At 44.4% G+C, this 57,671-nt stretch carries 52 protein-coding genes (2 of these 52 cut by a window edge); 35 read left to right on the top strand and 17 right to left on the bottom strand.

The window, feature by feature from the left end; genetic code table 11:
- Window positions 1-68, bottom strand: partial view of an HIT family protein gene (locus tag H7968_RS09025; RefSeq protein ID WP_227395815.1) — the 5' end (the start) only. 355 nt of this gene lie to the left of the window's left edge; the window shows 68 of its 423 coding nt (coding positions 1-68); its start codon is at window positions 66-68; its stop codon lies beyond the left edge, outside the window.
- A gap of 120 nt (window positions 69-188) precedes the next feature.
- Here H7968_RS09025 and H7968_RS09020 point away from each other — a divergent pair, with 120 nt between their 5' ends.
- Window positions 189-938, top strand: a complete 750-nt coding sequence (locus H7968_RS09020) for an ABC transporter ATP-binding protein (RefSeq protein WP_227395814.1) — start codon at window positions 189-191, stop codon at window positions 936-938.
- On the top strand, window positions 922-2,145 hold the full coding sequence (locus H7968_RS09015) for an ABC transporter permease (RefSeq protein ID WP_227395813.1): 1,224 nt from the start codon (window positions 922-924) through the stop codon (window positions 2,143-2,145). Before H7968_RS09020 ends, H7968_RS09015 begins: the two co-directional genes overlap by 17 nt.
- Window positions 2,146-2,388: 243 nt before the next feature.
- Here the strand turns inward: H7968_RS09015 and H7968_RS09010 are convergent, their stop codons facing one another.
- Window positions 2,389-3,516 (bottom strand): M20 family metallopeptidase, encoded by a 1,128-nt coding sequence (locus tag H7968_RS09010; RefSeq protein WP_264476690.1) that lies wholly within the window; start codon window positions 3,514-3,516, stop codon window positions 2,389-2,391.
- Between the two features lie 183 nt (window positions 3,517-3,699).
- On the opposite strand from H7968_RS09010, the gene H7968_RS18105 reads away from it, so the two are divergent.
- Complete coding sequence (locus H7968_RS18105; protein ID WP_227395812.1) at window positions 3,700-4,314, top strand: phosphatase PAP2 family protein; 615 nt, start codon at window positions 3,700-3,702, stop codon at window positions 4,312-4,314.
- Between the two features lie 48 nt (window positions 4,315-4,362).
- On the opposite strand, the gene H7968_RS09000 is transcribed toward H7968_RS18105, so the two are convergent.
- Window positions 4,363-4,872 carry an antibiotic biosynthesis monooxygenase family protein gene (locus tag H7968_RS09000; protein WP_227395811.1) on the bottom strand — a complete coding sequence of 170 codons (510 nt, stop codon included), beginning with the start codon at window positions 4,870-4,872 and terminating at the stop codon, window positions 4,363-4,365.
- Window positions 4,873-5,129: 257 nt separating this feature from the next.
- Between H7968_RS09000 and hemE the strand changes: the two genes are divergently transcribed.
- From hemE to hemY, 3 genes are all read left to right on the top strand, one after another.
- Window positions 5,130-6,161 (top strand): uroporphyrinogen decarboxylase, encoded by a 1,032-nt coding sequence (gene hemE / locus H7968_RS08995; RefSeq protein WP_264476663.1) that lies wholly within the window; start codon window positions 5,130-5,132, stop codon window positions 6,159-6,161.
- Between the two features lie 90 nt (window positions 6,162-6,251).
- A complete protein-coding gene (gene hemH / locus H7968_RS08990; RefSeq protein ID WP_227395810.1) occupies window positions 6,252-7,193 on the top strand; it encodes a ferrochelatase in 942 nt (313 codons plus the stop codon).
- 22 nt (window positions 7,194-7,215) lie between these two features.
- On the top strand, window positions 7,216-8,652 hold the full coding sequence (gene hemY, locus H7968_RS08985) for a protoporphyrinogen oxidase (RefSeq protein ID WP_227395809.1): 1,437 nt from the start codon (window positions 7,216-7,218) through the stop codon (window positions 8,650-8,652).
- A gap of 313 nt (window positions 8,653-8,965) precedes the next feature.
- On the opposite strand, the gene yhfH is transcribed toward hemY, so the two are convergent.
- Window positions 8,966-9,094, bottom strand: coding sequence for a protein YhfH (gene yhfH, locus H7968_RS08980; protein WP_134375316.1), 129 nt, complete (start codon window positions 9,092-9,094; stop codon window positions 8,966-8,968).
- Between the two features lie 190 nt (window positions 9,095-9,284).
- On the opposite strand from yhfH, the gene H7968_RS08975 reads away from it, so the two are divergent.
- The 3 genes from H7968_RS08975 to H7968_RS08965 all read left to right on the top strand — a co-directional run bounded on the left by H7968_RS08975 (window position 9,285) and on the right by H7968_RS08965 (window position 12,982).
- Window positions 9,285-10,052: an MBL fold metallo-hydrolase gene (locus H7968_RS08975; protein WP_227395808.1), complete on the top strand. Its 768-nt coding sequence runs from the start codon at window positions 9,285-9,287 to the stop codon at window positions 10,050-10,052.
- Entirely contained in the window at window positions 10,036-11,025 is a 990-nt protein-coding gene (locus tag H7968_RS08970; protein ID WP_227395807.1) for a lipoate--protein ligase, read from the top strand. Before H7968_RS08975 ends, H7968_RS08970 begins: the two co-directional genes overlap by 17 nt.
- A gap of 403 nt (window positions 11,026-11,428) precedes the next feature.
- A complete protein-coding gene (locus tag H7968_RS08965; protein ID WP_227395806.1) occupies window positions 11,429-12,982 on the top strand; it encodes a fatty acid--CoA ligase family protein in 1,554 nt (517 codons plus the stop codon).
- Window positions 12,983-13,289: 307 nt separating this feature from the next.
- Here H7968_RS08965 and H7968_RS08960 read toward each other — a convergent pair whose 3' ends face one another.
- Together H7968_RS08960 and H7968_RS08955 are read right to left on the bottom strand one after the other, a co-directional pair.
- Window positions 13,290-13,544 carry a hypothetical protein gene (locus H7968_RS08960; RefSeq protein WP_227395805.1) on the bottom strand — a complete coding sequence of 85 codons (255 nt, stop codon included), beginning with the start codon at window positions 13,542-13,544 and terminating at the stop codon, window positions 13,290-13,292.
- Window positions 13,541-15,193 carry an ABC1 kinase family protein gene (locus H7968_RS08955; protein ID WP_227395804.1) on the bottom strand — a complete coding sequence of 551 codons (1,653 nt, stop codon included), beginning with the start codon at window positions 15,191-15,193 and terminating at the stop codon, window positions 13,541-13,543. The genes H7968_RS08960 and H7968_RS08955 overlap by 4 nt, the downstream gene beginning before the upstream one ends.
- Window positions 15,194-15,336: 143 nt before the next feature.
- Here H7968_RS08955 and H7968_RS08950 point away from each other — a divergent pair, with 143 nt between their 5' ends.
- The 5 genes from H7968_RS08950 (at window position 15,337) to H7968_RS08930 (ending at window position 18,597) form a co-directional block, all read left to right on the top strand.
- Window positions 15,337-16,113, top strand: a complete 777-nt coding sequence (locus H7968_RS08950; protein ID WP_227395803.1) for an enoyl-CoA hydratase-related protein — start codon at window positions 15,337-15,339, stop codon at window positions 16,111-16,113.
- 190 nt (window positions 16,114-16,303) lie between these two features.
- Complete coding sequence (locus tag H7968_RS08945; RefSeq protein WP_227395913.1) at window positions 16,304-17,023, top strand: AzlC family ABC transporter permease; 720 nt, start codon at window positions 16,304-16,306, stop codon at window positions 17,021-17,023.
- Entirely contained in the window at window positions 17,020-17,322 is a 303-nt protein-coding gene (locus tag H7968_RS08940; protein WP_227395802.1) for an AzlD domain-containing protein, read from the top strand. Before H7968_RS08945 ends, H7968_RS08940 begins: the two co-directional genes overlap by 4 nt.
- A gap of 71 nt (window positions 17,323-17,393) precedes the next feature.
- Complete coding sequence (locus H7968_RS08935; RefSeq protein WP_227395801.1) at window positions 17,394-18,212, top strand: YihY/virulence factor BrkB family protein; 819 nt, start codon at window positions 17,394-17,396, stop codon at window positions 18,210-18,212.
- Window positions 18,205-18,597, top strand: a complete 393-nt coding sequence (locus H7968_RS08930; protein ID WP_134375298.1) for a thiol-disulfide oxidoreductase DCC family protein — start codon at window positions 18,205-18,207, stop codon at window positions 18,595-18,597. Before H7968_RS08935 ends, H7968_RS08930 begins: the two co-directional genes overlap by 8 nt.
- A gap of 34 nt (window positions 18,598-18,631) precedes the next feature.
- On the opposite strand, the gene H7968_RS08925 is transcribed toward H7968_RS08930, so the two are convergent.
- Together H7968_RS08925 and H7968_RS08920 are read right to left on the bottom strand one after the other, a co-directional pair.
- Window positions 18,632-18,997, bottom strand: a complete 366-nt coding sequence (locus tag H7968_RS08925; RefSeq protein WP_227395800.1) for a hypothetical protein — start codon at window positions 18,995-18,997, stop codon at window positions 18,632-18,634.
- Between the two features lie 147 nt (window positions 18,998-19,144).
- A complete protein-coding gene (locus H7968_RS08920) occupies window positions 19,145-19,384 on the bottom strand; it encodes an IDEAL domain-containing protein (RefSeq protein ID WP_166805838.1) in 240 nt (79 codons plus the stop codon).
- A gap of 210 nt (window positions 19,385-19,594) precedes the next feature.
- Here H7968_RS08920 and H7968_RS08915 point away from each other — a divergent pair, with 210 nt between their 5' ends.
- Window positions 19,595-20,263, top strand: coding sequence for a competence protein ComK (locus tag H7968_RS08915; protein WP_227395799.1), 669 nt, complete (start codon window positions 19,595-19,597; stop codon window positions 20,261-20,263).
- Here the strand turns inward: H7968_RS08915 and H7968_RS08910 are convergent.
- Window positions 20,188-20,598, bottom strand: a complete 411-nt coding sequence (locus H7968_RS08910; RefSeq protein WP_227395798.1) for a hypothetical protein — start codon at window positions 20,596-20,598, stop codon at window positions 20,188-20,190. The genes H7968_RS08915 and H7968_RS08910 overlap by 76 nt on opposite strands.
- A 273-nt stretch (window positions 20,599-20,871) precedes the next feature.
- Between H7968_RS08910 and H7968_RS08905 the strand changes: the two genes are divergently transcribed.
- The 12 genes from H7968_RS08905 to H7968_RS08850 all read left to right on the top strand — a co-directional run bounded on the left by H7968_RS08905 (window position 20,872) and on the right by H7968_RS08850 (window position 39,256).
- Window positions 20,872-22,854, top strand: a complete 1,983-nt coding sequence (locus H7968_RS08905; RefSeq protein WP_227395797.1) for a S9 family peptidase — start codon at window positions 20,872-20,874, stop codon at window positions 22,852-22,854.
- 243 nt (window positions 22,855-23,097) lie between these two features.
- Window positions 23,098-23,805 carry a TVP38/TMEM64 family protein gene (locus H7968_RS08900; RefSeq protein ID WP_319799488.1) on the top strand — a complete coding sequence of 236 codons (708 nt, stop codon included), beginning with the start codon at window positions 23,098-23,100 and terminating at the stop codon, window positions 23,803-23,805.
- A complete protein-coding gene (gene lepB, locus H7968_RS08895; RefSeq protein ID WP_227395796.1) occupies window positions 23,760-24,317 on the top strand; it encodes a signal peptidase I in 558 nt (185 codons plus the stop codon). Before H7968_RS08900 ends, lepB begins: the two co-directional genes overlap by 46 nt.
- A 77-nt stretch (window positions 24,318-24,394) precedes the next feature.
- Window positions 24,395-24,934: a GNAT family N-acetyltransferase gene (locus tag H7968_RS08890; protein WP_227395795.1), complete on the top strand. Its 540-nt coding sequence runs from the start codon at window positions 24,395-24,397 to the stop codon at window positions 24,932-24,934.
- Window positions 24,935-24,959: 25 nt separating this feature from the next.
- The gene (addB, locus tag H7968_RS08885) at window positions 24,960-28,433 is read left to right on the top strand and encodes a helicase-exonuclease AddAB subunit AddB (protein WP_227395794.1); all 3,474 of its coding nucleotides are present in this window, start codon (window positions 24,960-24,962) and stop codon (window positions 28,431-28,433) included.
- Window positions 28,411-32,085, top strand: a complete 3,675-nt coding sequence (addA, locus tag H7968_RS08880) for a helicase-exonuclease AddAB subunit AddA (protein ID WP_227395793.1) — start codon at window positions 28,411-28,413, stop codon at window positions 32,083-32,085. The genes addB and addA overlap by 23 nt, the downstream gene beginning before the upstream one ends.
- A gap of 90 nt (window positions 32,086-32,175) precedes the next feature.
- Window positions 32,176-33,351 (top strand): DUF418 domain-containing protein, encoded by a 1,176-nt coding sequence (locus H7968_RS08875; protein WP_406566393.1) that lies wholly within the window; start codon window positions 32,176-32,178, stop codon window positions 33,349-33,351.
- Window positions 33,352-33,419: 68 nt separating this feature from the next.
- Window positions 33,420-34,328, top strand: coding sequence for a fumarylacetoacetate hydrolase family protein (locus H7968_RS08870; protein WP_227395791.1), 909 nt, complete (start codon window positions 33,420-33,422; stop codon window positions 34,326-34,328).
- 593 nt (window positions 34,329-34,921) lie between these two features.
- Window positions 34,922-35,293, top strand: coding sequence for a YisL family protein (locus H7968_RS08865; RefSeq protein WP_134375272.1), 372 nt, complete (start codon window positions 34,922-34,924; stop codon window positions 35,291-35,293).
- Between the two features lie 168 nt (window positions 35,294-35,461).
- Complete coding sequence (locus tag H7968_RS08860; RefSeq protein WP_227395790.1) at window positions 35,462-36,973, top strand: phytoene desaturase family protein; 1,512 nt, start codon at window positions 35,462-35,464, stop codon at window positions 36,971-36,973.
- Window positions 36,970-38,451 carry a phytoene desaturase family protein gene (locus H7968_RS08855; RefSeq protein WP_227395789.1) on the top strand — a complete coding sequence of 494 codons (1,482 nt, stop codon included), beginning with the start codon at window positions 36,970-36,972 and terminating at the stop codon, window positions 38,449-38,451. Before H7968_RS08860 ends, H7968_RS08855 begins: the two co-directional genes overlap by 4 nt.
- Complete coding sequence (locus H7968_RS08850; protein ID WP_227395788.1) at window positions 38,429-39,256, top strand: phytoene/squalene synthase family protein; 828 nt, start codon at window positions 38,429-38,431, stop codon at window positions 39,254-39,256. Before H7968_RS08855 ends, H7968_RS08850 begins: the two co-directional genes overlap by 23 nt.
- A 178-nt stretch (window positions 39,257-39,434) precedes the next feature.
- Here H7968_RS08850 and H7968_RS08845 read toward each other — a convergent pair whose 3' ends face one another.
- The 4 genes from H7968_RS08845 to H7968_RS08830 all read right to left on the bottom strand — a co-directional run bounded on the left by H7968_RS08845 (window position 39,435) and on the right by H7968_RS08830 (window position 44,605).
- Complete coding sequence (locus H7968_RS08845) at window positions 39,435-40,814, bottom strand: ammonium transporter (protein WP_227395787.1); 1,380 nt, start codon at window positions 40,812-40,814, stop codon at window positions 39,435-39,437.
- A gap of 27 nt (window positions 40,815-40,841) precedes the next feature.
- Window positions 40,842-41,183 carry a P-II family nitrogen regulator gene (locus tag H7968_RS08840; RefSeq protein ID WP_227395786.1) on the bottom strand — a complete coding sequence of 114 codons (342 nt, stop codon included), beginning with the start codon at window positions 41,181-41,183 and terminating at the stop codon, window positions 40,842-40,844.
- A gap of 196 nt (window positions 41,184-41,379) precedes the next feature.
- The gene (locus tag H7968_RS08835; RefSeq protein WP_227395785.1) at window positions 41,380-42,723 is read right to left on the bottom strand and encodes an MATE family efflux transporter; all 1,344 of its coding nucleotides are present in this window, start codon (window positions 42,721-42,723) and stop codon (window positions 41,380-41,382) included.
- 124 nt (window positions 42,724-42,847) lie between these two features.
- Window positions 42,848-44,605 (bottom strand): glycoside hydrolase family 13 protein, encoded by a 1,758-nt coding sequence (locus H7968_RS08830; RefSeq protein ID WP_227395784.1) that lies wholly within the window; start codon window positions 44,603-44,605, stop codon window positions 42,848-42,850.
- 334 nt (window positions 44,606-44,939) lie between these two features.
- Between H7968_RS08830 and H7968_RS08825 the strand changes: the two genes are divergently transcribed.
- From H7968_RS08825 to H7968_RS08805, 5 genes are all read left to right on the top strand, one after another.
- Complete coding sequence (locus tag H7968_RS08825) at window positions 44,940-46,223, top strand: sugar ABC transporter substrate-binding protein (RefSeq protein ID WP_227395783.1); 1,284 nt, start codon at window positions 44,940-44,942, stop codon at window positions 46,221-46,223.
- A 100-nt stretch (window positions 46,224-46,323) separates the two neighbouring features.
- Window positions 46,324-47,634 carry a carbohydrate ABC transporter permease gene (locus H7968_RS08820; protein WP_227395782.1) on the top strand — a complete coding sequence of 437 codons (1,311 nt, stop codon included), beginning with the start codon at window positions 46,324-46,326 and terminating at the stop codon, window positions 47,632-47,634.
- Window positions 47,634-48,476, top strand: a complete 843-nt coding sequence (locus H7968_RS08815) for a sugar ABC transporter permease (protein ID WP_227395781.1) — start codon at window positions 47,634-47,636, stop codon at window positions 48,474-48,476. The genes H7968_RS08820 and H7968_RS08815 overlap by 1 nt, the downstream gene beginning before the upstream one ends.
- 91 nt (window positions 48,477-48,567) lie before the next feature.
- Window positions 48,568-50,121, top strand: a complete 1,554-nt coding sequence (locus H7968_RS08810; protein ID WP_227395780.1) for an alpha-amylase family glycosyl hydrolase — start codon at window positions 48,568-48,570, stop codon at window positions 50,119-50,121.
- Between the two features lie 90 nt (window positions 50,122-50,211).
- On the top strand, window positions 50,212-51,240 hold the full coding sequence (locus H7968_RS08805) for a LacI family DNA-binding transcriptional regulator (RefSeq protein WP_227395779.1): 1,029 nt from the start codon (window positions 50,212-50,214) through the stop codon (window positions 51,238-51,240).
- 245 nt (window positions 51,241-51,485) lie between these two features.
- Here H7968_RS08805 and H7968_RS08800 read toward each other — a convergent pair whose 3' ends face one another.
- Together H7968_RS08800 and H7968_RS08795 are read right to left on the bottom strand one after the other, a co-directional pair.
- A complete protein-coding gene (locus H7968_RS08800) occupies window positions 51,486-52,850 on the bottom strand; it encodes a CoA-disulfide reductase (protein WP_227395778.1) in 1,365 nt (454 codons plus the stop codon).
- Between the two features lie 24 nt (window positions 52,851-52,874).
- Window positions 52,875-53,741 carry a DegV family protein gene (locus tag H7968_RS08795; protein WP_227395777.1) on the bottom strand — a complete coding sequence of 289 codons (867 nt, stop codon included), beginning with the start codon at window positions 53,739-53,741 and terminating at the stop codon, window positions 52,875-52,877.
- A 154-nt stretch (window positions 53,742-53,895) separates the two neighbouring features.
- Here H7968_RS08795 and H7968_RS08790 point away from each other — a divergent pair, with 154 nt between their 5' ends.
- Complete coding sequence (locus H7968_RS08790; protein WP_227395776.1) at window positions 53,896-54,786, top strand: YitT family protein; 891 nt, start codon at window positions 53,896-53,898, stop codon at window positions 54,784-54,786.
- 576 nt (window positions 54,787-55,362) lie between these two features.
- Here H7968_RS08790 and H7968_RS08785 read toward each other — a convergent pair.
- Window positions 55,363-56,172, bottom strand: a complete 810-nt coding sequence (locus tag H7968_RS08785) for a Cof-type HAD-IIB family hydrolase (protein WP_227395775.1) — start codon at window positions 56,170-56,172, stop codon at window positions 55,363-55,365.
- A gap of 160 nt (window positions 56,173-56,332) precedes the next feature.
- Here H7968_RS08785 and H7968_RS08780 point away from each other — a divergent pair, with 160 nt between their 5' ends.
- Entirely contained in the window at window positions 56,333-57,100 is a 768-nt protein-coding gene (locus tag H7968_RS08780) for an alpha/beta fold hydrolase (RefSeq protein WP_227395774.1), read from the top strand.
- 63 nt (window positions 57,101-57,163) lie between these two features.
- Window positions 57,164-57,472: a metal-sulfur cluster assembly factor gene (locus H7968_RS08775; RefSeq protein ID WP_134375240.1), complete on the top strand. Its 309-nt coding sequence runs from the start codon at window positions 57,164-57,166 to the stop codon at window positions 57,470-57,472.
- A 75-nt stretch (window positions 57,473-57,547) separates the two neighbouring features.
- Here the strand turns inward: H7968_RS08775 and H7968_RS08770 are convergent, their stop codons facing one another.
- Window positions 57,548-57,671, bottom strand: the final stretch of a protein-coding gene (locus tag H7968_RS08770; protein ID WP_227395773.1) for an undecaprenyl-diphosphate phosphatase. It continues 707 nt past the right edge of the window; the window shows 124 of its 831 coding nt (coding positions 708-831); its start codon lies beyond the right edge, outside the window; the stop codon is at window positions 57,548-57,550.

Genomic DNA, 57,671 nt, shown 5'->3' with positions numbered 1-57,671 from the left:
TCATCCTCATACACCTTGGAAGAAGGAATCTCACCATTTATAATTTTGCAGAAAATACAATCACTCATATAGAACATCCTTTCACTGTAAGTTTTTCTTATTTTATCACAGCGACTGTTCTCCGACAGCATTCGCAGCTGGAATATGCTACAATTCTTTCAAGAAAGTCAGAGGAGAGGAAAATAAATATGTCACTTCTTGAGATCAATAAACTGACGGGCGGATATACGAGAAAACCCGTTTTAAATGAAATAGACTTTTCAATGAACAAGGGTCAGATTGTCGGCCTGATCGGGCTGAATGGTGCAGGTAAAAGTACGACCATCAAACACATTATCGGACTGATGGAGCCTCATTCAGGAACAGTATCCATTAATGGAATGGAGCTGAAACATGATCCTGACCAATACCGGAAACAGTTTTCCTACATACCTGAAGCACCCATTCTTTATGATGAACTGACGCTTGAGGAGCATTTAAAGCTGACAGCGATGGCGTATGGCCTGAATGAAGCAGAAGTGGAAGAAAGGGTCCCGGATCTGCTGAAGAAATTCAGGATGGAAGGCAAGCTTAAGTGGTTCCCTGCGCATTTTTCCAAGGGAATGAAGCAAAAAGTGATGATTATGTGTGCCTTTTTAATCAATCCAAGCCTGTATATTATTGATGAACCGTTTGTAGGGCTCGATCCGCTTGCGATCCAGTCCCTTCTCAATCTGATGGAAGAGATGAAGGAGGGAGGAGCGGGCATTCTGATGTCTACTCACATCCTTGCAACAGCCGAGCGGTACTGTGATTCATTTATCATTCTGCATGAGGGGAAAGTCCGGGCGCAGGGTACTCTTGAAAAACTGAGAAAAGAGTTTTCGATGCCCGATGCGATGCTCGATGACATTTATATTCAGCTGACAAAGGAAGAGTCATATGAAAAACGTTCATGATATCTGGAAGGACAGGCTGCAGGACTATAATAAAGAATTGCAAAAGTATTTGCGCTACATCTTTAACGGGCATTTGATGTTCGTCATTATTTTTGCTGTCGGTGGCGGAGGATTTGCCTACAGCAATTGGATCCAAACGCTTGATTCAAGCTTCCCGTCAGCGATTGTCATTGCTGCCGTTCTTGCAGTTGCAGCGACGATGAGCCCGGTTTACACTTATTTAAAAGAGGCGGATAAAGTCTACCTGACGCCACTTGAGGGGCAGATGAAACAGTATTTTGTGAATGCGCTTGTGACGAGTTTTATGTTTCAGGCATACATTGTGGTTGTATTACTTGCCGTTGCGATGCCACTCTATGTTCAGACGGCCGGGGCCACTTTCGGAGATTTCTTTTTACTGTTGATCGCAGTGCTGGCATTAAAAATCTGGAATCTTGTCATGAGGTGGACGATTCTGCGTTATCAGGAATCGTTTTATCATTACATTGATACAGGCTTCCGGTTTGTATTAAACCTTGCTTTTTTATGGGCTCTTTTTGCACAGGTCCCGACTTGGGTAGTTGTGGCAATTGCAGCTATTCTGGCAGGTTATCTAATCGCCTTTAGAATCATAACTGTGGAAAAAACGCTGAAGTGGGAGCTGCTGATTGATCTTGAAACGCTCCGCCTTCACCGTTTTTACCGCTTTGCCAATCTGTTTACAGATGTCCCTCATTTAAAAGGGCAGGCAAAAAGGAGGAAGTGGCTGGATCCGATTCTGGACCGCTCTAAATACGGACAGAGCATGTCCTACTATTACTTATACGTCCGCACATTTTTGCGCTCAGACGAGTATTTTGGATTATGGGTTCGCCTGACCATTATTGCGTCTGTGATTATCATCGGCTCTGGTGTGATCTGGATTAAGATCGGAACTGCTTTATTGTTCCTGTATTTGACCGGATTCCAGCTCATTCCGATGATGAAAAAGCACGAGCTGAAAATCTGGCCGGATCTTTATCCGCTTTCGTCATCCATGAAGGCTGACGCATTTAGAAAAGTACTGGTGAATACGCTGGCAGCACAGGCGGCGGTTTTCAGTGTGGTGAGTATTTGGGGCGGTGCATGGCTGGACGGGCTGTTGACGGCAGGTGCTGCGGTACTGTTCGTTGTGGCTTTTGTGTCTGTTTATTTGCCTGCACAGGTTAAGAAGATGCAGGTTTTGTGATGTGTAAAAAAACGGTCTGGGCATACCTAGATTTTTCAAACAAGTGCTCTCCGCTTTAACAGACGGTTGTTAAATAACCGTGGAGAGTTGTCTAATAAGCGAAGAGAGTTGTTAAATACTCATTAAGAGTTGCTAAATAAACTAAAAAAGTTGTTTAATAATGACAACAAGTTTTCAAATACCCCGAATGGTTTGTACACGTAACATAAAAAGGCCCTGCACATTTTGTGCAGGGCCTTTGTTTTAGTTGTGATAATTCAATGCTGATGCACCCAGTGTTTTGGCTGCAATGAGCATGGCTTTTTCGTCGAAATCGAATTTTGGATGGTGGTGAGGGTATGGTTTTTCGACGTGTGGTGCTTTGGCGCCGGTGAAGAAGAAGGTGCCCGGCTTATGCTCGAGGTAGTAGGCAAAGTCTTCGCCGCCCATTTGTGCTTCGGCTTCCTCGATTTCTTTGACGTCACTGATATGGCGTGCCTGTTCAACGAGATAGTCTGTTTCAGCTGCGTGATTCACAACGGCAGGGTAGCCGCGGAAATAGGTGTAGTCGAATGTACAGTCAGCTGCAAGACAGATTCCCTGTGTGATCCGGCCGATTTCTTTTTCAACGAGGTCGCGGACTTCAGGATTAAATGTACGTGCGGTTCCGATCAGCTTAGCTGAGTCTGCAATGACATTAAAGGCATTGTCCGCTACAAACGATCCGACGGTCACGACAGCTGAGTCAATTGGATTTACTTTTCGCGATACGACCTGCTGAAGGGCCGTGACGAGCTGGGCACCAGTTACGAGTGCATCTTTTGTTTTATGCGGTTGTGCGCCGTGACCGCCTGCTCCTTGAATTTTGATTTCGAAGCGGTCTGCCGCAGCCATAATCGGTCCCGTACGATATTGAATTTTTCCGGTAGGCTCTGTGGCCCAGAGGTGAGTGCCAAATACAGCGTCAACGCCTTCGAGACATCCGTCTTCAATCATTGGCTTGGCGCCGCCTGGAGCGTATTCCTCTGCGTGCTGATGGATCATGACATATTCACCTGGCAGGTCTTCACGGATGGCATGCAGTGCCTTTGCTAAATGAAGCAGGGTAGAGGTGTGCCCATCATGTCCGCATGCATGCATTTTATTTGGAACGGTTGATTTATAAGGAACATCCTTTTCATCCTGAATAGGAAGTGCATCGAAATCTGCGCGAAGAGCGATTCTTTTGCCCGGGTTGCCGCCTTTAATGAGTGCAGTAACACCGTTGCCGCCAACGCCTGTTTTGACTTCCACTCCAAGCTCTCTGTAAAAAGCAGCAATCATGGCTGGCGTTTCTTTTTCTTCAAATGATAATTCAGGATGCTGGTGAAGATATCTTCTTACAGATACCATGTCTTTGTAATATGAATCGAGTAGTGAAAAAAGCTTTTCGGTGCTCACAATGATCTCCTCCTGAAAATATGTTTCGATTATGCGGGAAAGTATACCATGACGAATGAATTTTTTCACTCTTTTGACAACGAAAGGGTTACTATATAATGAAAGTAATAAAGATATATAGGGGGTGGATCGCGCGTGAAAAAGCTTTTTTATCCGCTCGGTGCGGTGACTTTGACAGCTGTTTTGTTATTGATCGTTAATCTGCAGTCTGGAGCAACAGAGGATCTCGACCGCTATGGACAAGACGTTTTTGGACGTATGGACTTTTTATTATTTTTCGGTTTTTTTGGCGGCGAGATTTTTCTGGCTACAGTCAGCATCGCGGCGATTCTTTTTTTATGGTTCAGGAGAAATAATTATGTAGGCATGATGGTCATCCTGCTGGCTGTTGCAGGAGGAAATGTGCTGAATAAACTGATTAAAACAGCGACTGAACGTCCGAGACCGGGAGACCCGCTGGCAGAAGCCGGCTACAGTTTTCCAAGTGGCCATGCGATGGTCAGCATCATTGCTGCGGTTGTAATCATTTATTTGCTCACTGAGAAATCCGGACAGACGGCTGTGCAGATTATGCTGTTTTCCGGCGCACTGATCCTGTCCGCTCTTGCCGGATTAAGCAGGATGCCGGATCAGGCACATTATTTTTCTGATGTCGTTGGAGGCTGGCTGCTCGGGTATACGTACGCCGTCATCTGTCTCCTGATCTATGAAGTAATCATGAGAAGGCGGAGAGTGGAGAGAAACACGTAAATGAATAAGGGCTGGACACCGCTTATCGGTTGTCCAGCCCTCTTCATTTTACTGTTCAGTCTGACCTACATACTTAGTGACAAAAGACTGTCTCGGGAAAATGCTTTTCTGATGATCAATCCCTTCAGACGTCCCCCGTTTAGCGTGAGCTTTATTGTAGGATTGTGAGGTTTGCCAGTTCTTGAATGATTCTTCATCCTCCCATTGTGTCAGGACGACATACGTATCTGAATCGAGCGGACGCAAAATACGGATTGCCACAAAACCAGGCTCTTCTTCAATCAATCCTGCACGGTTTTTAAAGCGGTGTTCAAAAACTGGACGTCCTTCTTCGGAAACAGGAATGTTATTGAATACAAAGAAACCGTTATTTGTCAGTGTACCTGTCTGATCAAAGATTTCATATTTACGGGGCTGGCTGAATACCGTACTTCCTTCTGTTTCATGAAGAAGAAGGGTGGTGTCATCCCCCTGCAGCTGAATCATTGTCTCGTTTGGATGTTCTTCAGTAAATTTATGAAGAAATTCCGGTGTTCCAAATGTCATATACATATTCATTGGCGATTCCTCCTTCAGTATGTAATGAATACCCTTTCTTTAAATATGATAATCCATTCAAATAGAAAATCAAAAGAAAGAGCATTCGTGAAAATAGACGATTTTATGACATTTAAACCCGTCTGGTATACACTAATAGGGAAAAGGTCTATAGTTAAAACGGTTATAAAAATTATGATACGATTGAATGAGCTTAGCCTGTGGAGGGCTGGCTTTATATGCATGCTTAAAAAGCTGAAAGGTGGCTTCATTTTATTATGTCCTCATTTAACGATACATTCTTACGTGCAGCAAAAGGAGAGAGCGTCACACATACACCGGCCTGGTATATGCGTCAGGCAGGACGTTCACAGCCTGAATACCGAAAGATTAAAGAGAAATATTCACTGTTTGAAATTACGCTTCAGCCGGAGCTTTGTGCGTATGTAACCCGACTGCCGGTAGAAAACTACAATGTGGATGCAGCGGTTCTTTACAAGGATATTATGACACCGCTTCCTGCAATTGGCGTAGATGTGGAAATCAAATCCGGTATTGGTCCAGTGATCGATAATCCAATCCGCTCTGTCAAAGATATTGAAAAGCTTGGCATGATTAACCCGGAAGAGGATGTACCTCATGTATTAGATACGATCAGGCTTTTGACAACGGAGCAGCTGAACGTACCGCTGATCGGATTTGGAGGAGCGCCGTTTACGCTTGCCAGCTATATGATCGAAGGTGGACCGTCCCGTAATTATCATAAAACAAAGGCGTTTATGTATCAGGAGCCTAGGGCATGGGATGCCTTGATGGACAAGCTTGCTGAGATGACGATTCTTTACACAAAAGCTCAGATTAAAGCCGGTGCAGGTGCGATCCAGCTGTTTGATTCATGGGTGGGTACATTAAATACGGCAGACTATCGCACATACATCAAACCACACATGGAAAAAATCTTTGCAGCATTAAGAGGGGAAGACGCTGTGCTGATTATGCATGGAGTTGGAGCGGCTCATCTGGCTAAGGACTGGAATGACCTGCCGCTTGATGTTGTGGGGCTCGACTGGAGATTGCCGATTAAGGAAGCGCGTGAAAAAGGCGTAACAAAAGCGGTTCAGGGTAATCTGGATCCATCTTTATTACTTTGTGACTGGGATACGATTGAAAAGCACCTGAAGCCGATTCTTGATGAAGGAATGGCACACCCTGGACACATTTTTAACCTGGGACATGGCGTATTCCCGGAAGTACAACCGGAAACGCTGAAGCGACTGACATCATTTGTTCATGAATACACTGCGCGATAACACATTTTAAAAGCATGAGAATGGAACCATATAAATGTTCATGCTAATAATAAAAAGAATGACATTAATCGCTAATGAGGTGAATGGAAAATGGCAAAAAAGAAAATGGGCTTGCTTGTAATGGCATATGGAACACCTTATACAGAAGGTGACCTTGAAAGATTTTATACTCACATCAGACGGGGCAGAAAGCCTTCGCCTGAACTGCTTGAAGATTTGAGAGAACGTTATGATGCAATTGGAGGAATTTCTCCGCTTGCACGTATCACAGAAGAGCAGGCGAACGCACTGACAGATCATCTGAATGAAGTTCAGGATGACATCGAGTTCAAAATGTACCTCGGTTTAAAACATATTGAACCATTTGTAGAAGATGCAGTGGACGATATGAAAAAGGATGGCATTGAGGAAGCGGTATCGATTGTATTAGCACCACATTTCTCTTCTTACAGTGTTAAATCTTACAATAAGCGTGCAAAAGACCGTTCTGATGAGATCGGCGGTCCGTCTATTACGTCTATTGAAAGCTGGTACGATGAGCCGAAATTCATTCAGTACTGGTCTGAAAAAGTAAAAGCAACTTTTGATGGTATGACAGATGAACAGCGTGAAGATGCAGTACTAATCGTATCTGCCCACAGCCTTCCTGAAAAAATTCTTGCAGGTGGAGACCCTTATCCAGACCAGTTGAAAGAAACAGCTGACCTGATTGCGGAAGCAGCCGGTGTGAAGAACTATGAAATCGGCTGGCAGAGTGAAGGAAACACACCTGATCCATGGATTGGACCGGATGTTCAGGACCTTACAAGAGATCTTCACGAAAAGCACGGTTACAAAGCATTTGTATACACACCGGTAGGATTTGTATCAGATCACCTTGAAGTACTGTATGACAACGATTATGAATGTAAAGTCGTAACGGATGAAATCGGTGCGGACTACTTCCGTCCGGAAATGCCGAATACACAGCCCCTGTTCATTGAGGCTATGACAGATAAAGTACTCAAGCATTTAAACGAAGTGAAAAACTAGAAGCAGAAAGTGATGATCCGCTGTGACAACGTTCAAACCGAAAGTGGTCATTATAGGCGGCGGGATAACCGGATTAGCCGCTGCCTATAAGATTCAAAATCAGGTAAAAGAACAGAATATAAATGCTGATCTGACACTGATTGAAGCAAACCATCGTCTCGGTGGCAAAATTCAGACGGCGGTCAGAGACGGGTTCGTCATCGAAAAAGGACCCGACTCCTTTTTGGAGCGAAAAAAAAGTATGGAGCGGCTGATCCGTGAAGTCGGTCTCGGTGATCAGCTCGTGCCGAATTCGACTGGACAGGCTTTTATCCTGACCAATGATAAGCTCCATCCGATGCCGGGTGGCTCGATCATGGGGATCCCTACAAAAATCAAGCCCTTTATGACAACGGATCTGCTTTCCGTTACCGGTAAGCTTCGCGCTGCTGGTGACTTTGTGCTGCCGCGTTCAAAAACGGAGGGTGACCAGTCACTCGGCTCTTTCTTCAGAAGACGACTTGGCGATGAAATTGTTGAGAATCTGATTGAACCGCTGCTTTCAGGTATTTATGCCGGAGACATTGACCAGATCAGTCTCATGTCAACCTTTCCACAATATCATCAGCTTGAAAAGGAGCATCGGAGCCTGATCGCCGGTATTAAGAAAACAACGCCTGCTGCACCACTTCCTAAAAAACCGCTCGATCAGCAGCGGAAAAAAAGCCTGTTTTTGACGCTTTCAACCGGTTTGGAGTCACTCATTACAAGACTTGAAGAAGTACTGACAGACTTTACCGTGCAAAAAGGTGTAAGGGTGGAAGGCATCACAGAAGGTGTTTCCTCTGCGCACCGGTACAATCTCCAATTAAGCAGCGGGGCAGTGATCGAAGCCGATACGATTATTTTCACCGTTCCGCATTACACGGCCGCATCCGTCTTTGAAGAGCATGATCTTCTAAAAGAAATTGCTGATGTGCCGGCAACCTCAGTGGCAACAGTCGCAATGGCGTTCCCGGAGGATCAGGTGAAAAACGTTCATGATGGCACCGGATTCGTTGTTTCGCGAAATAGTGATTATACCATTACAGCGTGTACCTGGACGCATAATAAATGGCCGCACACCGTTCCTGATGGGAAAGTACTGCTTCGCTGTTATGTGGGCAGAGCTGGTGATGAGGCAGTAGTGGATCTTTCAGACAGTCAGATTGAACAGATTGTGCTGGAGGATTTGAAGAAGATTATGGATGTGGAAGCAAAGCCGGAGTTTACGATTGTGACCCGGTGGAAGCGCGCGATGCCACAGTATACGGTTGGACACAGGCAACGGATGAGTGTGGTCCGTGCTGAGCTTGAGCAGAAGTTTCCTGGTGTGTATCTGGCCGGGGCGTCTTATGACGGGATCGGGCTGCCGGATTGTATTGATCAGGGTGAGCTTGCTGCGTTGAAGGCGCTGGCTTTTGTGAAGCCGGGGGTTTGATGAAAAATCGGACAGGATTCCCCCTTCGCTTTCCACGGCCGCGCGGTGAGCCAGCTATTGCTTCGCAATACGCTGTCTCACCTGTCGCTTCTCTGCCGTAGGAGTCTTCGGGGGAATCCTGTCCTTAATTTCAATCAACTCATCTTGGTTTTGTTAGGGAAAAATGAAAACCAGGCAGAGCACATCAATCTTTCTAGCTTGTTATTTAGAAAGAATAAAAAGCTTAGTTGTAAGAAGTATAAAGAAACTCGACATCATATTCTGTACTGATACAGCATGAGTCAATAAAAAAAGCGCCCCGGGGGCGCTTTTTTTATTGGGTACCGGCACACTTTTCGCAAGTAGTGCTGTAGGCTTCTGCCTGTTCTTCCATTTGTTCGCCGCAGGATGCGCATTTTTTAGGTGGCAGGTTTCTGAAGAATTCCATTACGTTTTCCAACATGTAGATCAACCTCTTTCTGTTTTTTTGTTATAGTACTATGTGTTTGTTATTAGTATTGTATTATAACAGATGCAGAAAGGTCAAGGAATATTCTGAAAAAAAGCACATTCGTGAAAAAATAGTGCATTTGAAGTATAGTAGGAGAGGGAAGAAATTGTAGACAGAATAGGCTTTGAAGGAGGATTTGATCGTGAAGTTGACAGTGATTGGCCCCTGGGGAGGATATCCTAAAGCAGGGGAAGCAAGTGCAGGATATCTTGTAGAAACAGATGATTATAAGCTGCTGATCGATTGCGGAAGCGGCGTGTTGTCTGCTTTGCAGAAGTTTATCGCTCCTGAAGAGCTGGATGCTGTTTTGATTACGCATTACCACGCAGACCATATTGCAGATATCGGCGTTTTACATCATGCTCTCTTAATTCAGCATCACCTTCAGCAAAAGCCGATTCAGGTAAAGGCATATGGGCACAATGAAGATGAAGCCGGCTTTGCATCTCTCGGTTATAAGGAATTCATGTTGAATGAAGCTTATCAGCCGGATCAGCCCCTTCAGGCAGGACCGTTCACCCTTCGTTTTCAAAAGACGGTGCATCCGGTTCCATGTTATGCTGTGCGGGTTGACTCTGATGAAGGATCTTTTGTTTTTACAGCTGATTCAGCCTATCAGGATGCTTTCACAGATTTCGCGGAAAATACGGATGTGCTGATTGCTGAATCCAATTTTTATAAAGGGATGAACGCATCAAGTGCCGGACATATGACAAGTGAAGAAGCTGCAACGATTGCGAAAGATGCCGGAGTGAAAATGCTGGTACTGACGCATTTACCTCATTTCGGTGATCTTCAACAGCTGCTTGCTGAAGCGAAGGAAGTATATGCCGGGGAATCACATCTGGCTGCTGCCGGAATGACCATTACATTTACTAAAGGAGGACAACCGCATGTTATTTATCGATAATAAAGGCATTACAGATCCGAAAATTAATCTTGCGATTGAAGAATATGCACTAAAAAATCTTGATATTGATCAGACGTATCTGCTGTTTTATATCAATGAGCCTTCCATCATTATTGGGAAGAATCAGAACACAATCGAAGAGATCAACACTGAGTATGTGGAGAAAAACAACATCAAGGTCGTACGCCGTCTTTCAGGTGGCGGTGCGGTTTATCATGATCTTGGAAATCTGAACTTCAGTTTTATCACAAAGGACGACGGTGACAGCTTCCACAACTTTAAGAAGTTCACGGAACCTGTTGTCGATGCGCTAAACCAGATCGGGGTTCCTGCAGAATTAAAAGGCCGTAACGATTTACTGGTCGGTGAGCGTAAAATCTCCGGAAATGCCCAATTCTCCACAAAAGGAAGAATGTTCAGTCACGGCACGCTCATGTTCGATTCTGAAATTGACAACGTTGTCTCCTCACTTAAAGTACGAAAAGACAAAATCGAGTCAAAAGGAATCAAATCAATCCGCAGCCGTGTCGCAAATATCTCAGAATTCATGGACCAGAAAATCACAATCGAAGAATTTAAGCAACTTATTCTCCGTCATATTTTCGGCAGCGAAGAGAAAATTGAGGAATATGTGCTGACAGAAGAAGACTGGAACAACATCCACAAGCTGTCTGAGGAACGTTATCAGAACTGGGAATGGAACTACGGGAAATCCCCTAAATTCAATCTCCAGCACTCACACCGTTTCCCGGTCGGAAGCGTAGACGTACGACTCGACGTAGAAAAAGGAACCATCCAGAATGCTAAAATCTACGGCGATTTCTTCGGTGTCGGTGATGTAAGCGAAATCGAACAAAAACTCACAGGCATCCGCTACGAAAGAGATGAAATCGAAAAAGCACTCGAAGGCGTAGACCTGAAACACTACTTCGGTAACGTAGAACGCGATGAATTTATTGATCTGTTGTATTAATTCTACAGATCCGAATTAATGAAGTAGCAGCATCATTGCTAAACATGCCTTTTAAAAAACATTACTTGGCACGGTTGTTTTCTTTTGCATTTTCAAGAAAAAAGCTATATTTGAGGGCGGGATTCCCCCGAAGACTCCAACGGCAGAGAAGGGACAGGTGAAACCGTTGTGCGAAGCACAAGGGGTTCACCGCCCGGCCTTAGAAAAGCGGAGGCGACTCGTCCAGCCCGGTTTTAATATTAATTATATGGCTTAAATAGTAGAATTTTGAAAGCGCTATCTTGATTATCACTGGAACAGCCTATATAATTAGTGTGAATATTCGCTTCTTTTTTTACCAGTAAATGAATGACTATTCATTCACTTACGCAAAAAAAGGAAAAATATCAAGGGGGATGGAACAGTGAATTTATCAGATCGTTTACAGGAAACAGCAGAACAGCACGCTGGTAAAACGGCTTATCATTTTATGGACCAATCAGCATCATACGCGGAATTAAATGGTGCAGTAAATAAAATGGCGAATTACCTGACACAAGCCGGCGTGAAAAAAGGGGATCACGTTGGTCTGCTGCTAGGGAATTCACCTCATTTTGTGATTTCAATGTATGCAGCACTAAGAGTCGGGGCTACGGTTATTCCAATTAACCCGATTTATACGCCTGATGAAATTGCCTACATATTGCGTGATGGTGATGTAAAGGTTGTTGTCGCACTTGACCTTTTGCTGCCACTTGTTGAAAAAGCACACGCTGCACTTCCGGGGATTGTCCAATACGTCATTTGTGAGACAGCACCGGATGCTCATGAGAAAATCGCTGCCCTGCCTGAAGCGGTAAAGGGGAAGGTAACAGCATTTATGCATGCGATCGGCACTCAAAGTCCACTTTATCAGGGCCCTGATATTGATGAAGAGGATACAGCAATCATCCTTTACACGTCAGGAACGACAGGAAAGCCTAAAGGGGCGATGCTGTCGCATAAAAATGTCTTCTCAAATGCGAAAGACGTAGCAGAGTATTTGAACATTACAGGGGAAGACCGTGTCGTCACAGCGCTTCCAATGTTTCATGTATTCGCCTTAACGGTTGTCTTGAATGCACCTTTAATTAATGGAGGAACCATGCTGATCGTTCCACGCTTCAGCCCGAAAGACGTATTTGATGTCGTTCAAAAGCATAAAGCGACTGTGTTTGCAGGTGTGCCAACAATGTATAACTTCCTGCTTCAGTATCCTGAGGCAACAGGGGAAAGCTTTGAAAGTGTCCGTCTATGCATTTCAGGCGGTGCCTCACTGCCGGTTGCGCTGCTGCATCAGTTTGAAGGGAAATTTAACGTCCGTGTTTCTGAAGGTTACGGTTTATCTGAAGCTTCACCTGTAACATGCTTTAACCCATTAGACCGTGAGCGTAAAGCAGGCTCAATCGGAACATCCATTACAAATGTTGAAAATAAAATCGTTAACGAGCTAGGTGAAGAAGTACCGCCTGGTGAAGTGGGAGAGCTGATTGTCAGAGGACCGAACGTCATGAAAGGCTATTATAAAATGCCTGAAGAAACTGCAGCTGCCATTCGTGACGGCTGGCTTTACACTGGAGACCTTGCAAAACAGGACGAGGAAGGCTACTTCTTTATCGTTGACCGTAAAAAAGATATGGTCATCGTCGGCGGGTACAATGTTTATCCACGCGAGGTTGAAGAGGTACTTTACGAGCACGAAGCGATCACAGAGGCAGCTGTTGTCGGTGTTCCGGACATGAACTACGGAGAAGCCGTCCATGCCTTTGTCGTATCCAAAGACCCGTCCTTAACAAAAGAGGACCTGCTGGCATTCTGCTCAACAAAGCTGGCAAAATACAAACTGCCAACCGTCATCGAATTCATCGATGAACTGCCGAAAAATACAACCGGTAAAATCCTGAGACGCGCACTCCGCGATCAAGTGCGTCAGGGATAGATTTCTGACCTTAAAATTACAATTTAGTTAAACAAAAAACCTTCCATGATACACTTAGATCATATTGCTGGCATCTATCGACAGCAGTTGTCTGGCTATTAACAGAAAAGTTTTAGCTATCGACATCATTAATATGTTAAAGGGGTGGGACCATCCGTAGACTCCTGTGGCGGAAAGGGACAGGTGAAACCGGCTGTGCGAAGCGCAGATGGGTTCACCGCCCGGCCACGAGCGAAGGATGGTCCCACCCCGGCTTATTAAAACAACCAAAAAAGCCGTAACCCATCACAAGGGTTACGGCTTCACTTTATTTATTTACCGGATTTTTATACCGGGCGAAAAACCTGAGCAGCAGATTAAAAGGAAACAAAATCGGATAGCCGGCAACATCCGCTTTTTTAAGAAAATCAACAAAAGAAGCTTTCACCTGGCGTTTTCTCCGTAGTTTTTCAGGATCTCCCTTAAGCGTTACACGGTAGCCATTTTCAAGTCCCTCGAATTTTGCTTCAAACGGTCCTTTTGACGTTTTATATTCGCGTTCGATTTTCGGTTCTTCCATCATGAATATTCCTCCTCAGATTCACGGGCAATTCTACCCGATATAGATCGGTACCGCAGCGCTCCTGCAGCTGTCAGTGCGCCGGCTATACCTGTTAAAAGCCAGTTTTCAATCAAAATACCTGCGTGGAGACTAATAAAAGGAATTGCAGTAATGATGATGATGTCTCTCCGTCTGGCAGTCAGTTCCTGCAACGTGCGGTCCTTTTTATTGCTCCACTGCATCATCCGTCTGTAACGTTTCGGCTCATCAAGGGCATCTGAAAATTTTGAAGGGGCACTAAGCAGTGGCTGTATGTAACGTACAGCAGTTTGCCACGGTGCACTGTCTTCACGGTCGTCATTACGGGCAGTAGCCCATCTCACAATCGTTGGCCTTGCCATTTCAATAAAGTCGGCTTCCGGATAGATCGTATAAATAACCCCGGTAAAGGTGGAAATCGCCCGGCCGAAGAACGCAAACTCCGTAGGAAGCTGGATCGGCTGGGTGCGGACAATATCCTGAATATCTTCAAGCAGGCTCTCCATCATCAGGCTCTCGCCATCCTGCCATTCCCCGCTTTTATACACCTGCACTACGCGCTCAACAACATCTTCAAGAATGTCTTTATCTGCTTTAGGCAGAAGGAATTTCATTTGTTCAAGCGCTTCAACAACCTCGCTGTAGCGTTCAAAAATAACTCCTTCAACCGCCCTTTGAACAGCTTCAGCATCTTTTTTGCGAATGACACCTACCATACCGAAATCAATTAATACAATGGTTCCATCCTCTTTAATTAGAATATTGCCTCCGTGTGGATCTGCATGGAACATGCCTTCATTCAGCAGCTGTTCGATAAAAAGCAGCAGCAGATTTTCAGCCAGCTCTTCCCGATTCAGTCCGTGTTTATCCAGGAATGACTGATCAGTGATTTTTGAGCCTTCGATCCAGTCCATGACGAGCACTCTTCTGGTTGTATACTCCTCAATGTATCTTGGAACGATCACACCCGGCGTATCTTTAAAACGCTCACCAAATGCGACACCATTCTGAAGTTCTTTCTTAAAATTAAGCTCATCACCTATTACGATCGTCATTTCCCGGTATAGGGCGTCCAGGTCCACCTGTTTGCCGAACCGCGTAAAACGCTTGGCAAGCCAGATGACGATTTTCATTGCTTTAAAGTCAGTCCGGATAATGCGTTCAATGCCGGGACGCTGAACCTTGATCGCAACTGAATCACCATTGTGAAGCCAGGCGTGATAAACATCGCCGATAGAGGCGGATGCGACCGGATTTTCTGAAATTTTATGAACGATATTTCCGTATGCCGTATTCCAGTCATCCTCGATCACCCGTTTAGCTTCTTCCCACGGAACGGGAGGCACGCGATCGGTCAGACCTTCCAGCTCGAGAATAAAGGACCTCGGCATAATGTCAGCACGTGTTGATAAGAACTGGCCCATTTTAATCATCAGCCCTTCAAGCTTCAGGGCAGTCTGTTTATATTCTCTGGCCTGCTTTCCGGCGAGTTCTGCCCACTTTCTTTCGGTGGTTGCATCCCATCTTCCCTGATATTTCCTCTGGAAAAAGTAGACCTGAAGAAAGAACTTAACAGACATAAAAACAATTTTATAAATTCGATAAGCGGCAACTTTTTTCGTGCTGATCACCCTCTTCCATACTTGCCCATCGCATAGTTACAGTTTACCACCGCACCCGGAATCTAAACGATTAACAATGTGCGTCCGTTTTTTGACAATGATACAATAGTGAAAGGGTTTACATAAATTTTTTTGAGCAAAGGGGATTTCAGATGGAAACAATCACAATCAGACAAAAAGAGGGATGGGCGGAAGTAACATTGAACCGCCCTGATGCGATGAATGCTTTTAATTATCAAATGCTGACAGAGCTCGGACAGGCAGCTGAGTCATTACGCATTAATCCGGATGTACGGGTAGTTGTCATTAAAGGTTCCGGGGAAAAAGCGTTCAGCGTTGGAGCAGATTTGAAGGAACGAAAAACATTAACGGAGCAGCAGGTTAAACGCAACATTAATAAAATCGGAGAAGTGTTCAGTGCCATTGAAGCAATGCCGCAGCCTGTCATTGCTGCGATGAACGGATATGCTTTTGGCGGGGGAATGGAGCTTGCTCTTGCCTGTGATTTCCGGGTTGCTGAAAAGGATACGCTGATGGGGCTGACGGAAACGAGCCTGGCCATCATTCCGGGGGCAGGTGGAACGCAGCGTCTGCCGAGAATTGTCGGGGAAGCAAAAGCGCTTGAGCTGATCCTCACTGCTAAAAGATTTACAGCTGAAGAAGGAGCGGGATACGGTCTGATCACAAAAGCAGTGGAAAAAGGGGAGCTCGATTCTGAAGTATCTGCTCTTTTGAATGCGATGCTTGCGAACGGTCCGATTGCCCTCCAGCAGGCGAAATACGCCATTAAAACAGGAATGAAAGCGGATCTGCAGACAGGGCTCCAAATTGAACGTAAAGCATATGAAATCACGATTCCGACAGAGGACCGGGTAGAAGCACTGATCGCTTTCAGCGAAAAGAGAAAGCCGGTTTTCAAAGGGAAATAGAATCATCAATCACGCTACTCATAAAAGGTTATAAAAGGCTGTCCGAGCTCATTCCGGGCAGCTTTTATGCTGTGAGGAAAATTTTTTCACTCGGATCCCGCAGAATTTTGCTACAATTCTATACAGATATAATCAGTTTACAGATAGGTTGATTTTTTCAGCCTCGTTCATGTCAGGAAGGAGCATCATGATGCAAATGTCTGCTGTAGCAGAATCAAAAGCAGGATTTAAAGAAGGACTGCGGGCAGGAATTAGCATTGCAGTAGGTTATCTGCCTGTAGCCCTGACGTTTGGTCTGCTTGCAAAAACCACAGGGCTTACCGTCATTGAGGCGGTTCTGATGAGTGTGCTCGTTTTTGCCGGAGCTGCTCAATACATTTCGCTGTCACTCATTGCGGGTGGGGCAGGTGCGGCGATCATTATTTTCAACACATTTATTGTGAACATCAGACACTTTTTAATGTCCGCTTCACTGAATGAAAAAATGGAGCCAGAGACGCGAATGAAAAAAGCTGTCTATGCATTTGGTCTGACAGATGAAACTTTCACCGTTATTGCGACGAAAGAAGGGAAGTCGACCACGGGTTTTGCTTTTGGTGTTATGCTCATCGCATATGGCAGCTGGGTGATCAACACAGGTATCGGTCATCTCATAGGTGCAAGTCTACCATCTTTCCTTCAACAGGCGATGTCGATTGCACTTTATGCCATGTTTATCGGACTACTCGTTCCTTCCGCTAAAAAAGATCTGAAGGTCGTGTATCTCGCCGGACTCGCTGCAGCATTAAACAGCCTGTTTGTGTTAACCGGATTGCTAAATACCGGATGGGCGATTGCTGCTGCCTCACTGCTTTCTGCTGTTGTGGTTGAAGCAGCGGGCCGGCTCAGAAAAGGGGCTGGACTGTTATGAGTATGATCTGGATCATTGTCGGCATGGCAATTGTCACTTATATCCCACGCGTTTTGCCATTAACGGTTCTTGAGGGGAAAGAACTGCCGCCTTTTCTTCAGGGCGTCCTGAAAAATATTCCTTACGCCGTCCTCGGAGCGCTGATCTTTCCGGGTATTCTTCTGATTCAGCCGGAAAATATTCTGTTTGGGGTAATTGGTGCTGCTGCCGCATTTATTCTTGCGGCTATCGGAGCGGATGTGATGCTGGTCGTTTTAGGATCGATTGTGGTCCTGTCTGTCTACATGTTAATAGGCTGAGTGCTGATTAGCTTTTTGGAAAAGCGGGAATAAAAAGGTGCGCGTTAATGTTAGGGAAAGGGGTTAGAAGCGTGACAGGCCGTTTCAAATATGCCGGCTCCAGATTTTTTAAAGAAGGTTTTTATGACCAGTCGGCTCAAACAGCTTACTATTTTATGCTGTCGATGTTTCCGTTTTTATTCATGGTCGTTTCCATCGCGAGTTTTCTGCCGATCTCATCGACAGAACTGATTGCGATCATTCAGCCATATGCACCTGCGGGGACATACAGATTAATTGAAACCAACCTGAGAGCCATTCTTGACTCAGGCCAGGGGCAGGTATTATCGATCAGTTTTATCTCCACTTTCTGGCTAGCTTCAATGGCTGTTCAATCTCTGGTTCGTTCACTAAGCAGTATTTACAAAATAGAAAGAACGGGAAGTTTTATAAAAGGTTTATTCAGCGATTTTTTCTTAACAATCGGTTTTGTATTCATTTTACCTTTAACGATTTTAATTCCGTTAATTGAAAAAGTGATACAGCGGATTGCAGAGGAAACATTTTTATTTCAGGTGGACTGGATTGATATCTGGACACCGATACGATGGGGGATCGGCTCCTTTGTGCTGTTTCTATTCTTCTGGGTGCTGTACCGTTACCTTCCAAGGCACCGGCTCAAATGGAGGGACGTTCTCCCCGGGGCACTGTTTGCCGTTGTTTTCTGGCAGGTGATTTCAGAAGGATTCTCAGTGTTTGTGAGCTACGGAAATTACAGCCGTTTATACGGACAGCTTGGATCGGTCATTGTATTAATGATCTGGTTTTATTTGACCGCATTCGTGCTGCTGTTTGGCGCTTTACTGAATGCATATGGAAATGAAGGAGACGGGAGTGATCAGAATGCCTGATGTTGTATTATTTGATGGGGATTGTAACGTCTGTGACTGGAGCGTACGTTTTATTATGAAAAGAGATCCGGAAGGGCATTTTCATTTTGCCTCGCTCCAGGGTGAAGTCGGGAGCAAGATGAGGGCGTCATACGGAATTGACCCTCTTATTGATTCTGTGATGTTAATAAAGGATGATAAAGTCTATACAAAGTCGACTGCAGTATTAACGATTTGCAAATCGCTGACAGGTCCAGCAGGGTTCCTTCCCGTTTTTCTTGCAGTGCCGAAGCCTTTAAGAGATCTCGTGTACGGCTTCATTGCTAAAAATCGTTTTCACTGGTTTGGTAAAAAACAGGCCTGCGGTATTCCTACTGTGGAAGAGAGAAGAAGAATGCTGGATTGATTTTCTACAGCCATGCAAAAAAGAAGAAGGCACATCAGCCTTCTTCTTTTTGGATTGGTGTATATTTTTTCGTTGAAAATTGATCCTTCAGCATCTGAACACCTAATACAAAACAGAGCATGCCGGTCAACCAGACGAGTCCTGCCACGCCGAACAGGAATTGGACCTGATCAGAAATGTTCTCAATAGAGGATGAACCTGGCTCTGCACCCAGTCCTGCCCAGAAAGTGAGGTAGGCAATGATCGTCAGAGTTAAGTGGCCAATCAGCCATAGAAAAGCTGCTTTCATCCGGGGGGCACGTCTGATTGCCAGTACGAGAAATAAAATGACAACAGCAGCTGCCAGGACAAATCCCCATTCCATAAAAAATAAAAAAGTCGGATTTAAATCAGAAATCATATTGAGACGGCTCCTTAATACGTAAATTTACTACTTTCATTATTCACGATAATGGACAGGATTGCCACTCTCAATCGCTGACGATTTTCTGACAACAAAACTTGAACCCCCTGCATTCATTTTACTTTTCTGCAGGGGGTTCAAGTACTACACACCGTGTGTATCCTCTAACTTATTTAATTCATCAGAGTACTTCATAAAAGCGTCCTGATCTTTGTTGTCTAACGCTTCATTAATTAGCTTCAATAGTTTTTCCTTGCGATGACGGACAAGAATTTCATTTAATACCATGTCTACGTAAATCTCCATCATCGTCATTTCGCTTGACTGTTTCTGAGGGACGGTTGACTCATTCATAAATTCTGCGAACGATTTGTTGTTTTCCATCTTCATCACCTCTGCCGCTTTTTTTCATTATAGAGAATATCACGAACAATATCAACTGAAATTTTTAAATTTTTTGACAATAATACTTTTGTTACCGTTTATCAAATGGTTATAAGGTTCTAAAATATCAAATATTTTCTTATTTTATTCTATACATGGAAGTGAAATTTGATGTATGATAGTTCCATAAAAGATCAAAGGAGTGATAAAATGGAAATCAGAAAGATGAAGCTTCAAAAAGAAGCAGTCATGTATACCATTAATGCGGCGACCATGATGCTTTCACCTGTTATAAAAGAAGGGGCGTTAACGGGCACCGTGGTCTATGAAAAGGGATCTCCACCCTTCGAAGTGGATCAGACTCCGATCAGTATTATCGAGCATTCCTGTCTTTATTATTTTTCAACGTACGAAGGACGCAAAACCTCATCCAGAATCCTCACTCAAATCAGCCACAAACCTCCCATTGTGATTGACCCCGTTACAAGCGTCTATTTCTTTTCAACCCATGCAGATTCCAACCCGTCCAACCACTGGATCTCACTTACACATGTCATTGCAGTAGGTTCCAGCAATTCAAGTGCCGAAGCGCTTGTGACGCTGTCGGGTAACGTGGAAATAAAGCTGCCGTTGTCACGCAACGCCATGCATCAGCAGTATCTGAAGGCCGCTGTACTTTCATGGAAGCTGACTCAAAACCTGGATCAGATCAGGGAAAAGTCCGAGGATTCCTATAAAGCAACGCAGCATCAGAAACGATACTTATTTGTGGAGTATTTAAACAGAATCGAACAGGCCGATGCTCAGGAGCCTGTCAAGCCGGCAGAAGGCGGTCTGGAGGTATCAGATGAGCGGGACATCAGGCGATCGAATAAGTAATAGCGAAGCAGTTTTTCAACATGATTTCGCAGTCGCGGATTAAAATAATTATGTTTTTCTTCATATCCTTTATAAATAAATAAGTAAGTAGTAAATGCATCATCCTGATTCACTCTGATGACCTTCATGTTCTCGTTTTTCATTTGTTTTTTCACAGCGGCAAGATCCTTTTGAACAGCCATCATGGTCCCTTCCAAAAGCTCAAGGTAAGGTCTTGGGAGTTTAAAGGGACTCTTTTCAATAATAAGCCTGTCACGCTCAAGCACCTGGAGTACCATAGGGAGATAAAAGGCATTTTCCAGACAGTCACGATCATCCGGTGGAATTTTTGACATAAGCAATTCCTCCTTTAAACGAACATATGTTCTATTTTATTTTACACAGATTTTAAAAAGTTACAATACAAATTTATTTCCAATTGAGGATTTTCACGATCTGAGATTATAAATGAGAACATGGAAAACGCTGATCACGGTTTTCGGCTCTTTTTTTATGTGCTCTTCAGAGGCAGATTGAATCTAACATTATTTGCATTATTCACAAAAAAATCTGATAATAGAACAAGTTGGTTATCTCGATAGCCGAAATAATGAGGTGGAGGGTCAATCATGAGTGAAAAAAGAAAAATGACGGCAGAGGATTTGTATTTAATTGAATCGCTTACCGATCCACGCTGGTCGCCGGATGGAAAAGAAGTTCTTTATGTAAAAACACATATTGATCAGGGTGAGCATACATACGTTTCTAATTTATTTCATTTTGATGTGGAATCAGGAGAGTCAACCCAATGGACATATGGGGATAAAAGAGTGTCTTCACCGCGCTGGTCCCCGGATGGAAAGAAGATCGTTTTCCTTTCAAGCCGCAGCGGAAAGAACGAGCTTTATGTGCTCTCAAAATCCGGAGGAGAGGCCAGAAAGCTGACTGATACGGATCATGGCGTTTCAAATCCTGTATGGGCTCCGTGCGGAACGAAAATTGCTTTTAACGTATCGGTTAAACCCGGTGATTCACTGAAAGCGGAAAAGAAGGATGAAAAAGAAGATAAAAAACTGAAACCTTATGTGGCAGATACGATGAAATATAAAGCGGACGGGGCAGGGCTTCTTGATGAGAAGGAAAGACAGATTGCTGTTTTGGATCTTAAAACAGAAGAAGCAGAGCTAATAACAGAAGGTGAAAACAGCTACAGTCTGCTGGACTGGTCTCCTGAGGGTGAATGGCTCGCTTATGTAACGGACGCTGATGAAAAAAACAAGGACTTCTCTTTTAATAATGAACTATATCTGCATTCGCTTAAAAACGGTGAAAAGCAGAAAGTGAAAACAGCAGAAGGATATACAGGTTTTGGGAAATGGTCACCTGATGGAAGTAAGTTTGCTTATACAGCAAGTGGACGTACGTATGAAAATGCCACTCATTCTGAAATCTGGGTATATGACCCATCACTGAAAACATCGCAGTGCCTGACTGAAGGAATTGATGCACCAGTTGGAGATTATGCAGTAGCTGACATTCAACAGGGTGCTGGTGTTCCGGGGCTTGTGTGGAACGATAACAACAGTTTTTATTTTGTACTGAGTGACCAGGGAAATGTCGCGCTGTACTACGGCTCTCTGGAAGGAGAGGTATATCCGGCTCTGGAAGGAAGCCATCACGTATACGGCTTTGATGTGCATGGTCCAACTCAGCAGGTGGCAGCCGCGATCAGTACGAATACAAATCCGGGAGATCTGCATATTTTGCATATCCCAAATGGTAAAAATGAAAAAGTGACTGACGTAAATGAAAAGCTTCTTAACGAAGTGGAAATTGTCCAGCCGGAGGACGTACAGTATGAAAGTACAGACGGGTTTACCGTAAAAGGCTGGATGATGAAGCCTGCCGGTTTTGAGGAAGGGAAAAAGTATCCGCTTATTCTTGAAATTCACGGTGGTCCGCATGCGATGTACGCTAATACCTTTTTCCATGAAATGCAGCTTCTGGCGGCACGGGGCTATGCCGTGTTGTACGTTAACCCACGCGGGAGTCACGGCTATGGACAAACCTTTGTTGATGCCGTACGCGGCGATTACGGCGGGGGAGATTACCGTGATCTGATGGCTGCGGTGGACGGTGCACTTGAGCAATTTGATTTTATCGATCAAACGCGTCTTGGCGTGACAGGTGGAAGCTATGGCGGGTTTATGACAAACTGGATTACAGGACAGACGGACCGCTTTAAGGCTGCTGTTACCCAGCGCTGTATCAGTAACTGGATCAGTTTTTACGGAGTCAGCGATATTGGTTATTATTTCAGTGAATGGCAGATCCAGGCGGACCTTGGCGATATCGACACGCTTTGGAAGCATTCTCCGCTGGCTTATGCCGACAATATTAAAACGCCGCTCTTGATATTGCACAGTGAAAAGGATTACCGTTGTCCAATTGAACAGGCAGAGCAGCTGTATATTGCACTTAAGCGAAAAGAAAAAACAACGAGGCTCGTACGGTTCCCTGAATCAGATCACAACCTTTCCCGGACAGGAAAACCTCATTTAAGACTGGAAAGGCTGAATCATATTACAGGCTGGTTTTCAGAATATCTGTAATCAACTATGATTTGAATGACAGGAAAATCCCCGTAAAATCAAAACTGATTTTACGGGGATTTTGTATTTATGGACGCGGTTTGTGAATACCTGATGAATGGGTACGGGAAAAATCCATCGTTTAATCAAACGTCAAAAAGGGAAAAATATAGGCACGCTAAATGTGCGGAATTGTCAGGATATGCTATACTGATACAGTAACCGCACATTGGTGATCATGAACAGAGAGGCGTTGGAATAACGTTGGAAACTCTTTTGGATTGGCTGACGGTAGAAAATTTGAGGGAGATTATTCAGGAATACCGGTCATTCGGACCAATCATTGGATTTATACTCCCGATTTTAGAAGCGTTTCTTCCATTTTTGCCGCTTGTAGCATTTGTAGTGGCGAATGCAAACGCATATGGAATTTTATTTGGTATTCTGCTGTCATGGGCAGGTGCTGTAACAGGTGCTCTGCTTGTGTTTCTGCTGATTCGTAAATATGGGGACAGAAAATTTCTGGCCTTTCTCCGTAATCAGAAACAGATTAATAAATTGACAAACTGGGTGGAGAGACACGGATTTGGTCCATTATTCCTTCTTCTGTGTTTTCCATTTACCCCTTCTGCTGTTGTGAATGTGGTGGCGGGTTTATCGAGAATCAGTATTATGCAGTATATGCTTGCTGTTATAACAGGAAAACTTGTCATGATCTCGACAATTTCATTTATTGGAGCTGATCTTGTATCCCTGATCAGGGAACCAGTCAAGACGGCGATTGTGTTAGGTGTTATAGTTGTGTTATGGATTGTAGGAAAACGAGTGGAAGCACGGATTAATAAAAAAATGGAACGGGATATCATGATTCATGACACCCAGAATCGCAAGCGATCTTCCGCAGGAAATGAAAGGTTGGAGAATGAATGGAATCGTGGAAAAAAGAAGGCTTCGAATGGCTCAAAGCACTAGCTGTTGGTGTGGTGATCGTATTGATCGTACGCATTTTCCTTTTCTCGAATTATGTAGTAGAAGGAGTATCAATGCAGCCGACTTTACAGGATGGAAATAAGCTTGTTATTAATAAAATTGGTTATCAGATTGGTGAACTTGACCGTTTTGATGTAATTGTCTTTCATGCCAACGAGTCAGAAGATTATGTAAAGCGTGTGATTGGGCTGCCTGGTGATGAGGTGACCTATGAAGACGATAAACTGTATATAAACGGTGAGTATTATGAAGAGCCGTATCTGGATGAATTCCATGCAGAAAATGCGGATGGCCGTCTGACAGGTGATTTTACACTTGAGGAGCTGACGGGTCAGACAACAGTCCCTGAAGGAATGATTTTTGTTCTTGGAGATAACAGACAGGAAAGCCTGGACAGCCGTATTTTCGGATTCGTTGATCAGGAATCTGTAGTTGGAAAAGTGGACCTTCGCTATTGGCCTTTAGATGAACTTGATGTCCGGTTTTATGACTGATCAATAAGAAAGCTGTCCTGAACACAGGACAGCTTTTTTTACAATAGAATGCGAAATGAGTAAAAGGAGGGGAAGGTATGCTGCTGGAAAATGATCATATTTATCTCGGTCCTGTTAAAGAAAATGAATTCAGTGAGGTTTCAGACTGGTATCGCCATGAAACACTTGTCAGGAGATTAAACGCAAGACCTTATTATTTTGAAACAGAAGATGAAATCAAAAAATGGTGGCAGGGTGAAAAACATACGTCCTATAAGTTTGGTATCAGGATGAAGGACAGTCACAAATTAATCGGATTCGTTGTGCTGGACGGCATTTTATGGAATCAGCGTAACGGGTGGATCTCCATTGCGATCGGTGAATCGTCAGAATGGGGAAAAGGCTATGGAAAAGAGGCGATGGAGTGTTGTCTGCATTATGCATTCGAAGAATTGAATCTCCATCGTATTCAGCTGACGGTATTCTCTTATAACGAGCCCGCCATCCGCCTGTACGCTGCACTTGGCTTCACGAAGGAAGGATCATACAGGGAATTTATTGAACGTGATGGAAAACACTACGATATGCATTTATACGGTTTGTTGCGCCGTGAGTGGAGATCAATTCATATGTCATAATGACAAAATAAAGGGGGGCTTTGTCATGGAAATGGAGATAAGAATGGGACGTTCGGGAACGGGAAAAACGGATTCGATTATTCGGGATATTACATCTGCTGTAAAAGCAGATCCGTCCGGACAACCGATTTTCCTGATTGTACCTGAGCAAATGACGTTTCAGTCTGAATACCGGCTTGCACTCGAGACGGGCGGTATGGTAAGGGTTCAGGTGATGAGCTTTACCCGGCTGGCGTGGCGGGTGCTGCAGGAGACGGGAGGAGCGGCGCGGCAGCATATTAACCGTACCGGGACGAATATGCTCGTGAGAAAATTAATCTCAGAAGAAAAAGATCATCTCGTGATGTTTAATAAAGCCGCACGTAAACACGGATTTACCGGGCATGTTGAAAAAATGCTGACGGAATTGAGACGGTATTGCGTGCGTCCTTCTGAACTGCTTGAAAAAACAGCTGAACTTTCTGCTGAATCTGCCCCGAAATCACTGGTGGATAAGCTGAAGGATATTGAACGTATTTACGAGGGTTACGATCGCCACTTAAAAGATAAATATATAGATTCCGAGGACTATTTACAGCTTCTGGCTCAAAAAATAGAACAGTCGGATCTGATCAGACGTTCAACGATATACATAGATGGATTTCACAGCTTTACACCTCAGGAGTATCTGGTTATTGAAAAATTGATCAAACAGTCGGAACAGGTGACAGCGGCACTCACTGTCGATGCCGATTTTAAAGATCCTGCACTGTTCAGACAAACAACAGAAACGTTTTATACATTAAAAAACATTGCAGAGGAAATGGGATCCTCATTTAAAATGGAGCGCTTTACCGAAAACGAAAAGTATCGGGGCAGCGGTCTTGAATTTCTGGAGCGGTTTTTTGATCAGCCGCTGAAGTCATTTGAAGAACAGGCAGATCTGCTGGTAATTGAATCGGCCAACCGCCGGGCAGAGGCTGAAGCGGTTGCGCGTGAGATCCGCAGACTTGCAAGAGATGAACAATACCGTTATAAGGATATAGCCGTTCTGCTTCGTAATGGAGAAGCCTATCATGAGGTCATCGAACCTGTATTTAATGATTATGAAATTCCGTATTTCATAGATAAAAAACGGACGATGCTGAATCATCCGCTGATTGAATTTATCCGCTCAACGCTTGAAATCGTCACAAAACATTGGCGATATGAAGCGGTTTTCAGAGCAATCAAGACGGAGATGTTCTTCCCGCCTGAAGCGGATGCAGAAATACTCCGCGGGAAAATGGACCGCCTGGAGAATTTCGTTCTTGCGCAGGGGATTCAGGGAGACCGCTGGCTGAATGAAAAAGGATTTTATTATAAACGGTTTAAGGGACTCGATTTTGTGCACCTGCCACAGACGGATGATGAGAGAATGATTCAGGACGAGCTGAATGACATGAGAGAGCTCGTCACTGAGCCGCTTAAACAGCTGATCAGTCAGCTGTCTCAGGCAAAAACCATTCGAGGTTTTTGCGAATCGCTGTTTTTATACCTGGAACATCTCCAGGTGCCGGAGAAGCTCGAAGCCATGTCAGTCAAGGCAGAAGGCGAGGGTGATGTTGCATCTGCAAGAGAGCATGATCAGGCGTGGGATGCTGTCATGGACCTGTTGAATCAGTTTGTGGAAATCTCCGGTGACGAAAAGATGACAGTGAATGAGTTCAGCAGTGTGCTTGATGCAGGAATTGAAGCGCTTGAGTTTTCGCTCGTGCCGCCAGCCATTGATCAGGTAATTGTGGCAGATATGGAACTCTCGAGGCTGCCTGCAGTCAAAGCGTCATTTGTGATGGGTGTTAATGATGGCGTACTGCCTGCCCGTATTCAGGATGACGGAATCCTGGCTGAGGACGATCGTGTATTTTTGGAAAGGGCAGGAATGAAGCTTGCTCCCGGTGTGAGAGAGCGTCTTTCCGGTGAGGATTTTCTTGCCTACAGAGCATTTACTTCACCATCTGAAAAGCTGATCATGAGCTACCCGATTGCCGATGAGGAAGGAAAGTCATTGATTGTATCGCCGTATATCAAAAAAGTAACGGATATACTGCCCGATCATAAACAGAAGCTTGCCGTTAATGATCCGGTTGAAATCACCACAGCGGAGCAGATTGACTATATTTGTCATCCTGTTCCGACCGCTTCCTTTTTGACATCTCAGCTTCAGCAGCTGAGAAAGGATTATCCGATCCACGACAGCTGGCGTGAAACGTACAATTTCTATGTGCGTGATCACGGATGGAAAGAGAAAAGCAGAACCATTTTGTCAGGATTATTTTATGAAAATCGCGCGAATCCACTGTCAATGGAAGCGGCAAAGGAACTTTACGGATCATCGATTCTTGCAAGTGTGTCGAGAATGGAGCGGCTCAACAGCTGTGCCTTTTCCCATTTTTCAAGTCACGGTCTGAAGCTTCAGGAGCGGAGTATCTACAGGCTTGAAGCGCCTAATATCGGAGAGCTGTTCCACGCGGCATTAAAATGGATTTCTGAAGAGCTTTTGAAAAAAGGAGTCAGCTGGAAATCACTCAGCCGTAACGAATGTGCAGAGCTTGCACAGGCTGCAGTCACACATATTGGCCCTCAGCTTCAGCATGACATTTTAAACAGCTCCAATAAGCATCGTTATATTGCAAGAAAGCTTCAGGGAGTGATCAGTCAGGCATCTTATATTCTAAGTGAGCATGCGCGGGCTGGCGATTTTGAACCGTTGAGAGTAGAGCTTGGATTTGGTCCGCGTCAGGAGCTTCCGCCACTTCACGTTCAACTGGATGGCGGCAGTGAAATGGCGCTGCAGGGACGGATTGACCGCGTCGATCAGGCAAGGGCAGGGGATCGCGTTTACCTGAGAGTGATTGATTATAAATCAAGCGTCAAGGACCTTGATTTCACTGAGATTTATTATGGTTTGTCACTTCAGATGATGACGTATCTCGATGTCGCCCTTGAAAATGCCGACCGGCTTGTTAAGCAGAAGGCGGAGCCAGCCGGGGTTTTATATTTCCATCTTCATAATCCGCTGATTAAAACGAAGAAGCCGTTAAGCGATGAGGAACTTCAACAGGAGATGTTGAAAAAATATAAAATGAAAGGCCTGATACTCGGTGATGAAGAAGTCGTTCAATTAATGGACCTGACACTTGAACAGGGGAACTCTTCCATTATCTCTGCGGGCTTTAAAAAGGACGGAAAGCTTCGTTCAGATTCAAAAACAGCAAGCCGCTCACAGTTTGAATTTATGAGAAAACATACTCGCAACATGTTCAAACATTCCGGGAACAGGATTGTAAACGGGGATGTGTCGATTGATCCTTATGAATATAAAAAGCGGACGCCGTGCCAGTTTTGTTCCTATCGTTCTGTATGCCAGTTTGATACTGGACTTGAGGAAAACCGGTACCGGTCGCTTAAGCCGAAAAAAGCAGAAGATTTATTCAGTGCCATGAAGGAGGATACACATGATTCCAGTGAAACCCGCTGAAGCCACGTGGACCGATGATCAGTGGAAGGCAATATGGGAAAAAGACCGGGATATTCTCGTTGCAGCGGCAGCAGGATCAGGAAAAACAGCTGTCCTGGTTGAGCGGCTCATTCAAAAAGTGCTGAACCCGGATGACCCGGCAGATATTGATCAGCTGCTTGTCGTAACCTTTACCAATGCCTCAGCAGCTGAAATGAAGCATAGAGTCGGGGAAGCGCTCGAAAAGGCGCTTGCTGAAAATCCTGAATCACGACGTCTCAGACGCCAGATGAGTCTGTTAAATAAAGCCTCCATCTCAACGCTGCACTCATTTTGTCTTGATGTGATCCGTAAATATTATTATCTGATTGATATCGATCCCGGATTTCGAATCGCGGATGATACAGAAGCTGAGCTGTTAAAAGATGAAGTGATCGAAGAGCTTCTTGAAAGAGAGTACGGAATACCTGAAAATGATTCTTTTTATGAACTTGTCGAAGCGGTCACAAATGATCGCAGTGACGATGCACTTCACCAGCTGATCAGAAGGCTCCACACCTTCTCGAGATCTCACGCCAATCCGGATGAGTGGCTGGACCGGATTATTGAACTACACCAGACTGACGGAATGGACATCGATGATCATCCGCTTGCCGGGTATATTTTGTTTCATGTCCAGCTTGAAATAGAAGGGGCGATTCAGCTGATTGAAATGGCATTGCAATCTTCCCGTGAGCCTGGCGGACCGGCACCAAGAGCGGTGAACTATGACGATGATCTCAGACAGCTGATGATGCTGAAAAGCGCATCAGGATGGGCAGAAACAGAAACAGCTTTACAAGCGATTTCTTTTACAAGGCTGAAGCCGTGTAAAGGAGACGACTATAACGAAGATCTTGTGGAGCAGGCAAAAAAATGGCGCGATCAGGCGAAAAAAATGATCGATGCACTCAAAGATAGCTTTTTTTCAAGAGCGCCAGACCGGCTGCTGCAGGACATGAATAAAATGACCGGGCAGCTTTCAACGCTGATTGAGCTCGTGAAGGAATTTGAACACGGATTTCGTGAAGCGAAAGAAGAGCGTGGACTTGTGGACTTTAATGACCTGGAGCATTTTTGTCTTGATATCTTAAGGGAGCCCGGAACAAATGATCCGTCCCAGGCAGCGATCCATTACCGCAATCAATTTAAAGAAGTGCTGGTGGATGAGTATCAGGATACAAATATGGTGCAGGAAACGATTCTCCAGCTTGTCAAAACAGGAACTGAAAAGAACGGGAATCTGTTTATGGTTGGTGATGTGAAGCAGTCCATTTACCGTTTCCGCCTGGCAGAGCCGAACTTGTTTTTAGGGAAATACAGAAGCTTTCAGCAGCCTGACAGCGGACTGAAAATTGACCTTTCCATGAACTTCAGAAGCCGTCCTGAAGTGCTTGACGGGGTCAACTTTATTTTCCGTCAGATCATGGGTGAAATGGTCGGGGAAATCGATTACGATCAGGATGCAGAGCTTGTCAATGGTGCTCCTTATCCGAAGGAACAAACGACACCGGTAAAGCTTGCGCTGATTGATCAGGCAGACCCGGATGTGCCTGAGGAAACGGCCGAAGAGGTGATGGATGAGCGAGAGCTTGAGCGGTCCGTACTTGAAGCGAGATACATGATCCGTGAAATCCGTCAGATGATTGATGAAAACAGACAGGTATATGATGTAAAACAAAAAAGGTACCGTCCCCTTGCGTACAGGGATATTGTGATTTTGACGAGATCGATGACATGGACACCGGACATTATGGATGAATTCAGACAGGCCGGTATCCCTTTGTATGCCAATTTATCAACGGGGTATTTTGACGCAACAGAAGTAGCGATTATGATGTCTTTACTGAAGGTGATTGATAACCCGATGCAGGACATTCCCCTTGCGTCCGTTCTCCGGTCACCGGTGATGCGATGTACAGAGGAGCAGCTTGCAACGATACGCACCTTTGCCTCATCAGGAACGTTCTGGGATGCACTGCAGGCGTTTTATCACCAGGGTGGGAGAGCGAAGGATGAAGGGCTTCACGATAAGCTGGGCAGATTTTTGGAGAATTTGAAAAAGTGGCGGTCAATAGCGCGGATGGGATCCGTATCAGCGCTCGTCTGGCAATTGTTCCGCGATACACAATTTTACGATTTTGTCGGAGGTCTGCCTGGTGGAAAGCAGCGCCAGGCGAATCTGCGTGCGCTTTATGACCGTGCCCGTCAATATGAGTCGACTTCCTTCAGGGGGCTGTTCCGTTTTCTGCGCTTTATTGAAAGAATGCGTGATCGGGGAAATGACCTTGGAACAGCACGTGCGATCAGCGAGCAGGAAGATGTGGTCAGACTGATGACCATTCATTCCAGCAAAGGGCTTGAGTTTCCGGTTGTCTTTATTTCCGGAATGGCAAGGCAGTTTAATGAAATGGATCTTAGGGGCAGGTTTTTCCTCGATAAGGAATTTGGACTTGCCATGCCTTATGTAAATACAACGGCCAGATTAAGCTATGATACACTTCCTCAAATGGCGTTTAAGGAGAAGAAGCGTCTGGAGAACCTGGCAGAGGAAATGCGAATTCTATATGTGGCGATGACGCGGGCAAAAGAAGAGCTCATCCTGATCGGTACGGTAGCCGATGCGGAAAAAGCATTTGAAAAGTGGTCCGCTTCAGGAAATCATGCGGACTGGCTGCTGCCGGATTATACGAGAAAAGGAGCGCGCTCTTACCTTGACTGGGTCGGGGCTGCACTCGTCCGCCATCAGGATTTTCATGAAGTCCAGTCGGATCGCGTTCTGCCGGATTCATCGAAATGGAAAGTAAACCGGATCTTAAAGGAAGAACTTCAGCAAAATGAGAAAAAAGATGAGCAGGCTTCTGCCGACCTTGAGCATGTGCAAAAACATGAGCCGCTTCATGTGGATAGCTCTTATAAAGAAGAGGTACTTAACCGACTGACCTGGCACTATGCGTATGAGAATGCGTCTGTCACCCGGTCAAAACAGTCTGTGTCTGATATTAAAAGGCAAAATGAAGTCCGTGACGAATACAGTGTGGATCAGGTCGTGAAAAAAGATCGAAAAAAACTGTATGACAGACCGGCATTTATGCAGGAAGAAAAAATGACTGCTGCAGAAAGAGGAACGGTCATGCACGCAGTTATGCAGCAAATACCTTTAACGCAAAAGCCTGATCGGGAGTCTGTGCAAACACTATTAAGCGAACTCGTGTTAAAAGAGATTTTGACAGAGGAACAGGCAAAGTCAGTCAGAATCAACCAGCTGCTCGGCTTTTTTGACAGTCCTCTTGGCAAGCGGCTGTTATCTGCTAAAAGTGTCAGCAGGGAGGTTCCATTTACGATCGCTGCCTCTCCTGAAGAAGCAGGGCTTAAAGGTAAAGTGAATGACCACATTATTATTCAAGGGATTGCCGACTGTCTGTTTGAGGATGAACAGGGCTTGGTATTACTGGATTACAAAACGGATTTTACAGACCGCAGCAATCCTTTAGAAGAGGAAAAACTTGCAGCGCGATACCGGGTTCAGGTTGACTTATATAAAAAGGCTCTCGAAAAAAGCCTGAACAGGAACATTAATGAGTCGTATTTATATTTCTTCCATTCTGAAATGGTTATTAAAATGGAGGAATAATGTCAGGTTGAGCGGCGCCGAGTTAAGTCTTGTCATGCGTAGGGACAGGGCATCAGGCAAAGCTGAAATAGAGAAAGCGGAGGGATGAAAGTGAGCATTCAGCCACTGGAACAGCAGGGCAGAATTCAGGCGCTTGACGTCATGAGAGGATTTTCACTGCTCGGGATTTTTATCGTTAACATGATTTCATTTCACTCACCGATTTATTATTATGATCCATACTCATGGTGGGGAGATTCGGTAAATGCACAGACTTACTGGTTTATCAATGTGTTTGTCCAGGCGAGCTTTTATCCGATTTTCGCGATGATGTTCGGAGCGGGTCTTGCCATTCAGTACTACCGGATGAAAGAGAAGGGGCAGAGTTTTACCGGCTTTGCCATAAAAAGACTCGCTGTATTACTGGTCATCGGAATCATCCACGCCTTTCTTGTATGGTCGGGAGATATTCTGATTACTTATGCAGTGACGGGATTCTTTTTAATCTGGATGCTGACTTTAAGCGGTAAAATGCTGCTGATTTTAGGTTTTATCATTTATTTTCTGCCGCAGACACTGCTGGCAGTTATTCTGATTTTCGCTTCGGCCGTTGATCCTACAACGGTGACGAACTTCAGCTCGGTTCAGGGGATTGAATCTTCTATCAACAGTTACGGTGCAGGAACCTTTGGTGAGATTTTCAATCAGAGAATGGATGACTGGCTGGTTGCCAACAATACGACTGGATTTGTTTCCATCGTCATTGCGATCCTGCCGCTTATGATGATTGGTGCGGGTATTGCCAAAACGGGACTGCTTCGGAGAGTTTCAGAGAATAAAAAATGGATTGCGGTTCTTGCGGTTGTCTTTTTGGCAGCAGGTCTTGCAGTTAAAACAATTCCTTACTGGGCAGAGACAAATCTCGCCTATGACTTTATGCAGGACTTTGTAGGAGGACCGCTGCTTTCTCTTGCTTATATGGCGATTATTGCACTGGCTGTGACAAGCAGTCTGGTGGCGAAGCTTCTGAGCCCGCTTGCTAAAACCGGCAGAATGTCATTGACGAACTACCTGTTGCAGTCTGTGCTCGGAACCTTGATTTTTTACAATTATGGACTCGGTTTATACGGCGAAGTGACGCTTTTGACAGGGACATTAATGGCCCTTGGGATCTTTATTATGCAGGTCATTCTGTCTGAAATCTGGCTCTCTAAATTTAAACAGGGACCAATGGAAAGTCTCTGGAGGAAATTAACATATCCGAAAACTCAAAAAATCTCAAAATAGTTCTGCCAGTATAATAGAAAGCATGTATAATAGAAGAACAATTCAGACTTTTAAGGAGTGTACACCAAATGAAATTTTTATCTTTCCGTTTTGAAGACAAACTGCTCTACGGAGTAAAAGTAAAGCGAGAGGAAGCTGCCTGGAATATTGTCCGCATTCATAAAGAACTGCTGCCAAACGAACAGGTGCCTGCAACTCTTTTAGAAGGTATTCAAAGCGGAATGGAACTGCAGGAAACAGTGAGAAAATGCATCCGTGCAGCAGAAGAAAGCGATCATGTTTCCCGCTATAAAGTGAAATTTGATGACCTCGTATGGGAAGCGCCAGTACCGCGCACCCCGAAAAACGTGATGTGTATCGGCAAAAACTACCGTGACCATGTGCTTGAAATGGGATTGGAAAGCGATCTGCCGGAGGATCTTGTGGTCTTCACAAAAGCATCAACATCCATCACAGGCGACAGCAGCCTGATTCCTTCCTACGAGGAATTGACGAATGAGCTGGATTACGAAGGTGAACTGGCCATCGTCATCGGTAAAAGAGGGAAAAACATTCCTGAAAAGCAGGCCATTGATTACGTATTTGGTTACACCATCGTAAACGACGTAACAGCCCGCGACCTTCAGAAAAAACATAAACAATTCTTCCTCGGCAAAAGCCTGGATGAAACATGCCCGATGGGACCATTCCTTGTATCAAAGGATGAAATTCCAAATCCAAACAAACTGAGCATCGTCACAAAAGTAAACGACGAAATCCGCCAGGACGGCAACACATCAGACATGATCTTCTCAGTCGAAAACATCATCTCTACTCTTTCAAGAGGGATGACACTTGAGCCAGGAGACGTCATCGCAACAGGAACACCTGCAGGAGTAGGAAAAGGCTTCAACCCGCCTAAATTCCTTAAACAGGGCGATGTTGTCAAAGTGTCTGTCCAGGGTATCGGGACACTGACAAATGAAATTGGTGAATAATGAGTAAAAAACAGACACTCCGTGATGGGGTGTCTGTTTTTTTGGTAATGATAAGTATACCTGAGAGGGTACGCACGCATTTATTTGACCACTTTTTGTGGTTATTTAACCACTCTTTCGCAGTATTTAACCACTCTTTTCGATTATTTAACCACTCTGTGGCTTTATTTAACAACACTGTCTGGAATCCATAAGACAACGGTAATTGTTAATTACATTCTAAAACTTTATTGAGGGGCTGAGACATCCGAAGACTCCTGCGGCAGAGAAGCGACAGGTGAGACAGCGTAATGCGCAGCATTAGCTGGCTCACCGCCCGGCCTTAGAAAAGCGGAGGCGACTCGTTCAGCCCCGACAAGCATAAGGCGAAGATGAAAAGAGGGCTGATCTTCGCCCTCGTTCAGCTTTGACTTATGACCTCGAGGGGCTAGTCGCTGGAGCTGGACAAATGAAAGCGTAGGGTGTCTGAGACCCGGTTTACAATAATCCCCTCAAAAACATTAGACAAAATCCTGTCAATGTTTTTGAGCAAAACAAAAAGGGAATATGGTAGCATAGAGATAGTTCACTATTATGTATCAGGAGGTTTTGGGATGCTTGACAACACACACTTACACATCACAACGTGGGTATTAGGTATTATTCTATTTTTCGTTGCATTAGCACTTTATAAAGGAGCCAATGCAAAAGGCGCTAAGATTGTACATATGATTCTCCGCCTTCTTTATATTCTGATCGTTTTCACAGGCGCATGGTTATTCTTCCTGAACTCACAGTTCGATGCTGCTCTTTACGGCGTCAAATTCCTGATGGGGATTCTTGTAATTGGGTTTATGGAAATGATCCTTGTACGAACGAAAAAGCAAAAGCCGACAAAAGTAATGTGGATTCTATTTGCCGTTGCGCTTTTAGTGACGCTTTACTTTGGATTCAGCCTGCCATTAGGATTCAACTTTTTAATGTAAAAGCCGCTTATTTAGCGGCTTTTTTCTGTATACTTGTTAACTTTTAGAAGGCCTGCATTCAGAATTGTTTTCAACCCGACACGTGTGTATACTAATAACATCAACTATCTGTATAACATATGTATAATTTATGTACACAAAATGTTCGTTAGAAATGGAGGCAAAAATATGAGCCGCTCAATCGCTGTGATCGGAGCAGGACCGGGGGGTCTCGCGGCAGCCATGCTGCTTGCTTCAAAGGGATATGAAGTAGATGTTTATGAAAAACACCCGTTTGTAGGAGGGCGAAACAGTTCTTTTACACAAAACGGTTATACATTTGATGTAGGTCCGACATTTTTAAGCATGCCGGAGATCGCTGAAGAGCTATTTCAGGAGGCTGGGAGGGATCTGCACGATTATGTGGATCTTCAGGAGCTGGACATGATGTACGAGCTCGTATTTCCTGATAAACAGGTGAAAATGTATCGTGATCCCGAGAAAATGAAGGAACAGATCCGTCATTTCTTTCCCGGGGATGAAAAGGGTTATGATGCATTTATGAATGATACCCGTAAGAAAATGGATGCGCTCCGCCCGATTCTTCAAAGCAAAATGGACCGTTATTCCGATTACCTGACGCTAAAGGTGCTGAAGGCGTTGCCGGAGCTGTCTCTCGGTAAAAGCCTGTATGATGTATTAAGTAAATATTTTCAGCATGAACAGCTGAAGCTCGGCTTTACTTTTCAGGCTAAATATCTTGGCATGTCACCATGGGAATGCCCTGGTGCATTTTCCATCCTGTCCTTTATGGAGCATGAATACGGCATTTTCCACCCGATTGGCGGTGTGAATCAGCTGTCAAAGGCGATGGCGAAGGTGGCTGAAGAACATGGTGCGCGCATTCACTTGAACAGTGGTGTGAAAAAACTGCTTTTTGATAATCAGAACAATGTAACAGGTCTTATTCTTGAGTCCGGGAAAGAAGTGGAAGCGGATGATGTGGTCATTAATGGGGATTTTGCGCACGTGATGACGAACCTCGTTGACGAAGGTAAGTTAAAAAAATTCAGCCCTAAAAAGCTCGAGGCCAAAAAATACTCCTGCTCTACTTTTATGATTTACCTGGGTGTTGATAAAACATATGATTTACCTCACCATACGATTTCTTTTGCTGAGGATTATAAAAAGAATGTGGATGAGATTATGCAGGACTATGTTATGTCCGATGATCCTTCCATCTATATTCAAAACGCCTCAGTAACGGACCCTACACTCGCTCCGGAAGGGAAATCAGCTATTTATATTCTCGCACCGGTACCGAATAACATGAGTAAGCTTGATTGGGAACAGCATCAGGATACGTTCCGTGATCTTGTGCTTGATTCAGTTGAGAAGAAAACAGGGTTTAAAGGGTTACGTGATCATATTGAAACAGAAAGAATCATCAGTCCAATCAATTGGGAAATGGACTTTAATGTGTATAAAGGGGCAACATTCAGCCTCGGCCATCAGCTAAGCCAGATGATGACGCTACGGCCGCACAACAAATTCGAGGAACTTGGAAACACGTGGCTTGTCGGTGGAGGAACCCATCCGGGAAGCGGACTGCCAACCATACTGGAGTCAGCAAGAATTACGACAAACTTACTTACACAGGAAAGAAAACAGCATGCACCTGTGGCGGATGGTGCTGTATGAAAAACATATCAATTATAGGCGGCGGAATAGGCGGCATGATGTCTGCGTTACTTTTGTCTGTTAAAGGGTTTAACGTGACGCTTTTTGAAAAGGAAGCTGCATTAGGTGGGCGATTGGCTTTTCACCATCATGGTGACGCTAAAATCGATAAGGGGCCAACGATTGTTCTGCTTCCTGATATGCTGAAAGCTATTTTAAAGGAAGCGGGCGTTCATGAAAATGACTACGAACTGATTGAATGCGATCCGCTTTACGATATTCATTTCGCTGACGGAACGACCTACACGAAATATCGTGATAAAGACAAACAGATGGCGGAAATCAGCAGGGTATTTCCGGGAGAGGAAACTGGTTTTAAACAGTTTATGGCGGATATGACTTACAGATTTAACGAGGGTAAGCCGCGTTTTCTGGAGCAGTCCTTTTTAACGCGATGGCAGACCATTCAGCCAGCCACGCTTAACTCACTGAGAAAACTGAAAGCATTCCGCTCAGTATCAAAACAGCTTCAGACGTATTTTACTGACGACCGTCTGAAAACGGCTTATGCACTCCAGACGTTATATATAGGAGGCAATCCATTTGCAACACCGGGTATTTATTCGCTCGTATCCTACAGTGAACATGAGCACGGGATTTATTATGTAAAAGGCGGTTATGCGAGTCTTATTGACGTTCTTGAACGTGCAATGGATAAGCAGGGTGTTCGCATCGTCAAAAAAGCAAATGTCGAAGAGGTTGTTATTGAGGCTGGAAAGGCTTCCTACATTAAATATAACGGTACTCTTGAACAAACAGATGCCGTTGTATTAAATGGTGATTTTCCAATTGCAGAAAAGCTGGTCAGACAGCAGGGGCGTCAGTATCAGCCATCTTCAGGTTGTATGCTTTTATATGCAGGAATTAAGGGGAGTTATGTCGAAAAGAAGATACACCAGTTTTATATGGGTGAGAACTTTGAACGTAATATGAACCAGATTTTTAAGGAACAGAGGATTCCGGAAGATCCGTCTTATTATGTCTTCAACCCTTCAATTGTTGATGCCACTCTGGCACCTGAAGGCGAGAGCGTTCTCTATGTACTCATCCCTGTTCCGTCAGGAGATACAATTGACTGGAAGAAGGAAAAGGACAGACTTGCCGAGCAGGTGTTGTCCCGAATGGAGAAGCAGGGGTTTACAGATTTAAAAGAACGGCTGAATTGGCTGGATATCAGGACACCGGAAGAGGCAAAGATGGAAGGGTTGTATGCAGGAGGAAGCTTTGGTATTGCTCCTACACTGTTTCAGTCGGGTCCATTCAGGCCTCAGTTTCAGCCGTATCCGGAATTAAAAAATGTGTTTGCTGTCGGAGCGTCTGTGCATCCGGGCGGCGGTGTGCCGATTGTGATGCAGGGAGCGAAGTTATTAGCGGATGGGATCGAAAAAATGGTTCACGGAAAGGATGAGATCAAGCATGGAACTGACGAAAGCTTATAAAGAATGTGAGAACATTATAAAAGAGCATTCCAAAACATTTCATCGTGCATTTTCTCTGCTTCCCGGCGATCAGAGGAGAGCCGTGTGGGCCATTTACGGCTTTTGCCGAACGGTTGATGACATCGTGGATGAAAGTGAATTCCCGGAAGAAGAGTTAAGGATCTTTGAACAGGAGTTCGCCAATTTCCTGAATGGACACGTTGATTCTTCAAATGCCAGGTGGGTCGCCCTCGCTGATGTATTTTCAAAATATGATATGAATGTCCAGGCTTTTCAGGATATGGTGAAGGGGCAGAAGATGGACCTTGCTCACAGGGATTACAGAACCATTGATGATGTACTGGATTATTCGTATCACGTAGCCAGTACGGTAGGGCTGATGCTCCTGCCTGTGCTTGCCCCTGACAACGAAAAAGAGTTAAGGGAAAGTGCAGTCCAGCTTGGATATGCGATGCAAATTACCAACATTTTAAGAGATGTTGGAGAAGATCTGGAGCGAAATCGTGTATATCTGCCGAAGGACGTCATGAACCGTCATCAATATTCAGAGGAACGGTTATATGAGCGTATCGGCGGTGAACAGTTTAATGCTGTATGGGAGGAGCTTGCGGGGCTTGCTGAGCAGCATTATGATGCTGCGATGGCGAAGATGCACCTTTATCCGGTTTACAGCAGGCCACCTGTAAAAGGAGCTGCTGTATTGTATCGTGCGATTCTCGATGAAATACGGAAAAATGAGTATAATGTGTTTACGGTTAAAAACTATGTGTCTTCGAGAGAGAAGGACAGGTTGCTATCATCATAGGTTATTAAGGCAGGTAAAAATACCTCAGCGCTTAGGTGCTGAGGTATTTTATTTGGGCTTCTAAAATGAGCCGGTCCGGGATCATTTGGATACCTTTCACATTGTTTATAAAACTGATGAAATGTTAATCCAAAACAGCAAAAAGCAGAATGTGCCCCCGCACATTCTGCTTTTATAGTTATACTGTTTTTCTAGTTTCGGGCTGTTTAACGGTTGTGCCAAGCTGGTTGAGACGCTCAACAAGGTTACCTGTTGCGTTAGCAGTCTGTGGAGAGCTTGATGACATCAGAGACTCTTTAAACTCGTAAGCGTTTGAACCGTGCTCAGAGTAGTCAAGACCTGCAAGCTCTTCTTCACGGGTAACGCGGATTCCGCCAAGTGATTTCATGGCGAATACGACAGCACTTACTGCAAGACCGGTCCAGAGGATGACAGCACCTACACCGATTGCCTGAACACCAAGCAATCCAGCGCCACCACCATAAAACAGTCCGTTTGCTGTGTCGAATAATCCAACAGCGAGTGTTCCCCAGATCCCGCAGATTCCGTGAACCGCTACTGCTCCAACTGGATCATCAGCACGCAGAACAACGTCGATGAAACGGATTCCTTCTACAAGGATGACCCCTGCAATCAGACCGATCACGATTGCGCCAACAAGTGAAACATTCGCCGTGCCTGCAGTGATCCCTACAAGGCCTCCAAGTGCTCCGTTCAAAGTGATTGAAGGGTCAATCTTTTTAAAGCGGATACGTGAATACAATGCTGAAGAAATTACACCGGCAGAAGCAGATAAAAGAGTTGTGGAAATGACAATCGGAACCAGTGTCGGGTCAGCTGCAAGAGAACTTCCTCCGTTGAATCCAAACCATCCGAACCAAAGAATGAAAACCCCAAGCGCACCTAATGGAATGCTGTGTCCCGGAATCGCATTAACTTTTTTGCCTTCATATTTTCCAATACGTGAACCGAGAAACAGGACGGCAAACAGTGCACCAACTGCTCCGGTTAAGTGAACCACCGTTGAACCAGCGAAGTCTACGAATCCAAGCTCGGAGATCCAGCCGCCACCCCATACCCAGTGACCGACTACAGGATAGATGGCACCAGTCATTAATACGGTAAGGATCAGGTAGCTGCTCAGCTTCATGCGCTCAGCAACGGCACCGGAAATGATCGTTGCACAGGTAGCTGCGAACACGGCCTGGAATAAGAAGAACCCTACGTCTTCAACACCAGATAGGGCGAAGCCGCTTGTGCCGAAAAATCCGTTTGAATTTCCGAACATAATGCCATAACCGACTAAAAAGTAAAGGACGGAACCAATAGAGATTGTCAAAATATTTTTCATGAGGATATTCAGTGTGTTTTTAGCCCGGGTGAAACCTGATTCCACCATGGCAAACCCTGCGTGCATAAAAAATACTAAAATTGCTGCAATCATAACCCACATCGTATCTAATGACAGCTGGACACTTTCAGCTGTGACAGGCGCAGCAAATGCGCTTGTTGTAAACAAACTCCCAATTGCTGTTACAGATAATATTTTCTTCTTCATTGTGAAGCACCTCCAAAATTAGTCTGTTTATAAAACAGCCTGCTTTCCTCTTTCGCCACTGCGAATTCTGATGACTTCTTCGATAGGAGAGATAAAGATTTTCCCGTCTCCCACCTGGCCGGTTCCGCAGGCTTCCAGGATCGCATCAACAATTTCGTCTACACGGTGTTCTTCTGTTACCATTTCAACCTTTATCCGGGAAACGAGGGGAAGCTCATAGGAAGTTCCTCTGAATGCTCCACGCTTGCCTTTCTGGTTCCCGCAGCCTGCTGCTTCAAATACGGTCAGGCCTCCTATTCCGATATGAACGAGTTTTTCACGGAGCTCCTGAAACACTTCAGGTCGAACGATTGCTTCAATCTTCTTCACATTGACCACTCCTTATGTTAGGTTTTCTAACATTTGATAACTTATAGATATAATAATATTCAGAAAACTAACAGAATGCAAGTGTTTTTTAGAAAAAAACGATTATCATGTTAGGTTTTATAACATAAGAAAAAGGATTCGCGTGTCACGAATCCTTCCATTGCAACCATGTAAGCGCATTATTATTTTCAGAATATTAAGCAGGTTTAACAAAACTTTTTTCCATCCAGCCTCGTTTTTTCCATCGTTTCAGCATAATGATCCCCCGAATCCACTCATCAAGAGAAAAGGCGATCCAGATTCCTATGAGACCGAGCCCGAAAAAAACACCAAGCAGATAAGCAAAGAAAACAGCAATTCCCCACATGGATAAAATGCCGATATATACAGGGAATTTTACGTCTCCTGCAGCTCTCAGTGCATTGATGACAACGAGATTAAAGCTTCTTCCCGGTTCAAGAATGATGGTCAGGAAGATCAAGATGGATCCGAGCGCTAAAATATCTTCATTTGATGTGAAGATCCCAAGAAGATTTCTGGAGAAAATAGCAAAAATCACGGCCATGAGCAGAGAAATTAATATAGCCAGTCTCAGACTTTTGATACATCTTTTATAAGCTTCTTCGAATTTACCTGCCCCAACCATATGTCCGATCAGGATCTGGCTGCCCTGACCAATGGCTACGGCAAAAAGGAAAATAAACATCATCAGGTTCTGTGTATACACTTTTGTCGTCAGTGCTTCAGTCCCCATCGCTGCAATAAATGCGGTGATGACAAGCTGTGAAGCGTTGTAAGATAAGTGTTCTCCTGCAGATGGAATTCCGATCTTAAGAAGGTTTTTTAAATGTCCGGCAGGAAGAGAGAATAACTGTCTGAATGGAAGACTGTACTTTGTTCTTCTCAGTAAAAGATAGAAAACAGCACATAATCCAATGACCCGGCTGATCGCGGTTGAATAGGCTACACCTTCAACACCAAGTACTGGAAAGCCGAAAGGACCGAAAATCACGAGGTAGTTACCTGCAACATTCAGGATGTTCATTCCGAGCGTTACGTACATCGCATCTTTTGTAAAACTGTAGCTTCTTAAAATCGCACCGATTGTCATGATGACCGATTGTATAAATGATAATCCACCGACAATCTGAAGGTAGACAGTCGCCTCTGGAAGCAGTTCAGCCGGAATGTCGAGCAGTCTTAATAATTGCTGATCCAGGATAACAATGGCCAAACTCAGCGCAAGTCCGAAGATGAGGTTCGCCACGATTGAAATCACCACAATTTCTGCAGCGCTTCTGTCTTTTTTAGCTCCAAGGTACTGAGCGACGAGTATAGACGTTCCTGTAGCAACAAATCCGAACATGACAATGATTAATGAAAGTATCTGGTTTGCTACCCCAACTGCTGCTACACTGTCATCCGAATACTGGCTTAGCATGAGCGTGTCTGCATTTCCCATCAGCATGTGCAGGGAAATTTCTATAAAAATAGGCCAGGTAAGTGCAAAGAGAGTCATTTTTTTAGCCTGTTTACTCATGGTGTTTGAGGCTCCTTTCCTGACGGTTGTTCTCAACTGTCTGGCAATAATCGTAACGCAGGAAAAAGAGGGTGGACCAAATCCGTTTAGGAGTTGTCACACCCTCAATTTAAAAGGCATCTGTTTATGAATGAATTTTAAGAATCAGTATATCGTTTGCCTTTAATTTTATTTTCCCTTTCTTCCATTTATGTGGGTCACCGGTCAACAGGTTAGTTACCTGCTGTTTTCCGATCGTGTAAGGGAGCTTAAAGCTGTCCTTTTTACTGCTCGTATTGATCGCTACAATGATGGTTTCACCGTCACCTGAACGCTTATAAACGAGTGATTTGGTGCTCACATCAGACGGGAAAAAGCTGAAATCTCCACGGTTGGCAAGCAGTGGTTCTTCTTTACGCAGCGTGATAAGCTTCTTTACAGTTTCGAAAAGCTCAGTGTCCTGTTTCTCAGCATCCCACTCCATACATTTCCGGCAGCCCGGGTCCTGTCCGCCTGTTAAGCCGATTTCATCACCATAATAAATACATGGGGTGCCGTAATAAGTGAGGAGGACGGTAAAAATCTGCTTCAGTTTTTCTTTATCTTCTCCGCACTCTGTTAAGATCCTTGGTGTATCATGACTGCCGATTAAGTTAAAGGTTACTTCATTTACCGGTGAAGGATACATTTGCTGAACCTTTGTCATATTATCAACAAACTCTTCCACGCTGATTTCCTGTTTGGCAAAAAGCTGAAGGATGTTTGTTGTAAACGGATAATTCATCACCGCATCAAACTGATCGCCTTTTAACCATGGGATTGAATCGTGCCAGATCTCACCGAGAATATAGAGATCAGGATTGATTTTCTTAACTTCTGCACGGAATTCTCTCCAGAAAGCCTGATCGACTTCGTTGGCTACATCAAGGCGCCAGCCATCAATATCAAATTCACGAGCCCAGTAGCGGCCCGCCTCGAGCAGATAGTTTTTCACTTCAGGATGCTCGGTGTTCAGTTTTGGCATCATGTGGGTAAAAGCAAATGTGTCGTAGTTCGGTACGGGATCAGTCTGAACCGGGAATTCCCACAGATGAAACCAGTCCTTATAACGCGATTGTTCACCTTTTTCCAGCACGTCCTGAAACGGAGGGAAGAAGAATCCGCTGTGATTGAATACAGCGTCAAGCATGACACGGATACCGCGTTTTTTACATTCTTCAATGAGCAGTTTAAACGTTTCTTTTGATCCAAACTGCTCGTCAATTTCAAAATAATCAATTGTATCATATTTATGATTTGAAGTAGCTTTAAAAATAGGTGTGAAATAAATCCCTGAGATTCCTAAATCCTGCAGGTAGTCGAGATGGTCAATAACGCCCTGAAGATCTCCCCCGAATAAAGAATCTCTTTCAGGGTCCTGACTTCCCCATGGCATTGTACCGGGAAGGTCAAGTGAAGGATCACCGTTACCGAATCGTTCCGGGAAAATTTGATACCAGACCGTATCTTTTACCCAATCAGGTGCCTGAAACAAGTCCGCCTTATTAATGTATGGGAAGCAGAAGTACTCACCAATATCCTCAGGTGGTTCCGGATGAAATCCTTTTTCCCCCAGGAAGGCGCTTTCTTTTTTATCCGTCAGCTTGAAGCCGTAGCGAAGTCTTCTATACTCGGGCTTAATAGACGCTTCCCAGTAGTCGTATACTTGATCAGAACCTGCAAATTCCATCGGTTCGTTCTGGAAGTTCCATGTACCATCTGTCCAGTCGTAAGGGTCTCCGAGGACAAGAGAGACAGAAGTAATATCATTTCTGGCTGTTTTAATTTTAATATGCAGTTCTTCAGATGAAACGGCATATGCCTGTGACCGGTCTGCCCGGTGGTGGATTCCGGATTTAATCATGTAAGCACAACTCCTTCATTGTTACAGTCCGGTATTTATGTAATAGAGATAAGACGGACTGCGGTGTTAATAGAATAATTGCTTACAACCTTATTCGAAAGAAGAATTAAAGTCAATGACTGTTGGCAACTCTTGATGGGAAAATAACAAAAATTAAAAAAATGCATTTTATCTATTGTAATATGAAAAAACTTGATTATAATAAAAGTAGGTTGTGCAATCGTTTTCACAATATAAATGTAAGCGGTTATATTTTTAATCGCTCTTTTTTTAGAGATAGTGTGCAAACGTTTGTACAAGCTCAAGAAAAAACAACCTTTAGGAGGGGTCAATGTTGAAAAAGTATATTTCGATTTTTGCCATGGTACTGCTTTTAATCGGCGTACTGGCAGCTTGTGCACCTGAACGTGAAGAAACATCAGGTTCAGGCGATGGGGACTCAAACGCATCCGGAGATGGAGAAGAAGCAACTTCTGAGCAGCCGGAATCACTAAAAGTATGGGTAAACGACAGCGAAGAGCAAAAAGCTGCGCTTGATGAATTATTCGCTCGTTACACAGAAGAAACAGGAATTGCAATTGAAACAACGCCAATGAACATGCTGGATCAGGTGGAAGCGCTTAACCTTGACGGTCCTGCAGGTAACGGTCCGGATCTATTCTTCCAGCCGCATGACAGAATCGGAAACATCGTTCTTCAAGGACTTGCTGCACCAATCGATCTTGGTGAAGCAGAAGGTGACTATTCAGAAACTGCAATCGAAGCAATCACTTATGATGGAGAAACTTATGGAGCTCCTCTAGTAGTTGAAACGTATGCAACATTCTACAACAAAGACCTTGTACCTGAAGCACCTGCAACAATGGATGATCTGATGGCAATTGCTGAAGAGCAGACAGACCAGGCATCTGAAACTTACGGTTTCCTAATGGAAGCTGCAAACTTCTATTTCTCATATCCATTCTTCGGCGCTAACGGCGCATATGTATTCAACAACGAAGGTGGATCTTATGATGTAACGGATATCGGTCTTAACAACGAAGGTGCTGTAGCTGGAGGAGAGCTTATCCAGTCTTGGTACGAAAATGGATATATCCCGGTTGAAATCAACCCTGACATCATGAACGGTCTATTCTCTGATGGTAAAGTCGGCGTTGCAATCACTGGACCATGGAACATCCCTGCTTACTCTGAAGCACTTGGTGACAGCCTTGGAACAGCAATCCTTCCAACGGTTGACGGAAACAACGCAACTTCATTTGTAGGGGTAAAATCATGGATGGTTTCTGAGTACTCAGAAAACAAAGATGCTGCAACTGACCTTGCGATCTGGCTTACAAACGAAGAAAATTCAACTTTCTACTTCGAGAATGCAGGGGAGCTTCCAGCTAACCAGGCAGCACTTGAAGGTGAAGCTGTAACTTCTAACGAACTGATCGCTCCATTTGCTGAGCAGATCCAGTTCGGAACGCCAATGCCATCTGCTCCAGAAATGCAGCAGGTTTGGGAGCCAATTAATAACGCACTTCTGTTCATCGCACAAGGTGATGATGTACAGGAAGTATTAGATGAAGCTGTACAGCAGATTCAGGATAATATCGCTGCTGCACAACAGTAATTTCACATTCATGACGATGGTGGATAGAAGGATTCCCTCCTTCTATCCACTCACTTTATAGAGATATTGTTCTCTGAACGCTCGCTAGGGAGGCGATGACATGTCAACTGCTAACTCGACAGCTAAAACTTCACATAACCCCAGACTAGCTGTCATTTTATCCATTCTTCTTGCCGGCTTAGGCCAGTTGTACAACCGCAGATACGTTAAGGGAATACTCTTCATTATCCTCGAAGTTTCCTTTATCCTGACGCTTGGGAGATTTCTTAATACTGGTATCTGGGGGCTGAGAACACTCGGTACACTTGAGGGTGTTGATAACTCTGTTTTTCTATTAATCTATGGTTTGATTTCTGTGATTCTTATAGCCTTCTTTATTATTCTTTACGTAGCGAATGTAAAGGATGCTAAGAGAGATGCAGTCCGTCTGCGTAACGGGGAAAAAACACCAACATTTAAAGAAGCAGCACGTAATGTATGGGATGTAGGATTCCCGTATTTCTTCGTAACACCAGGGCTTGTGATGCTTGCTTTTATCGTTATTTTGCCACTGATGTTTACAATTGCACTGGCATTTACAGATTACACACAATACAACCAGCCACCACGTAGCCTGTTAAGCTGGATTGGCTTTGATAACTTTGCACGTCTGTTCTTTGAGACAGGCGGAGCAGGAAATAATATCTGGCAGGATACATTTATCAGTGTATTTACCTGGACGATTGTCTGGACAGTCGTTGCAACGACTCTGCAAATCGCTTTAGGTTTATTTCTGGCTTTACTTGTAAATGATCCGCGTATTAAATTTAAGCGGACAATCCGTACGATTTTAATTCTTCCTTGGGCAGTTCCTGCATTCGTAACGATCCTTGTATTTGCAGCGATGTTTAACGATCGTTTCGGTGCGATAAATACGGATATTCTCGCAATGTTTGACCTTGCGATCCCGTGGCTTCAGGATCCATTCTGGACACGCATTGCATTAATTATGATACAGACATGGCTTGGATTCCCATTTGTCTTTGCTTTGTTTACCGGTATTCTTCAGAGTATTTCAAAGGACTGGTACGAAGCAGCGGATGTGGACGGAGCAAGCCGGTTCCAGAAATTCAGAAACATCACACTTCCACACGTACTGTATGCAACAGCTCCATTACTGATCATGCAGTATGCTGGGAACTTCAATAACTTTAATATTATTTACCTGTTTAATGAAGGTGGACCTGCTGTGCGTGGTCAAAACGCGGGCGGTACCGATATCCTGATTTCATGGGTTTACGACTTAACATTTGAATTAAACCAATACAGTATGGCTGCAGCAATTACGCTGATTCTCGGACTGATTGTTACAGGATTTGCGTTCTATCAATTCAGAAAAACACGTTCATTTAAAGAGGAGGGGAATATTTAATGAGCAAAAAAGCTAAGTCTACACTGGAAGTCACGCTCATTTATCTATTTTTAGCTTTTATGGCTGTTGTAATCGGCTATCCTCTTCTTTGGACAGTTGGTATGTCACTGAACCCGGGTACAAGTCTTTATTCTGCACAGCTGATTCCTGAAAACTGGTCACTCGTTCACTATAAATGGCTGTTTACGGATCCATCAAGTGATTACCTGACATGGTATAAAAACAGCGTCATTGTTGCGATTGCCAATGCCTTTTTCTCAGTTGTGATTACGTCATTTGTAGCCTACGCTTTTTCCCGCTACAAATTCACAGGGCGTAAATACGGACTGTATGCATTCCTGTTACTGCAAATGTTCCCGGCTTTAATGGCGATGGTTGCCATCTACCTTCTATTAAATATGGTCAACCTTCTTGATTCACTGGTGGGTCTGACACTTATTTATATCGGAGGTCAGATACCGTTTAATGCTTGGCTCGTAAAAGGTTATTTTGATACAATACCTAAGGAGCTAGATGAAGCTGCAAGAATTGATGGAGCAGGTCACTTAGGCGTATTCTTCAAAATTATGCTGCCGCTTGCGAAACCGATTTTAGGAGTAGTAGCGCTGTTTAACTTTATGGCGCCGTTCGTTGACTTCCTGCTGCCGCGAATTATTCTCAGGGATCCTGAAAACTTTACGCTGGCACTTGGGCTGTTCAACTTTATCAGCAATCAGTTTGACAATAACTTTACGCGATTTGCAGCAGGTTCGATTCTGATTGCTGTTCCAATCGCACTCGTTTATCTGTTCTCCCAGCGTTACCTGATTTCAGGACTGACAGCCGGTGGAACAAAAGGTTAAACCGTTTGTCTGATTTGCCACTCTGAATACAGCAGATCGAAAGCTTACGATGTTAAATGGAATATACCCATATAAAGGAGGAGGGGAAGAGGTGAGAAGAGTCGGAAGCGCTCTTTTTCTCATCACTATCCTCCTTTTTAATAGCGTTTTTTCAGGTCAGGCTGACGCTGTTGAAAAGGAAGAGAGAAAATGGCAGGATGAAACAATTTATTTTTTGATGGTGGATCGTTTTAACAATGGAGATTCGTCGAATGATATCACAGTCAACACGCAGGACCCGCGAGCTTACCATGGCGGTGATTTCCAGGGGATTATCAACGAACTCGATTACATTAAGGACATGGGCTTTACTGCCATCTGGCTGACACCGATTTTCGAAAATCAGGAGATGGGTTATCACGGCTATTGGATCGAGGATTTTTACGAGACAGAAGAACATTTTGGGACCGTTGAAGAGTTTAAGCAGCTTGTAGATGAGGCGCATGAACGGGATATTAAAGTGATTCTTGATTTTGTCGTCAATCATACTGCACCAACTCATGAATGGGTGAATGATCCTGAGCGTGAGGACTGGTACCACCCAGAACAGCCAATCAGAGATAATAATGATCCTGAGCAGCTTGAGAACGGATGGATTTACGGTCTTCCTGATTTAAATACTGAAAATCAGGAAGTCAGGGAATACTTATTTGACGCCGCTAAATGGTGGATTGAAGAAACAAACATAGACGGATACAGACTTGATACAGTTAAGCACGTTCCGGCTGAATTCTGGACTGAATTTTCACAGGAAGTAAAATCTGTGAAGGACGACTTCTACTTAATAGGGGAAGTCTATGATACAGACATAAGAAAAATCGCTGAGTACGCTGACACCGGGATTGACGGTTTTGTTGATTTCCCTTTGGCTGAACAGATGAGAACAGTCTTCCAGAATACAGATCAGAATACGTCAAGATTGTTCAATTATTGGGACTACAATCAGCAGTTTTTTAACGATCCTTATGTAATGGGAACGTTTATTGATAATCATGATATGACACGTTTTACAAGACTTGCCTCTGAAAATAACATGTTCCCAGGCACGAGATGGGAAATGGCAACGGCCTTTATGTATACAGTACCGGGCATCCCGATTATTTATTACGGATCTGAAATCGCGCTGGACGGCGGGGAGGATCCGGATAACCGCAGACTGATGGATCTGAATGTGGATGAAGAGCTGCAGGAGTATATCGGGAATCTTGGAGAACTGAGACAGCAGCTTCCATCACTGACGCGTGGAACACTTGAAGTGCTTTATAACGATAACGGTATGCTTGTCTATGAGAGAGAGTATGAGGATGAGACGACGGTCATCGCTATCAATAATACGAGTGAAACGCAATCTGTGGATCTTGCAACAGCTGATTATCAGGATTCAAGTGAATTGCGCGGACTTCTTGGTGGAGATCTCGTGCGGGCTGAAAATGATCAGTTCAGGATTACGCTGGACCGTGAAGTGGCAGAAATATATGTTGTCGCGGATGAAACAGGGATCAATTACTGGTTTGTTGCAGCCATTGCAGCCGTTTGGATTTTCTTTATCGGATTATTTATTTTCATGAGAAAAAAGGGTAAAAAGAAAGAAAGCATGGCATCATAAATTGTCTGTCAGCAGAGTGTGAGGACTTGATCTCTGCTGACAGACAGTACTGATTTTTGTGTAAGCGTCAACATATAGGGGGTGAGTGTATTGTCCGTTACGATAAAAGATGTTGCCAAAGCGGCAAACGTCGCTCCGTCAACTGTTTCCCGTGTGATAGCCAATAACCCGAGAATTAGTGAGCGGACGAAAGAAAAAGTAAGAGAAGCAATGAATACTTTGGGTTATCATCCGAATTTTATTGCAAGAAGCCTGGCAAATCAGTCAACACAGGTTATTGGTCTTGTTACCCCTGGATCATCTGACGTCTTTTTTCAAAATCCATTTTTCCCTACCGTACTCCGGGGGTTAAGTGAAGGAGCGCATGAAAGGCAATACGCTCTCCAGCTTGTGACCGGACAAAGTGAAGAGGATATATACAACGGGGTTGTGCAGATGGTTCAGGGTGGTCGTGTTGATGGAATTGTCCTTCTTTATTCAAAGGTGGAAGACAGGATTTTGCAGTATTTGCGCGAGCGGAACTTTCCATTTGTCATGATTGGAAAGCCGTATAATTTCGTTGAGGCGATTACACACGTTGATAACGATAATTTCAAGGCCGGATTGGATGCAACAGAGTTTTTACTCGGCATGGGACATGAGCGGATTGCTTATATTGGTGGAGATGCAAAGCTTGTTGTAACCGTTGAACGTCTATCGGGATATGAAAATGCGCTGAAAAAAGCGGGAATTCCTTATCGTGAACAGTATGTTCTTCATGAAAGTTTCCTGCTTGAAGGTGGAAAAGAAGCGGTCTGCGCACTGATGGAGCTTCCGCTGGATGAAAGGCCGACTGCGTTGCTGGTGACGGATGATCTGCTGGCTCTTGGCGTGCTGAATACACTGAGTGAGCTGGATATTGCGGTTCCGGATGATATTTCGATTATCAGTTTTAATAATGCGTTATTTTCTGAGATGTCGAGGCCTCCTTTGACTTCGGTGGATATTAATATTTTTCAGCTTGGGTTTTCGGCTTCAAGTCAGCTCATTAAGCGTATTGAGAATCCGAATGAGCCGCCGACAAGGATTACGGTGCCGCATCAGATTGTGTCGAGGTTTTCGACTGAGCATGTGAAGTAAAACCGGTCCGGGTCGCATCCTACGCTTTCCGCGGCCGCGCGGTGAGCCAGCTAGTGCTCCGCACTACGCTGTCTCACCTGTCGCTTCACTGCCGCAGGAGTCTTCGGATGCGACCCGGACCTTTGAGATACTTGCACACTTATTTTTGTTTTTAGAAAGAAGCAACCGGACCATGTCGCATCCTTAAGGATTACGACCCGTCTCAATTAGTTGTTTTAAATGGATAAGTAAAAAACCTTCCCGAATTATTGCGGGAAGGTTTTTTTGAGTTTTGGGACGGCTTTGTAGCCGAGCATGTTGACTGGATCTTTTGGTGCGCTGTATGGTGGTGCGTAGGAGAGTTCAAGCGCCTGAAGGTCTGTGATCGTCAGGCCTGATGAGATCGCTGTGCTGAGCACGTCCATACGCTTGTCGACGCCGTCTTTTCCGACTGCCTGTGCACCGAATAGCTTTCCGGTGTAGGGGCAGAAGTGGACTTTGATGGTGAATTTTTCAGCACCAGGGTAATAACCGGCGTGCTGTCTCGCTGTCAGGCTGACGGTTTCAAAATCTATCTCCTGTTTTTGCAGTGACTTTTCACTGTGACCTGTCAAGGCAGCGGTTAAATCGAATACTTTACAGATGGCAGTGCCTAAGATGCCTTTAAAAGGAAGATGGCTGCCTGTTATATGCATGGCAGCAATATAGGCCTCGCGGTGTGCGACCCAGGCGAGAGGAACGCGCTTTGGTTTTTTGGTAATAAAGTCGAATGATTCAATGACATCACCAACCGCATAAATATCAGGATCACTTGTTTGCATAAATTCGTTTACTTTTACGCCTCCGGTTTCACCAATTACAAGACCGGCCTGCTCTGCTAAATAGTGATTAGGTTTAATGCCTGTCGCGAGAAGAAGAAAATCTGCCGAAATTTCATCCCCATCAGACAATTGAAGCATTTTGCCATCTGCTTTAATTTCTTCTACTGTTGCAGATAAATGAATATGGACGCCTTGTTCCTTAAGCTCTTCTTCGAGCATTGCTGATAAATCCTGATCAAGGAGATTCAGTACATGATCAGCTCTTTGAACAAGATGTACATCCAGGCCTCTTGCTTTAAAGTTCTCAGCCATTTCAAGTCCGATAAAACCGCCTCCAACCAGACAGACAGACTGATAATTCCGCTTTGTTATATGTTCATCAAGCTTCAGCATATCTTTGAATGAACGGAGGCTGTAGCAATTCCCGTTGCTCAAACCTTTAATATCCGGTTTAATGGGAACGGCTCCAGGTGAATAGAGAAGGACATCATAGGATTCTTCATAGCGTTCGTTTTTAATATGGTCCTGAATGATGATTTTCTTTTCATCACGCTTTATACCTGTCACTTCATGAAGAATCCGGACTTCTATGGATTTATCCTTCTGAAAGGATTCAGGAGTGGCAGCGATTAACTGCTTTTTGTCTTTTACAAAACCTCCAAGATAATAAGGAAGACCACAGTTGGCAAACGACATCGTACCGTCTTTTTCGAATACGATGATCTCAGATTCTTTATCGAGCATACGAAGCTGGGAAGCAAACGTTGCCCCTCCTGCTACGCCACCGACTACGAGAACTTTTTTCTTCATGATGTGTAGCCTCCTGTTATCTGTTTAATTGCGGTCTGGCTGCTTGTTCAGGAAGAAGATCGCAAGCGTCCCCGGTCCGGCGTGGGCACCGACAGCTGAACCGATCATACCAGTGTAAAAATGTTGAGTTCCAAACTCCTCTGTAATCATCTTTTTCATTTCTTCAGCAAGAGGCTCTTCATCTCCGTGACTGATTCCGATCAGCTGGCTATCCAGAGAATCACCGCGTTCTTTCATAACTTCTATAATACGCTTCATCAATTTCTTTCTGCCCCGCAGCTTTTCAAGAGGGACAAGTTTTCCATCTTCAACGTGAAGCAGCGGTTTAATATTCAGAAGCCCGCCGATAAAAGCGGATGCTTTCGAGACGCGTCCACCTTTTGCTAAGTAATCAAGGTCTTCTACGGTAAACAGGTGCTCCATATGCTCAGCATGAAACTGACTTTCAGCTACAACATCGTCAAAGGCTGCACCTGATTTTAACAGCTCAGCAGCTTTGTATACGACTAATCCATAACCGAGGGAAGCGCATTTCGTATCAATGATCGTTAAATCAAGTGTCGGATACTCCTCTTTTACCTGGTCTCTGATCATGACGGCTGTCTGATAAGTACCTGAAAGCTGTGAAGAAAAGGCGATATAAAGCCCTTTGTTACCCGTTTTAGCGAGGGAGGTGAATTCTTCCTCCATTTTCTTAGGACTTGCCTGTGATGTTTTTGGATGCGCACCATTTCGAATCGCATCGAACACTTCCTTTGACTGGATCGTGACCAGATCTTCATAGTCATCTTCACCAATATGTACATGTAAAGGAAGAAGGGTCACCTGGTTTTCTTCAAAAAATGAAGCAGGAAGGTCACAGGCGCTGTCTGCAAATAATTGAATGGTCATATGATTGCTCCTTTTAAATAAGTCTTATGGTACAAGTTTAGCGATTTTAGTTGGAATTTACAATGTAATTGGTGTACGTTAAGGGAAAAGAGGATATGAAGTAACGTAAGGTGCTGAATGAACATACATAACTGAGTAAAAGGGAGGGAATCCATTGTCATCAGCTTCTTCTTTTCAATTAAAAAAAGTATCAAATGAAACACTCTGGTTAGAAACAAGAAAGATCACCATTGTAATCATTGGAGCAGTCCTAAATGCGATTGCACTTAATCTTTTTCTTATTCCGGCAAATGTATTTGCCAGTGGTTTTACAGGGCTTGCTCAGCTGATCTCAAATATACTGGCAGATTTCACACCTGTTTTTTTATCCACAGGGATTTTGCTTTTGATCTTAAATATTCCTGCGATTATTCTTGGTTGGTTGAGGGTTGGTAAAATGTTCACGGTATACAGCCTGCTGTCTGTTGGATTTACAACGATTGCGCTGGAGATCATTCCGGTTGTGGAGGTCTCACCTGATATTTTACTGAATGCTGTTTTTGGCGGAGTGATTGCGGGTGTCGGAGTCGGATTTACACTTAAATGGGGGGCTTCCACCGGAGGAATGGATATTATTGCGATGATTCTTTCTCGGCTGAATGATAAACCCGTAGGAATTTATTTCTTCATGATGAACGCGGTCATTATTCTGGCAGCGAGTATGCTGTTTGGATGGGAGAAAGGTCTTTATACGCTCGTAACTTTATATGTGTCTACGCGTATGATCGATGCGATTCATACACGTCATGAGAAGCTGACGGCGATGATCGTAACGAATAAGTCTGCTGAGGTGAAAAAGGCGATTCATGAGAAGCTGGTGCGGGGGATTACGATTGTACCTGCGAAGGGTGCGTTTACGGATGAGCCGAAGGAGATGCTTATTATCGTGATTACGCGTTACGAGCTGTTTGAGTTGGAGCGGATTATTCATAAGGTGGATCCGTATGCGTTTACGAATATTATTCAGACGACGGGTATTTTCGGGTTTTTCAGGAAGGATGATTGATTGTTGGTAAAACCGGTCGGCATTCACCCTCCGCTTTCCGTGGCCGGGCGGTGAACCAGCTAGCGCTCTGCGCTACGCTGTCTCACCTGTCGCTTCTCTGCCGCAGGAGTCTCCGGATGAGACCGGCCCTTTGGTTAAATTGACTCCCGTTGCTTTTATGAGAAAAGTGAAATCGGCGGCATTCACCCTCCGCTTTCCGTGGCCGGGCGGTGAACCCCTTGTGCTTCGCACAATGGTTTCACCTGTCCCTTTCCGCCACAGGAGTCTGCGGGTGAATGCCGCCCTGATTATCATCCTAATCATTCAAATTATTGATGGGAATGATAAAACCGGGCCGATCTCATCCTGCGAGGCTGCTCGCAGGTTTGTTAGGGAAAGTTGTTTAATAATCTCTTGGAGTGGTCAAATAAGTGAAAAGAGTGGTTGAATCAAGGTAAAGTGTGGTCAAATAAGTGAAAAGAGTGGTTGAATCAAGATAAAGAGTGGTTAAATAACCTAACAAAGCTGCTTCATCCGCAGTACATCCATTTCAAATGTCAAAAAAAGATCCTGCCACCCGGACAGGATCTTTTGCGTTTATTTCAGCTTCAAACGATCTTCAAGGAATACGGCAATACCGTCTTCGTTGTTGGAGCCGGTGATGTAGTTGGCAGTCTGGTGGACGGAGTTGATCCCGTTCTCCATTGCGACGCCTGTGCCGGCAAATTCGAGCATTTCCAGGTCATTGTCTTCGTCTCCGAAAGCGATGATACGGTCTTTTGGAATTCCATAGTGATCGGATACTTTCTGGATTCCTACGGCTTTATTAAGACCGGTTTTAACAATCTCAATCACGTGCCATGGTGCGCCCCAGCGCCTGTGGTCGATAACTTCCGCGTGGACATCGCTGAGGTGTTTTCTGATTTTCTCCACCTGTGACTCTTCGGCGTGGATCAGCATGCTGGTCGGATTTTCAGGAAGATAGGTTCTTAAATCTCCTGACCGGATGACAGGATCGCCGAAGCTGAATATATCCAGGAGCTTTTCATCATGGTAATGCAGATACACATCATCCAGGATCTCAGCCACAATGTTATAAAAATCGAAATCGTGGCAGGCATCAACGATTTCTTTGACGACGCTTAAATCCATCGGTTCGTGGTGAATGCCCCATTTATCATTGAGCGGGTGGTGTACGAATGCACCGTTAAAGTTAACAATAGGTGTATTAAGTGAAAGTTCCCTGTAATAAGCTTCACTGGCACGGTAAGGCCGCCCGGTGGCGATCATTACTTCATGTCCATTCTGCTTTGCTTTGAGAAGAGTTTTTTTCGTTCTGTCTGAGATGGTTTTATCATCAGTCAGCAGTGTGCCGTCTAGGTCAAGCACGATTAAATGTTTCTCCATTGAATATTCGCTCCTTCTAAACCCGGTTGGACTTTCCATTTTTATTGTAACATTTATTTGACCGTTCCATAAATTTTACGTCAAGGTTCAATCAAATCACTGTGCCACTATTTGGATATGTGATACGATTTTATAGTGAAAGAATGAAAGGAGACCGGCAATGATTGAAGTACATAATGAAAAAGTGGGTAGTATTCCTTATCTACATATAACAAAACCAGGAGATGAAAAGCGTCCGGCGGTTATTTTTATTCACGGTTTTATGAGTGCGAAAGAGCATAATCTGCATTACGCATATCTGCTCGCTGAAAAGGGATTCAGAGTCATTTTGCCTGATGCGCCTTATCACGGGGAGCGGTCTGACGGATCTGACGAAATGGTGATGAGTACGCGTTTCTGGCAAATTGTCATCCGTATGATTGAGGAATTAAAAGTTCTGAAGGAAAAACTTTTATTTGACGGGCTGACCGATGAAAACAAAATCGGGGTTGCAGGTACATCCATGGGTGGTATTTCAACCCTTGGCGCCTTAAAGAAATATGACTGGATCCACACAGGTGTCAGTCTGATGGGCTCACCCGCCTATGTCGGTTTTGCTAAGGCACAGATTCAGCATTTTGAGAAAAATGGCTTTAAGCTTCCGATGAGTGAAGAGGAAATAGATGAGCAGCTGCAGGTTCTCGAAGAGTATGATTTGAGCCTTCATCCGGACCGTCTGCAAAATCGTCCCCTGCTATTCTGGCATGGCAAGGCCGATACAGTCGTTCCTTTTGAGCCGACCTATGCATTTTTTAAATCCATTTACCCATCCTACAGTAAAAACCCGGATCATTTGCGCTTTATTGCAGAAGAAACGGAAGGGCATAAGGTGACACGTAAAGGGTTGCTTGAGACGGTTAAGTGGTTTGACAGGCACATGCAGGCCTAACGGTTTCAGTCAGCTGAAAACTCTGGTATGATAAAAACAAGTAAGCGCAAAAGGAGTGATTCGATGGATCAGGATACAAAAGACAGCATCATGGGCGCCCTCGAGCAGGTTATTGACCCGGAGCTTGGTATTGATATCGTAAACCTTGGCCTAGTCTATGATGTAACGATGGACGACGCTGGAAATACAGAAGTGAAGATGACCCTCACATCAATGGGATGCCCGCTGGCACCAGTGATCGTGGATCAGGTAAAAGCAGCACTTGCTGACGTGCCTGAAGTCAAAGAAGTAGATGTGAATATTGTCTGGAGTCCGCCATGGAGCAAAGATAATATGTCCCGCTATGCAAAGATTGCATTAGGGATTACCTGATAAAAAAGCTGGAACCGACTTCGTGTCAGTTCCAGCTTTTTTGCGTAAAGAAAAATCAATCTCTTCCATTCCTCATTACGATAATGTGAGAACCAGCAATACGATCGGCCCAACAACGAGACAGTAGATCGCAAAATAGATCAGGTTTCCTTTAGCCATAATGTTCATGAACCACTTCAGCGAAAAATAGGAAGCGACG

Source organism: Jeotgalibacillus aurantiacus, assembly GCF_020595125.1.
GTDB lineage: Bacteria > Bacillota > Bacilli > Bacillales > Jeotgalibacillaceae > Jeotgalibacillus > Jeotgalibacillus aurantiacus.
The sequence above is the reverse complement of the archived record's forward strand: the minus strand, read 5'-3'. Positions and strand labels throughout refer to the sequence as shown.

Coding starts and splice junctions, on each gene's coding strand:
- H7968_RS09020 (WP_227395814.1), top strand. CDS start 189: ATGTCACTTCTTGAGATCAATAAACTGACGGGCGGATATACGAGAAAA.
- H7968_RS09015 (WP_227395813.1), top strand. CDS start 922: ATGAAAAACGTTCATGATATCTGGAAGGACAGGCTGCAGGACTATAAT.
- H7968_RS09010 (WP_264476690.1), bottom strand. CDS start 3,516: ATGGTATCTGTAAGAAGATATCTTCACCAGCATCCTGAATTATCATTT.
- H7968_RS09000 (WP_227395811.1), bottom strand. CDS start 4,872: ATGAATATGTATATGACATTTGGAACACCGGAATTTCTTCATAAATTT.
- hemE (WP_264476663.1), top strand. CDS start 5,130: ATGTCCTCATTTAACGATACATTCTTACGTGCAGCAAAAGGAGAGAGC.
- hemH (WP_227395810.1), top strand. CDS start 6,252: ATGGCAAAAAAGAAAATGGGCTTGCTTGTAATGGCATATGGAACACCT.
- yhfH (WP_134375316.1), bottom strand. CDS start 9,094: ATGTTGGAAAACGTAATGGAATTCTTCAGAAACCTGCCACCTAAAAAA.
- H7968_RS08970 (WP_227395807.1), top strand. CDS start 10,036: ATGTTATTTATCGATAATAAAGGCATTACAGATCCGAAAATTAATCTT.
- H7968_RS08960 (WP_227395805.1), bottom strand. CDS start 13,544: ATGATGGAAGAACCGAAAATCGAACGCGAATATAAAACGTCAAAAGGA.
- H7968_RS08950 (WP_227395803.1), top strand. CDS start 15,337: ATGGAAACAATCACAATCAGACAAAAAGAGGGATGGGCGGAAGTAACA.
- H7968_RS08945 (WP_227395913.1), top strand. CDS start 16,304: ATGCAAATGTCTGCTGTAGCAGAATCAAAAGCAGGATTTAAAGAAGGA.
- H7968_RS08940 (WP_227395802.1), top strand. CDS start 17,020: ATGAGTATGATCTGGATCATTGTCGGCATGGCAATTGTCACTTATATC.
- H7968_RS08930 (WP_134375298.1), top strand. CDS start 18,205: ATGCCTGATGTTGTATTATTTGATGGGGATTGTAACGTCTGTGACTGG.
- H7968_RS08925 (WP_227395800.1), bottom strand. CDS start 18,997: ATGATTTCTGATTTAAATCCGACTTTTTTATTTTTTATGGAATGGGGA.
- H7968_RS08920 (WP_166805838.1), bottom strand. CDS start 19,384: ATGGAAAACAACAAATCGTTCGCAGAATTTATGAATGAGTCAACCGTC.
- H7968_RS08915 (WP_227395799.1), top strand. CDS start 19,595: ATGGAAATCAGAAAGATGAAGCTTCAAAAAGAAGCAGTCATGTATACC.
- H7968_RS08910 (WP_227395798.1), bottom strand. CDS start 20,598: ATGTCAAAAATTCCACCGGATGATCGTGACTGTCTGGAAAATGCCTTT.
- H7968_RS08905 (WP_227395797.1), top strand. CDS start 20,872: ATGAGTGAAAAAAGAAAAATGACGGCAGAGGATTTGTATTTAATTGAA.
- lepB (WP_227395796.1), top strand. CDS start 23,760: ATGGAATCGTGGAAAAAAGAAGGCTTCGAATGGCTCAAAGCACTAGCT.
- H7968_RS08890 (WP_227395795.1), top strand. CDS start 24,395: ATGCTGCTGGAAAATGATCATATTTATCTCGGTCCTGTTAAAGAAAAT.
- addB (WP_227395794.1), top strand. CDS start 24,960: ATGGAAATGGAGATAAGAATGGGACGTTCGGGAACGGGAAAAACGGAT.
- addA (WP_227395793.1), top strand. CDS start 28,411: ATGATTCCAGTGAAACCCGCTGAAGCCACGTGGACCGATGATCAGTGG.
- H7968_RS08870 (WP_227395791.1), top strand. CDS start 33,420: ATGAAATTTTTATCTTTCCGTTTTGAAGACAAACTGCTCTACGGAGTA.
- H7968_RS08865 (WP_134375272.1), top strand. CDS start 34,922: ATGCTTGACAACACACACTTACACATCACAACGTGGGTATTAGGTATT.
- H7968_RS08860 (WP_227395790.1), top strand. CDS start 35,462: ATGAGCCGCTCAATCGCTGTGATCGGAGCAGGACCGGGGGGTCTCGCG.
- H7968_RS08855 (WP_227395789.1), top strand. CDS start 36,970: ATGAAAAACATATCAATTATAGGCGGCGGAATAGGCGGCATGATGTCT.
- H7968_RS08850 (WP_227395788.1), top strand. CDS start 38,429: ATGGAACTGACGAAAGCTTATAAAGAATGTGAGAACATTATAAAAGAG.
- H7968_RS08845 (WP_227395787.1), bottom strand. CDS start 40,814: ATGAAGAAGAAAATATTATCTGTAACAGCAATTGGGAGTTTGTTTACA.
- H7968_RS08835 (WP_227395785.1), bottom strand. CDS start 42,723: ATGAGTAAACAGGCTAAAAAAATGACTCTCTTTGCACTTACCTGGCCT.
- H7968_RS08830 (WP_227395784.1), bottom strand. CDS start 44,605: ATGATTAAATCCGGAATCCACCACCGGGCAGACCGGTCACAGGCATAT.
- H7968_RS08820 (WP_227395782.1), top strand. CDS start 46,324: ATGTCAACTGCTAACTCGACAGCTAAAACTTCACATAACCCCAGACTA.
- H7968_RS08815 (WP_227395781.1), top strand. CDS start 47,634: ATGAGCAAAAAAGCTAAGTCTACACTGGAAGTCACGCTCATTTATCTA.
- H7968_RS08800 (WP_227395778.1), bottom strand. CDS start 52,850: ATGAAGAAAAAAGTTCTCGTAGTCGGTGGCGTAGCAGGAGGGGCAACG.
- H7968_RS08795 (WP_227395777.1), bottom strand. CDS start 53,741: ATGACCATTCAATTATTTGCAGACAGCGCCTGTGACCTTCCTGCTTCA.
- H7968_RS08785 (WP_227395775.1), bottom strand. CDS start 56,172: ATGGAGAAACATTTAATCGTGCTTGACCTAGACGGCACACTGCTGACT.
- H7968_RS08780 (WP_227395774.1), top strand. CDS start 56,333: ATGATTGAAGTACATAATGAAAAAGTGGGTAGTATTCCTTATCTACAT.
- H7968_RS08775 (WP_134375240.1), top strand. CDS start 57,164: ATGGATCAGGATACAAAAGACAGCATCATGGGCGCCCTCGAGCAGGTT.